At 48.0% G+C, this 40,598-nt stretch carries 31 protein-coding genes, 1 pseudogene and 1 riboswitch; of the genes and pseudogenes, 30 read left to right on the plus strand and 2 right to left on the minus strand.

Annotated elements, in window-relative coordinates; all coding sequences use genetic code 11:
- Positions 1 to 250 precede the first annotated feature (250 nt).
- The 3 genes from ABMB67_RS21150 (at position 251) to ABMB67_RS21160 (ending at position 6,970) form a co-directional block, all read left to right on the plus strand.
- Positions 251 to 841 carry a TetR/AcrR family transcriptional regulator gene (locus ABMB67_RS21150; RefSeq protein WP_354573220.1) on the plus strand — a complete coding sequence of 197 codons (591 nt, stop codon included), beginning with the start codon at positions 251 to 253 and terminating at the stop codon, positions 839 to 841.
- Between the two features lie 334 nt (positions 842 to 1,175).
- Entirely contained in the window at positions 1,176 to 1,634 is a 459-nt protein-coding gene (locus tag ABMB67_RS21155; RefSeq protein ID WP_251194736.1) for a MaoC/PaaZ C-terminal domain-containing protein, read from the plus strand.
- A gap of 32 nt (positions 1,635 to 1,666) precedes the next feature.
- Positions 1,667 to 6,970: a leucine-rich repeat protein gene (locus ABMB67_RS21160; protein ID WP_354573221.1), complete on the plus strand. Its 5,304-nt coding sequence runs from the start codon at positions 1,667 to 1,669 to the stop codon at positions 6,968 to 6,970.
- 325 nt (positions 6,971 to 7,295) lie between these two features.
- Here the strand turns inward: ABMB67_RS21160 and ABMB67_RS21165 are convergent, their stop codons facing one another.
- A complete protein-coding gene (locus ABMB67_RS21165) occupies positions 7,296 to 8,327 on the minus strand; it encodes a helix-turn-helix transcriptional regulator (RefSeq protein ID WP_251194734.1) in 1,032 nt (343 codons plus the stop codon).
- A gap of 343 nt (positions 8,328 to 8,670) precedes the next feature.
- Positions 8,671 to 9,108 (minus strand): hypothetical protein, encoded by a 438-nt coding sequence (locus ABMB67_RS21170; protein WP_251194733.1) that lies wholly within the window; start codon positions 9,106 to 9,108, stop codon positions 8,671 to 8,673.
- Positions 9,109 to 9,411: 303 nt separating this feature from the next.
- Between ABMB67_RS21170 and ABMB67_RS21175 the strand changes: the two genes are divergently transcribed.
- The 27 genes and pseudogenes from ABMB67_RS21175 to gatB all read left to right on the plus strand — a co-directional run bounded on the left by ABMB67_RS21175 (position 9,412) and on the right by gatB (position 40,495).
- Complete coding sequence (locus tag ABMB67_RS21175; RefSeq protein WP_354573222.1) at positions 9,412 to 9,813, plus strand: hypothetical protein; 402 nt, start codon at positions 9,412 to 9,414, stop codon at positions 9,811 to 9,813.
- A 17-nt stretch (positions 9,814 to 9,830) separates the two neighbouring features.
- On the plus strand, positions 9,831 to 10,268 hold the full coding sequence (locus tag ABMB67_RS21180) for a GLUG motif-containing protein (protein WP_354573234.1): 438 nt from the start codon (positions 9,831 to 9,833) through the stop codon (positions 10,266 to 10,268).
- Between the two features lie 17 nt (positions 10,269 to 10,285).
- Positions 10,286 to 10,444, plus strand: a complete 159-nt coding sequence (locus ABMB67_RS21185) for a hypothetical protein (protein ID WP_251194731.1) — start codon at positions 10,286 to 10,288, stop codon at positions 10,442 to 10,444.
- 165 nt (positions 10,445 to 10,609) lie between these two features.
- On the plus strand, positions 10,610 to 11,665 hold the full coding sequence (locus tag ABMB67_RS21190; protein ID WP_354573235.1) for an OmpL47-type beta-barrel domain-containing protein: 1,056 nt from the start codon (positions 10,610 to 10,612) through the stop codon (positions 11,663 to 11,665).
- A pseudogene (locus ABMB67_RS23485) lies at positions 11,622 to 11,729 on the plus strand (hypothetical protein); the annotation flags it as partial. The gene ABMB67_RS21190 and the pseudogene ABMB67_RS23485, both read left to right, overlap by 44 nt.
- Positions 11,730 to 12,028: 299 nt before the next feature.
- Positions 12,029 to 12,553: a hypothetical protein gene (locus tag ABMB67_RS21195; RefSeq protein ID WP_354573223.1), complete on the plus strand. Its 525-nt coding sequence runs from the start codon at positions 12,029 to 12,031 to the stop codon at positions 12,551 to 12,553.
- A gap of 689 nt (positions 12,554 to 13,242) precedes the next feature.
- Positions 13,243 to 13,563: a YbjQ family protein gene (locus ABMB67_RS21200; protein ID WP_354573224.1), complete on the plus strand. Its 321-nt coding sequence runs from the start codon at positions 13,243 to 13,245 to the stop codon at positions 13,561 to 13,563.
- Positions 13,564 to 13,724: 161 nt separating this feature from the next.
- Positions 13,725 to 14,297 carry a hypothetical protein gene (locus tag ABMB67_RS21205; RefSeq protein WP_251194728.1) on the plus strand — a complete coding sequence of 191 codons (573 nt, stop codon included), beginning with the start codon at positions 13,725 to 13,727 and terminating at the stop codon, positions 14,295 to 14,297.
- A gap of 110 nt (positions 14,298 to 14,407) precedes the next feature.
- Positions 14,408 to 14,598: riboswitch (cobalamin riboswitch) on the plus strand.
- Positions 14,599 to 14,783: 185 nt separating this feature from the next.
- Positions 14,784 to 16,976: a ribonucleoside-diphosphate reductase subunit alpha gene (locus tag ABMB67_RS21210; RefSeq protein ID WP_354573225.1), complete on the plus strand. Its 2,193-nt coding sequence runs from the start codon at positions 14,784 to 14,786 to the stop codon at positions 16,974 to 16,976.
- Between the two features lie 22 nt (positions 16,977 to 16,998).
- The gene (locus tag ABMB67_RS21215) at positions 16,999 to 18,033 is read left to right on the plus strand and encodes a ribonucleotide-diphosphate reductase subunit beta (protein ID WP_354573226.1); all 1,035 of its coding nucleotides are present in this window, start codon (positions 16,999 to 17,001) and stop codon (positions 18,031 to 18,033) included.
- 113 nt (positions 18,034 to 18,146) lie between these two features.
- Complete coding sequence (locus tag ABMB67_RS21220) at positions 18,147 to 19,808, plus strand: ATP-binding protein (RefSeq protein WP_354573227.1); 1,662 nt, start codon at positions 18,147 to 18,149, stop codon at positions 19,806 to 19,808.
- Positions 19,801 to 20,514: a response regulator gene (locus tag ABMB67_RS21225; RefSeq protein ID WP_354573228.1), complete on the plus strand. Its 714-nt coding sequence runs from the start codon at positions 19,801 to 19,803 to the stop codon at positions 20,512 to 20,514. Before ABMB67_RS21220 ends, ABMB67_RS21225 begins: the two co-directional genes overlap by 8 nt.
- On the plus strand, positions 20,515 to 20,748 hold the full coding sequence (locus tag ABMB67_RS21230; protein ID WP_354573229.1) for a hypothetical protein: 234 nt from the start codon (positions 20,515 to 20,517) through the stop codon (positions 20,746 to 20,748).
- Positions 20,748 to 22,067, plus strand: a complete 1,320-nt coding sequence (locus tag ABMB67_RS21235) for a CitMHS family transporter (RefSeq protein WP_354573230.1) — start codon at positions 20,748 to 20,750, stop codon at positions 22,065 to 22,067. Before ABMB67_RS21230 ends, ABMB67_RS21235 begins: the two co-directional genes overlap by 1 nt.
- A gap of 362 nt (positions 22,068 to 22,429) precedes the next feature.
- The gene (pcrB, locus tag ABMB67_RS21240; RefSeq protein WP_354573231.1) at positions 22,430 to 23,125 is read left to right on the plus strand and encodes a heptaprenylglyceryl phosphate synthase; all 696 of its coding nucleotides are present in this window, start codon (positions 22,430 to 22,432) and stop codon (positions 23,123 to 23,125) included.
- A 59-nt stretch (positions 23,126 to 23,184) separates the two neighbouring features.
- Positions 23,185 to 25,383: a DNA helicase PcrA gene (gene pcrA / locus ABMB67_RS21245; protein WP_251224283.1), complete on the plus strand. Its 2,199-nt coding sequence runs from the start codon at positions 23,185 to 23,187 to the stop codon at positions 25,381 to 25,383.
- Between the two features lie 75 nt (positions 25,384 to 25,458).
- A complete protein-coding gene (gene ligA, locus ABMB67_RS21250) occupies positions 25,459 to 27,483 on the plus strand; it encodes an NAD-dependent DNA ligase LigA (protein WP_251224240.1) in 2,025 nt (674 codons plus the stop codon).
- Positions 27,484 to 27,501: 18 nt separating this feature from the next.
- Positions 27,502 to 28,677: a CamS family sex pheromone protein gene (locus tag ABMB67_RS21255; RefSeq protein WP_251224239.1), complete on the plus strand. Its 1,176-nt coding sequence runs from the start codon at positions 27,502 to 27,504 to the stop codon at positions 28,675 to 28,677.
- Positions 28,678 to 28,782: 105 nt separating this feature from the next.
- Positions 28,783 to 29,718: a LipP1 family hormone-sensitive lipase gene (gene lipP1 / locus ABMB67_RS21260; RefSeq protein ID WP_251194720.1), complete on the plus strand. Its 936-nt coding sequence runs from the start codon at positions 28,783 to 28,785 to the stop codon at positions 29,716 to 29,718.
- A 454-nt stretch (positions 29,719 to 30,172) separates the two neighbouring features.
- Positions 30,173 to 31,297, plus strand: a complete 1,125-nt coding sequence (locus ABMB67_RS21265) for a BMP family lipoprotein (RefSeq protein WP_251224238.1) — start codon at positions 30,173 to 30,175, stop codon at positions 31,295 to 31,297.
- A gap of 327 nt (positions 31,298 to 31,624) precedes the next feature.
- Positions 31,625 to 33,160 carry an ABC transporter ATP-binding protein gene (locus tag ABMB67_RS21270; RefSeq protein ID WP_354573232.1) on the plus strand — a complete coding sequence of 512 codons (1,536 nt, stop codon included), beginning with the start codon at positions 31,625 to 31,627 and terminating at the stop codon, positions 33,158 to 33,160.
- Positions 33,153 to 34,211, plus strand: a complete 1,059-nt coding sequence (locus ABMB67_RS21275; RefSeq protein ID WP_251194784.1) for an ABC transporter permease — start codon at positions 33,153 to 33,155, stop codon at positions 34,209 to 34,211. Before ABMB67_RS21270 ends, ABMB67_RS21275 begins: the two co-directional genes overlap by 8 nt.
- Positions 34,211 to 35,176, plus strand: a complete 966-nt coding sequence (locus ABMB67_RS21280; RefSeq protein WP_251224236.1) for an ABC transporter permease — start codon at positions 34,211 to 34,213, stop codon at positions 35,174 to 35,176. The genes ABMB67_RS21275 and ABMB67_RS21280 overlap by 1 nt, the downstream gene beginning before the upstream one ends.
- 393 nt (positions 35,177 to 35,569) lie before the next feature.
- A complete protein-coding gene (gene putP / locus ABMB67_RS21285; protein WP_251194479.1) occupies positions 35,570 to 37,078 on the plus strand; it encodes a sodium/proline symporter PutP in 1,509 nt (502 codons plus the stop codon).
- Positions 37,079 to 37,286: 208 nt separating this feature from the next.
- A complete protein-coding gene (gene gatC, locus ABMB67_RS21290; protein WP_251194480.1) occupies positions 37,287 to 37,577 on the plus strand; it encodes an Asp-tRNA(Asn)/Glu-tRNA(Gln) amidotransferase subunit GatC in 291 nt (96 codons plus the stop codon).
- A gap of 17 nt (positions 37,578 to 37,594) precedes the next feature.
- Complete coding sequence (gene gatA, locus ABMB67_RS21295; protein ID WP_354573233.1) at positions 37,595 to 39,052, plus strand: Asp-tRNA(Asn)/Glu-tRNA(Gln) amidotransferase subunit GatA; 1,458 nt, start codon at positions 37,595 to 37,597, stop codon at positions 39,050 to 39,052.
- A gap of 12 nt (positions 39,053 to 39,064) precedes the next feature.
- The gene (gatB, locus tag ABMB67_RS21300; RefSeq protein WP_251224234.1) at positions 39,065 to 40,495 is read left to right on the plus strand and encodes an Asp-tRNA(Asn)/Glu-tRNA(Gln) amidotransferase subunit GatB; all 1,431 of its coding nucleotides are present in this window, start codon (positions 39,065 to 39,067) and stop codon (positions 40,493 to 40,495) included.
- The last annotated feature ends 103 nt before the right edge of the window (positions 40,496 to 40,598 follow it).

Here is a 40,598-nt window from a genome sequence, read left to right on the forward strand (position 1 = left end):
AAGGTGTAAACTTAGGAACCGCCGTATACCGAACGGTACGTACGGTGGTGTGGAAGGTCGGCTACTCAACTAATGAGTAACCTCCTATCCGATTGTGAAAAGAAGGGGACTGAGTTAATAGGTTGTTTTTTTCCTTCCGGAAAAAAATGGTCTTGTAAATTAATTACTAACCTGATAGTATTTAATTTGTGGTAGCATTCAAATTATATTATTAGAATCAAAGCAGGTATTTAGATAGGAGACTGAAAAAGTGACGAAAAATAAATTTCAACAAAAACGGGAGCATACCTATCATAAATTGTTAGAAGCAGGAATGGATGTATTTTGTGAACAGGGGTATGCAGCTACGACTCTTGAAGACATTACTGCACGTGCAGGTTATACAAAAGGCGCCTTTTATGTACATTTCAAAAACAAGCAGGATTTTTTCTTTCATTTATTGGGTCATCAAGGGTTCTTTTTTAAAGAGGAACATAGGGAAGCTACCCAAATTGTTGGAGAAGACTTCAAGCAAACTGTGTCCTATTGGGCAAATGAGGTGCTTTCTCGTTACATTTCTTCAAGGTGGACATTGGTATTTTATGATTTTTATATACAAAATCGTCATGATGAAAAAGTCCGAACTTATTTTCGTGAATATCATTCAAAGTGGGCGGAGGATATTGCTCTTATTATAAGAGGTTTACAAAAGAAAGGCTGGGTCACCCGGGAGAAAGATGCCAAAGATTTGGCTATTCGCTGTTATGACATCATCACAGGTGGCATTATCCATCACCATATGGATGGAGAGCCGATTGATGTAGATAAGATGACAGAGGCGATACTCGCTTTGCTGAAGTGATTTTTTGATGACTAGATGGTTAATATGCATTTCGGTTTACTTTTTTCTAAAACCAATAAATTCCAGTATTTCATTCGGTAATGGGTACAGAAGAGTTAATTGCCTAATTAAATACTAATTAATTAGTATTTAATTAGTATTGCTTGAGAAAGTGAGTCACTCCATACCAACTGGTGAAGGACAGGGGAGGATTTGTGGCTTTTAAGGTACAGTAGTGGAAACGTATGCGAATGATCGCAACCCTACATTCAAACCGCTGCAGGGAGCAGGTTGATCTAGAAGATATGACCGAGGCGATACTTGCACTATTGAACTAAGGATTGGAGGGTACAAAATGAAATATGAAGAGTTTCAAATCGGGCAGGTGTATCAAACCAAACCATACACGCTTACGCTAAAGGAAATTGTTGATTTCGCACAAAAATATGATCCTCATTATTATCATGTAGATGAGAAAAAAGCAGAGAAAACAGGTTTATTCAATGGCATTGTTGCCTCTGGTATGCATACGATGTCCATTATTAATGGAGAATGGGTCAAATTGGGGATTGTCGGGGAGGACATGTTAGGAGGAATGGGGATAGATGCAAAATGGATAAAGCCGGTATTCCCCAATGACACGATTTCAGCAGAGATTAACGTTTTAAACAAAAAGATATTGGATGATCAAAGGGGACTTATCACCTTACAATTTACAGGTTTTAATCAGGCACAAGAGATTTGGGCTAAAGTGAAAATTCGTATTATTGTTTCGAGAGTTCAACAACTTGCTGAATCTTCTTCATGTACATAGATCACCTTGAAGGAAAGGGAAGGGGAGTTCTGATGAAAATGAAAAATAAAAAAACCCCGTATATGGCAGTGATTGTGATTATCGCGTTATTAATGGCCAATATTCCACCTGTAGAAGTGAATGCCAATGATGAGAACTTTGAATACATCGATAATGGGGATGGGACGGCCACGATTACCGGGTATACGGGTCCTGAGGGCGTCGGTATTGTCATTCCCTCTGAATTGGATGGGTTGACCGTGACGGAGATTGCGGATGGGGTCGATCTTCTTACGGGTGTGTTCTCTCATAAAAACTTAACAGCAGTTGTCATTCCAGACAGCATCACAAGCATTGGGGAGCATGCATTTAACGATAATCAACTCACAGAAGTAACGATCCCTGACAGTGTGACAAGGATTGGGAGGAGTGCATTTCATAATAACGACCTTGAAGCGATCATGATTCCGGAGAGTGTCACAGATATGGGGATTGCTATATTTCGTGGAAACCAACATACATCTAGTTCCTTTACCATTTACGGTTTTACAGATTCAGTAGCGGAAACGTATGCGAATGACAGCTACCATACATTCAAACCGCTGGACACACCTCCGAGTGTAGACATTCAATATGCAGGTGAGGCGGTCGCGGATGAACTGCAAGTCTTCCTGCAATCTTCAGGGGAATTAGAGGCCTTCTATAGTCATGATACTGATATAGTGGAGATTGACGAAGTTGCTTGGGAAGTGGATGGAGAGCCGGCAGGAACGGGTGATACACTGTCACTGGAGTCTTATACAGACACGCTCGGAGAGATCCAAGTCACTTTAACAGTGGAAACGAATTATGGCATGACGGCTACAGCAGAAGTTACGGTGGAGGTTGTCCCGGAGTTTGATTACAGCCTCAACGATGACGGCGAAACCGCGACGATTACAGGATATAATGGTACCCCGCCTCAGAACCTTGTCATACCAGATGAAGTAAATGGGTTGACCGTGAAGGAGATAGGGGTCTCAGCCTTTGCGGACAACAATCTGACGGAAGTGGTGTTGGGCACCGGTGTGGAGTCGATTGGGGGCTTAGCCTTTAGGGGTAACAACCTGACGGAAGTGATCATTCCAGACAATGTGACGGAGATCGGGTATGGCGCCTTTCGGGATAACGATCTGACAGACGTGATCATCCCAGTCAACGTGGTGGTTATAGGGGACACTGCCTTTGCGAATAACGATTTGACAGACGTGATCATTCACAATCCTGATGTTACGTTCGGCAACTCTGTGTTTCAGAGTAACGCGGCTGATCTGCGGTTGGTCGGTTATCTGGACTCAACGACAGAGGCGTATGCCACTGCAAATGGTCACGATTTTGTCGACATTACAGGCTTGGATTTTACCTATACGGACAACGGCGACGGGACCGCGACGATTACAGGGTATACGGGTTCTGGTGCGGATATCGTCATTCCCTCCGAATTGGGTGGGTTGATCGTGACCAGGATTGGGGATGGAACAGGACCTAACGATAATGCGTTTGATTCGCTCGATATTGAAACACTAGTACTTCCAAATACGCTAGAATATATCGGGGATTGGGCTTTTGCGAATAACAGCCTAACATCCGTATCCATCCCTGATAGTGTGACGGTTGTCGGAGAAGGTGCTTTTCAAGAGAACAACCTGACATCTGTAGACATTCCTGATAGTGTAACGAAGATTGATGGTGGTGCTTTTAGAGAGAATAACCTAGAATCTGTAGACATCCCTGATAGCGTGATGGAGATTGGGTGGTATGCTTTTGCTAATAATAAGCTGACATCCGTAAATATTCCTGAAAGTGTGACAGTGATTGAGATGGCTGTTTTTAGTGATAATAATTTAGAAAGTGTAAGCATACCCGATAGTGTGACGGAGATCGGGGAGGAGGCTTTTCTGAGAAATACTCTAACCGACGTCACCATTCCTGACAGCGTGACGGTGATAGGGGAATTTGCTTTTGGGCTTAACGACCTGACATCGGTAGTCATCCCCGATAGTGTGACGGAGATATGGAGGGATGCTTTTAGGGACAACAACTTAACCGAGGTCACCATTCTTAATCGTGCGGTACAGTTTGTTGGTTCTCCATTTGGTTCTAACGATGCCCTCACCCTATACGGTTGGGAAGGTTCAACTACTGAGGATCATGCGAATGAAAGGTATAACTTTATTCCCATTGATATCGCAGGGTTTGACTATACGAAAAATGATGATGACACAGCCACTATTGACGGTTGGAACGCTGATTTTGGCGATGTACCGAGTGATCTAAGGATTCCCGATGAAGTGATGGGGTTGACGGTGACTCATATCCGGGATGGAGCAACTTTTAATGAGGGTGCTTTCGAGAGAAAAGATATCGAAACATTAGAACTTCCAGACACGTTGGAATATATCGGTAATCGGGCATTCGCATATAACGATTTAAGAGACATAGAGGTTCCTGACAATGTAACAGAAATTGGGAGATATGCATTTTCGAACAACAATTTGACTGGAGTCATCATTCCTGATAGTGCGCTAAGGATTGATGTTAATGCATTCGCAGACAACAATCTAACCGAAGTTATCATTTCTGATAGCGTACTAACAATTGGTCAATATGCATTCTTTACTAATAACTTGACCGAGGTGGTTATTCCTGATAGCGTCACACATATTGAAAATTATGCACTTGGAAGGAATGACCTTACCAAAGTAACAGTATTAAACCCTGATGCTATTTTCGATAGTGATGTATTTTATGAAAACTCTTCCGAACTGATACTGTACGGATATGAAAATTCAACAACAGAGGACTATGCGGATGAGCAGGAGTATGCCTTCATTGCGTTGGATTTTGCTCCCGATGTCGGGATTATGTATGACGGGGAGGAAGTTGATTCGGTTCTTACTTTAGACTATGAAGAAAGTGGGCAATTGCAAGCTGCATACAGTCACCCGGTAGCAAATATTGAAAAGGTGACATGGTTGGTGGATGGTGTAGAAGCGAGCACGAATGAGACATTAGATGTATCGGACTACACATCGCCCCCGCAAACCTTGGGGGTGACGTTACAAGTTGAAACGGAGTATGGGGCAGTGGGTACAGCAAACATTACCATCACGGTTGCTCCTCCGGTGCCAGCGCAACCGAACCTATCGGTGGACAATACGGAAGAGACGGAGATTCATTTGAGCTGGGATCCTGTGCCGTATGCGGATGAGTACATTTTAATCCGTGACGGTGACGAAGAAGTGTACCGAGGCTCGTCTCCATCGTATGAAGATACGGGATTAGAACCGGATACCATCTATGAATACTCCCTGGTTGCTGTTAACGCTAGTGGAACGAGTGAAGCGTCGGAAGCGAGTGCACGAACGGACTTGCCGGTGCCAGCTCAACCGAACCTATCGGTGGACAATACGGAGGAGACGGAGATTCATCTGAGTTGGGATCCTGTACCGTATGCAGATGAATACATCTTGGTCCGTGACGACAAAGAAGTATACCGAGGTCCGTCAACCTCGCATGTTGATACAGGGCTTGCTCCGAATACGGATTATGGTTACCGTTTGGTGGCTGTGAACGCCTCCGGAACGAGCGAGGCAGTCGAGGTCATGGCAAAGACAGCTTTGCCTGTGCCGAGTAACCTGGACATCACGTTGACTTACGCGGACGGCAGTTTATATTCTCCCAGCGCATGGACCACCCAAAACGTGACGGCAGCCGTGTATGCTTCCAATGAGGATGGCCTGCCTGTGGATATGTTGTTCTATTCTCTGAACAACGGTGTTGATTGGCAAGCATATACCGCCCCGCTTGAATTTGCCACCGAAGGGGTGCATGGCCTGCTCGTGAGTGCTCAGGACGACGCGGGTAACGCAGTTGAAGCGGAACGGACAATTCGGATCGACCAGACCCCTCCGTCGGTCCATTTCGGCACCGATGGAAATGAATCCTGGTCCACCTACGCAGAGACGAAGGTGACCGTCACCGACAGTCCGGCTGACGCCAACAGCGGCGTGGACGAATCCAGTCTGCGTTATGCATGGACGCAAGATTCGTCTCCTCCGGACGCCGGTGACGCAGATTGGCTACCGTTTACCAGCGGCGACAACTTGACGAAGAAGGATGCGGACGGAGACTGGTATTTGCATATTCAGGCAGCGGACGCAGCGGGCAACGAAGTGCAGGCGACGACGAATCGTTTTCGCTTGAATACGTCGGAGAGAAGCTCTTCTGGCGGTGGAGGCGGAGGGTCAAGGCCGTCGAACAGCAGGTTCATTGGAAGTAACGGTGCCGTGATTTCCTTCGATGGTGGTGAGGTCGAGATTCCCGCTGAAGCTTGGCCACGCTCCTTCCGTTTAACAATCGACACCATAGATGAGGAACAATTGCCAGACACGTTGCCATTAACGGATGAGGAGCAACTGGTCAGCAAGGTCGTCACTCTGACCAAGGATCAGGATGGACCTTTTCAGGACGCGATCACCCTCACGCTAGATCTTGAATCGTTCGGCTCGAATATGAATCATGTGCTGGAAGACTGGACGATTAGCCTGTATTGGCTCGATGAAGAAGCAAACGAGTGGGTGGAACTGGATAACATTATCATCGATGAAGAGCAAGGCACGATCAGTGGAGACATCGATCATTTTACGAATTTTGCCGCGATCGCCCGTCCTGTTGAAGCAGCAGACGAACCGAATCATCCAGATGAATCGTTTGATCCGCGGGAGTCGGAGGACGATGGTCCGCAGATGGCCTTTTCTGATTTGGACGGACATTGGGCGGAAGAAGAGATTTATCATTTGGTGGCGCGAGGGGCGATACAAGGCTATCCCGACGGTACCTTCCAACCGAATCAGACGATGACGCGAGCGGAGTTTGTGACGATGGCGGTTCAAGCCCTGAATCAGGAAGGCAAGGGAGTAACGGATAGCACGGAGCGAACGCACAGCACGGTCTTTACCGACAGTGAGCATCATTGGGCACGGGAGTCGATTTCCGCTGGAGTCGTGCATGGCATCGTGTCGGGCTACGACGAAACAACTTTTGGGGTGAACGATCCGATCACGAGAGAACAGATGGCGCTAATCGTCCTGCGGGCGATGAGGTTGAAAGCAGAAGCGAGTGAACCGATGACATTTACCGATCAGCAGGAAATTTCGGCTTGGGCCGTGGAGGCGGTCGCCGTCCTGCAAGCAGAAGGGGTGATGACGGGCTACCCGGACGGAAGCTTCCGACCACAGCAGGAAGTGACCCGCGCAGAAGCAGCCATCGTCGTCAGCAAGGTACTGAACGTGCTGCAGAATGAAAAGGATGGTTAACCTGTTATTCCTGAGGCGAGACAAGGCTAGTCTGGCATCCAGGTTGAAAAACACTTGCATGAGGGGACCTTCGGGTTCCTCTTTCTTTTGTGCAGAACTACAAGTGCATGCTCAGTCTGAAAACACTTTAGTGAGTAGTTCCTGTTTGCACGTTGTTTGCGTCAAGACGTTGAAAGGACTCTCACCGACTGACTTTGTGAAGTCAACTATAGAGACAGTGAAACCATCCGGGACGCACCTTTCGTCACCAAGCCATAACTCTTCACTACAAAAGCTCGTCAAACCCGTCTGCATAGCTATTAGGATGCTCCTTTATCGATGGAGGCTAAATCATCCGGTCATTTTCTGCAGCCTTTACTGCCTGAACGCGGTTTTTGACATTTAATTTTTTAAAAATGCGATGCAAGTGACCTTTGACAGTACCTTCCGAGATATGCAGTTGTTCGCCTATAGTACGATTCGAAAAACCTTGTCGAATACATTGAAGGATTTGAATTTCGCGAATAGTTAGTGCATCTTTCATTTTTGGATTTTCACTGATAACTTTAAGGTCTTCGTTTCTCCCAAGTTGTAATAACTGGCTGCAATAACGTTGTAAATAATCGGGAAGCTCATCTTGAACTTCATTAATCGAGAGAAAAACAAGCGGATCATGATCAAGAAATAGTCGTTTATATCCATTTTTCCAACCGATTTCTAAAGCGCTTCTTATATATAGGCGGGATTCCTCATGCCTCCCCAGTTGGATGGTAGCAATGGTTTGCAGTATTCTTCGTTCCAGATGAACACCAGAATTTTCCTCCAACGATGCAGATGTCAGCATACGTCGCAATAAGTTATTGGCTTCCTCCGTTTCTTGAAATAAGATCAACGCTCTGGCAAACATGAAAAATTCAAAGCTTGTCCACTGGTGCCAGTAGATGGGCAATATTTCTTTTTGTTCCGATAACCAGTCCGCTGCATCCTCTATGTGTCCCTCTTGTAAAAGGATGTAAGTTCGCACAGCTTGACCAATTCTTCTCCAAATAGGAATCGAAGTCTGCAAGGATCTGTAATAAATCTCCTCAGCCATGAAATGAGTTTCCTTTTGCCTGCCTTCGGCTTGATCACAAAGAAGCGTCAGCCATAAAGCAGGAATGGAAAGTCCAGGTTGCTGATGGTTAGATCCGGCACATTCCCATACCTTGTCAAGCTGCCCTCTCGTAGGCATTATTTGATTCTTCTCATATAAAGCCTCAGCTAAAGCCAAATGGCGGAAAGGGAGATTATATGGATTAGGAGGTTCAGGCCCAAGAGTCTGCTGTTCGATCCTGTTTATATCGCCATTGAAGGTCATCGCTTGACGAATGAATGGCAAACTCCCTCGATTAAGGGTTACATGAGGGCTCTATATATCCTCGGGTGCACGAAAAGTGAAACAATGAGCTGATCCGGAAATCCGATGAAATAATGCCGTTGCCTCTTTGTCTTGTGATATTACATTATAATCCAACCCCTTAAACCCTTTCCGCAATAAGTCATAATCCTGTACTTAAAGCATCTCAGGAGCCATTTTCTTTATATATTGCAGCGCTAATATAGGCAGACCAGCTTCTAGAGCAGTCTCTACGGCCTCCTTCATCAAGCCTTCTTCGTTTAAAAATAAAGCTGCCCTTTCTTTTATGCAGGTGTCTGTTTCTTGGAAAGGAGTGAATCGTTCCTTAATAATTGCCTGCACAATGGGGGTGAAATCGATAGAGCCAGCGATTTCTAACATTTGTTTTACATAACAAACAATGCTGTTCAAGCAGGAGAATAAGTGAATGCACTACTTTCTGGATTAATTTCTTGGCAAAATCAATCGTGAAGTAAGGCGTCACGCATAATGGATGGATTTCTGTCCAGATCGCTTCGGGTATATGTTGAAGCCACTCCCCGAGAACATAACCCTCCAAGGATGGCGTGATTCTGTCCATACTATCCATCAAGACACCTTGATCGGAGCGGTTATGTTGAACTGCCAAGTGGAGCAAAGCAGGACAGCCGTCTGTTATAAAGAAGATGTCCGACAGCTGGATTGCATTCATTTCGATTTCAGGTTGCTGGTAAAACCAAACCTCGCTTTCCTCATAAGAAAGCTTTAAATCCTTTGAAGCCAACTGAAACTGCTTGTGTAGTAAGTCAGAGCAATTGGATAAATACGGTAAAGCCTCTCTCGACAGAAAAATGAATTTAGTCGAGGATTCGCTGTGCAAAATCCAATCTTTGAGTTCAGCTAGTGCTTCTGGATGATGCAAACGGTGGACGTGATCCAATACGAATAGTACGTGAGGGGTCTTGTGATAGTTTAATTGTGTTCTGAACAGAGATTAGGTGAGTTTCTGTGGGGAAATTCACGAAGCAACGTTAACCACGAAATAAAACGGAGCGAAAATGGTCATTCATTAGGGAAGGATGGTAACATGCTAACAAACAAACGATTGTACAGGGCTTTTACTATTGGAATTTTGCTGACGCTATTTGTCTCAATACCGGGTTTAAACGAGAAAGTTCAGGCGGAGGCAAGCGCAGAAGAGATAGAAATTTACGATGCGGCGGATCTCGATAATATCCGAAATGACTTGTCCGGCCATTATATCCTGATGAACGATATTGACTTGGAATGCACAGAATGGAAACCAATCGGAAAATGTGAAGATGGAACTTCCGATTACAGAAATCCATGTGAGATCACGGATGAACGGTTCTCCGGTATTTTTGACGGCCAAGGGTATGAAATAACGAACCTTTCTATCACTACGTATAGAATAGAAAAGTTGGTTTATTTTCGGCTACAACTTCGGAAAGCAAGAGCAAAAATGTAGGCGTAACGAACGTAACTATCAAAACTGGAGCTGATCAGCGCAATGTAGGTGGTTTGGTTGGCATGAATGAAGGCAAGATCGAGAATGTAAATACTTCTGGGACGATTCACAGCGAGTTTCAAGATGTCGGTGGACTGATTGGCTATAATGAATCAGGAGGAGAAGTGACTATCTCCCAGTCTGCGGCAAATGTGACGGGAAGTCACTATGTTGGTGGATTAATAGGAAGTAATAGAGAAAATGTTTCATACAGCTATGCTACAGGAGACGTGGCGTCAGATGGAGATGCAGGCGGGTTGATCGGCAATAATAATGATGGTTCTGTTTCATATGTTTATGCGACAGGTGATGTGACGTCAGACGGAGATGCAGGTGGATTAATCGGTTTAAATAATATACCTGTTTCCTTTGCATACGCGACAGGGGAGGTTGAAGGCGTAATGGTAGGGGGCTAATTGGTTATAACAACAAAGTGGAAGTATCAAACGTTTATGCGACAGGGAATACTAATGGCACAGATAAAGCGGGAGGCTTGATTGGTTACAACTGGGGCAACGCTTCCCATTATTATGCTGGTGGAGGAGTTACGGCAGGTGATATCGCTGCTGCGTTAGCTGTGAATGTAGGGTAGGTATCTTTCTCTTACTGGAATAAGGAAACCTCCGGAGTGAATGTAGGAGCTTATCAATTTAGTAGCGATCATAGTATAAAGGATCAAGTTGTCCGTTTGGAGATTGCGGCTGAGATGAAAAGACAATCCACTTATGGACATCTGGATTTTGCTGATACTTGGACGATGATCGATGGGGAGTCTTATCCCCGGCTAATTGCAGACTTTACCGCCAATCACTTGTCTGCTTTAACGATAGAGGATGCCCAAGGAACTGCAACTGCGATGTGGGATGCAGCGTTTGACCAAGGGAACCATTCGTATACGGTGACCTTTGATCAGGCAGTCGAAGAGGTGGTCTTTGATGCGCCTCCTGTTCATTCTGCCGCAGAGGTTTGGATCAATGGGGAGAAGATGGAAGGGTCGGTTACGAAAAAAGTCGGTGCGGGAGACAATCTCTTTGCGCTGGACGTTTATTCGAATCAGACAGAATTTGTGGGTAGATATGAAGTAACCATCAAGGTACCCTCGAAAATAACTGAACTGGTCATACCAGATGGGAAGTATGGGATTGGGGATACATTGAAGTTTACTGCAGTCTATGACACGCCTGTTACGGTGGACGGCACCCCGACTTTGCCGGTTTTGATCGACGGAAATACTTATTTGGCAAGCTATACAACACAGCCGGAAACGAATCAGCTTCAATTTGAGTATGTGATCGAAGAGGGGATAAGTGATTCGAGTGGCATTGAGGTTGGAGCGATCATACTCCCGGAGCTTGCTCGCATCCTTGCTAACGGGATGGATGCTTCGCTGCAACTGCCTGTGAGCGATACAAGCGGAATAATGATCGATGGCATTTCGCCGACCATTGATATCGGGATGAAGAGGGCCTACGGCCAAACTTATGTGGCTGACACTTGGTCAAACCAGGAAGTGACAGTCACGGCGATTGTGTATGATGATTCAGGGATTTTTTCCTTCGTATACTCATTGGATGGTGGCGTCACCTGGAGTCCGTATGACTCACCGATCAAACTGAAGGAGGACGGTTCCTATTCGCTTGTGTTGAAAGCCATGGATATCGCAGGCAACGAAACAACTGTGCAACGTATCGTTAAGGTCAGCTCAAGTGGATTAAAGCTCACCCCAACACTTGAGCTGGTACACGAGCGGCGACTGGACAAACTTGAGTGTGACGGCAAGCATCGATGCGAAGACAGGTGTAAGTGGCATTGACCATATCACCTATACATTGAATGGTGGAGCCCCTCAAGCCTATCAAAATGGAGATCCGATTACTATAAGTGCTGAAGGGGAGCATATGCTAGTGTTTGCGGTCACCGACAAAGCGGGCAATACACTTGACTCATCCATTGCGATTCACATTGACAAATCTGAACCGACAGTTACTTTTGGTACAAATGGAACGGAGAGAGGGTCAGCATCGGCACGGACAGCAGTGAATGTGTCGGATGATGCTAGTGGTCAAGACCCAACATCTATAAGGTATTTATGGTCACCCAATACAACAGCCCCTACATCAGGCTGGACTTCATTTGTAGATGGAGAGATATTGACAAAAAGTGGTGTAGATGGTGATTGGTATTTGCACATTCAAGCGAGGATCGGGCAGGCAATACGGTTGAGACCCATTCCAATCGGTTCCAATTGTATACACCTTCTGGTACCGGGAACACAGGCCGTAATGATTCATCAGACAGCAGTGCTGACGACTTTTCTTCACCTTCTTTAACGATTGAACTAAGCTTCAACCCAGACGGTGGAATAAACCTCCATGTCGATCCATCTGCGTTTAAGAAGATAACGTTGGAAGACGGCGTCGCGGAGGAAAATTTCTTTCTTTCGAAAGAGATGATGAATGAATTGATAGCACATTTGGCAGAGGGAAAGAAACCTTATATCACCCTTGAAATCAATAACACAGAAGAGGCTGTACAGATGCAGTTTCCGGCGGGTTCATTGGGGGTAATGTTGGAATCTTACCTGGAAGCGGTGTTTAAGGTGATGCGGAATGTCTCCAACTTCCAGCTGCATGAGAATGCTCTTGTTCTGCAGGGATTGGGCGAGCAGCTTGGTGTAGAGATGGGGGATATGAGTGTGTAAAGTTGGCTATAAGCATTCATATTTTTAGTCTTTAGCTTTTCCCGACAGACGACTCCCTATGCAATCGCTTCAAAAGAATCTTAAAAATGAAGCGATAAGACTTCTAGGGGATAGCCTAATCCATAACTATCGGTTGCGCTAGTGTTCTTTGGAATCTCCATCTTCAAATTTCGCAAGAAAGTAAGGTGGAATAGTTCAAATATCAGGAAAAGTTTCTATCCATTGTTGCTGGCTCTTTTTAACTTAACTCTGCAAATAAATTTCCGTTGTACTCTCTTGCATATGACCGATCGCTTTCATGATATCTCTCGTTGGTACTCATTGCTGACCAATGTACTTACTGGATTGACTCTAGTGGGGTAGCCCGCCGGTTAAAGGTCACTCCACCAACCATAAGTCTATACAACATAAGAAGGGAAACTGGCTGTTGAACATTACAGATGAAAAGATCGGTATTTTATTCCGAACAAAGCAATTGTGAATTGGGAATCCAGTACTATCAAAAATAGATCAACAAGGCTTTCACAGGGTCTTGTTTTGTAAGTGTCTTATTTCAGTCTTTCCTAGAAGTTAGTTAGTAAAAATTCTATATTACGGATAACCAAACATTTACGTGATTTCATTGGTCGTCTTGCTGCTGATTCTCATCAGAGAAAGGCGCATCGAAAAAAAGGAGGAAATCGATTAGGATGATAGTGACTACTGAGCAGGTGGCCGGCTATGAAATAACAGAGGTAAAGGGCTATGTCAAAGGAAGCACGATCCAGACGAAGCATATTGGACGGGATATTACAGCGGCTTTAAAAGGAATTGTCGGCGGAGAAATAAAGGGATATTCTGACATGATGGCGGAAGCGAGAAAGCTGGCGATCCATCGGATGGTCGAAGAGGCTGAAGCGAAAGGAGCCAATGCGGTTGTCGGCATGAGACTGCAGTCGGCTACATTGATGAGTGCAGCTGCAGAAATTATCGCCTACGGGACAGCGGTTGTGATTGAAGCTGAGGGATGAGGAAGAGAGGGCGGGCAAAGGGAGCCCTAATCGTGTGCAAATAATCAGCCTTAAGACGGATAGGATTTGCAACCTCGGAGCGTTTTTCCATCTTCAAATTTATAGGATGATCTATAAAGAAAGATGCTGCTTTAGCTGCGTCAGAAGATGGAGGCGAGAGGATGGATGTTTATATTATACTTACCGATACCGGAACGGTTTTTACAAGGATGATCAGGTTGTTTACAAAAAAGCGCTTGAACCATGCGTCCCTGTCTTTTGACAAAGAACTGGAGATGACCTGCAGCTTTGGACGGAAACGAATGAATAATCCTTTCATCGGTGGATTTGTAAAGGAGAATATGAGAGACCGTTTTTTCGGAGAAGCGTATTGCGCGATTTATCGCTGCTCTGTAACGGAGGAAAGCTATCAAAAAATGCTGTCCTACGTCCGGGAAATCGAGACGCAGCAGACAAGCTATACGTATAACTTCCTCGGACTTTTTGGCGTTTTGTTTGCGAAGGAAATCAAGCGGCCGTATGCTTTTTTCTGCTCGGAATTTGTTGCGACGGTATTGCAGAGAGGCGGAATTTCTGTCGGTGGGAAGCTTCCCTGCTTTGTAAAACCTGATGACTTAGCAGCTTGCAAGCAGGCTGTTTTCCTTTATGAAGGCCGGGTTGAGGGATATTTTTCACAGCATTTGTCCTCGGTGGGATCAGGCAGTCTGAAAGATGTTCTGGAGCAAGTTGGCTGACCCTGCCCTCATCCTTTCCTATCATTCTTCAAAAACAAATCTTGCAACTCAGACAGAAATCCATTACTATATACAATATATCGTGATTGGTCGCGAGGATGACAACTATATATTGATGTGGATAAATGGCGCCATATACGGCTTAATAGGGAATCTGGTGAAAATCCAGAACTGTCCCCGCAACTGTAAGTGTGACGAAATGAGAAAACCACTGTGCAAGCAGGTAGATCGCTCTTGTATGGGAAGGCTCATTGTAGGACGAAGCACGAGTCAGGAGACCTGCCACTTTTTCCAAAGTCAGCTATCTTCGGGGACTGAGAAGTGAGACGGCACAGCTTTTAAAGCGGTGGAATGTTCAAGGATATTCCATGCCTAAAGCTGAACATTACACTCTCAATCTGCCGTTTTACGCCCTTTCTCAGCCCGAGAAAGGGCGTTTTTTGATGGAATTCGATGGCCTCGAAATTTTTGAAGGAGTGATGGAAGATGAGCAAAGCAGGAACAGTGGAACGATATGGGATAGACGAGCTAATCAGTCGATTTAGCGATTTACCGATCGCCGAGTGGCTGGAGAAAATGGATAAAGACATTTCCTGGGAAAAGCGGGCGCTTGAAGCGTTGAATCATCTCGATGTTGATGAGCCGGATTGGACATATGTCGCGGCGCAATGCTATCTGTACTCGATTTATGAGCAAGTCACAGGCTTGCGTGGCACAGCAGTGGAGCAATGGGCTTCGACATTCCCGGCCCAGGTCGGTCGATTAATCGCGGACGGCCTGTACGATGAGCGGCTGGCGAGCTATTCGTCACAGGAACTCGCTGAGCTGGCCGGCGTGCTGGACCTTTCTCAGGATCAGCGCTTTACATACATTGGAATTAAGACATTGGCTGACCGTTATTTGACGAGAAGCTATGATGGAACGCTTCAGGAGCTGCCGCAGGAGCGCTTCATGGTGATCGCAATGCTGCTGATGGTCAAGGAACCGCGCGAACGTCGCCTTGAGCTGGTGAAGGAAAGCTATTGGGCGCTCTCTCATTTATATATGACGACGGCAACGCCGACATTGGCGAACGCCGGAAAGAAGGGAGGGCAATTATCAAGCTGCTTTATTGATACGGTCGAGGATGATCTTCGAGCGATTTTCGACAGCTGCACCGATGCGGCGACCGTCAGCAAAAATGGCGGTGGACTTGGAATCTACCTTGGCAAAATCCGGGCAAAAGGGTCTTCGATCCGCGGCTTTAAAGGAGTCTCCTCCGGTGTGCTGCCATGGATGAAGCAATTGAACAACGTCGCGGTCAGCGTTGACCAGCTTGGCCAGCGCCAGGGGGCGATTGCCGTTTATTTGGATGTGTGGCACCGCGATATTTTTTCCTTTCTTGATGCGAAGCTGAACAACGGTGATGAACGACAGCGGACGCATGACTTGTTCACCGCTGTTTCCGTTCCTGATTTATTTATGGAGGCGGTAGAAAAGCGTGAGAATTGGGCGTTGTTTGACCCGCATGAAGTACGGCAGGTGATGGGCTTTTCGCTGGAGGACAGCTATGACGAGAAAAAGGGTGAGGGAAGCTTCCGCGACCGTTACCGCCGCTGTCTGGAGGAAGAGGCGCTTTCGCGCGTGGAAGTGCCGGCGATTGAGATCATGAAGCGGATCATGCTCTCGCAGCTTGAGACGGGCAGTCCGTTTATGTTTTACCGCGATACGGTGAACCGGATGAATCCGAACCGGCACCGTGGCATGATCTACGGCTCGAATCTTTGTACGGAAATTATGCAAAATATGAGCCCGACGATCATTGAAGAAGAGCATACGGAGGACGGGAAAATCATTACGACGAAAACGCCGGGTGATTTTGTCGTCTGCAATCTGTCCTCGATTTCGCTCGCCAATGCCGTGGAAGATGATGTGCTCGAACGGTTAATTACGATTCAGGTGCGGATGCTCGATAATGTGATTGACCTCAATCAGATTGAGGTGAAACAGGCGCAGTTGACGAATGAAAAATACCGCGCGGTCGGACTGGGGACGTTCGGCTGGCATCATTTGCTGGCGAAGAAAGGAATTCGCTGGGAAAGCGAGGAAGCCGTCGCCTATGCGGATGAGATTTATGAGCAAATTCATTATTACACCGTGAAAGCCTCATTGCTGTTGGCAAAGGAAAAGGGCGCCTATCCGGCGTTTTCCGGCTCCGACTGGCATACGGGGGACTATTTTGCGAAGAGGGACTACACGTCGGGAAAATGGAATGAGCTGCGGCAGGATGTGGCAGAGTACGGCGTGCGTAACGGCTATATGATGGCGGTCGCGCCAAATGCGACGACCTCGCTCATTGCCGGCTCGACTGCTTCGATTGATCCGATTTTTGCGAAGTTTTATGTTGAAGAAAAGAAAAATTACCGAATCCCTGTCGTGGCACCGGATTTGACGGCGGAAACGACCTGGCTCTATAAGCAGGCTCACCTGATCGACCAAAAATGGAGCATCCGCCAGAACGGACGGCGTCAGCGTCATGTCGATCAAGGGATTTCCTTTAATCTGTATGTGCCGAATACGGTGAAAGCAAAAGAGCTGCTTGAGCTTCACCTGCTCGCCTGGCAGGAAGGGTTGAAGACGACCTATTATGTCCGTTCGACCTCGGTGACGGTCGAGGATTGTGAGAGCTGCTCCAGCTAAATTGGAACAAAGGGGAGAATCGATGATGATGGAAAAAAGAAAGCTATACGATGTCGAGGCACCGAATGCCTCGACCGCGCTGATCAACGGCAAAAGCTCGAACGTGCTGAACTGGGATGATGTCCGTTACTCATGGGCTTATCCACTGTACAAAAATATGCTCGCCAATTTCTGGACGCCGTTCGAGATCAATATGACCCATGATGCCAAGCAGTTCACCTCGCTGACGGAGCACGAGCAGGAGGCGTTCAAAAAAATTATCGGCTTGCTCGCTTTTCTTGACAGCATCCAAACCGATTACACGCTGCGGGTGGCCGACTATTTAACCGATTCAAGCATGGCGGCGCTGATGAGCGTTCTGTCCTTCCAGGAAGTCGTTCATAACCAAAGCTATTCCTATGTGCTGTCAAGCCTCGTGCCGAAGGCGGTTCAGGATGAAATCTATGAATATTGGAAGCATGATACCGTGCTGCGGGAACGAAATGAATTTATCGTCGATGGCTATGAGGATTTTACTGAGCGTCCAAGCGCCGAAACGCTGGCGAAATCGATTGTCTATGATGTAATTCTCGAAGGGCTGAATTTCTATTCAGGGTTTGCCTTCTTTTATAACCTCGCCCGCCATCAAAAGATGGTCTCGACATCGACGATGATTAATTATATTAACCGGGATGAGCAGCTCCATGTCTACTTTTTTACGAATCTCTATAAAGAGCTGCTTCGTGAAAATCCAGAGCTTGATTCAGCGGAGATGAAGCAGTTTGTCGAGCGTGCTTTTCACAGAGCGACCGAGCTGGAGATGAACTGGTTCCGCTATATTATCGGCGACCGGATCGACGGCATCGATCCCGGGGAAATGGAAGCCTATTTAAAGTTTATGGCAAATAAACGGATCAAACAGCTCGGCTATGAAGCGATTTACCCGGAATACCGGACGAATACGATGAGATGGATTAAAGCCTATGAAGACGTCAATGCCGCCAAAAGCGACTTCTTTGAGCAAAAATCACGGCAATATGCCAAAGTATCAAGCGATAACGGCTTTGATGAATTGTAGGAAAATAAGTCTGGCAAACAGGTTGAAAAACCATGTCGCCAGACTTATTTTATTGTTGGCAATATGAAACAATACGAGATGGAACAAGAAAGGGAAAAGGAGCCGGGGCGAAAATGCTGACGATAAAAGAGGGTGACTATCTTAAGTACATTGGCAACCCTAACGTGAAATTGAAGCTGCAAATGAAAATGACGTTGATCATCGGGCTGCTGATTATTAGCATGTTTGCGATTATGGGGCTGTTTCTCCATGCCTTTTTCTCGGATACTCTTAAACATGAAGTAGGCGAAAGGGCGCTTGCCGTAGCCGAAAGCGTCGCGCGGATCCCTGAATTGCGGCAAGCGTACGAGCTGGACGATCCTGCTGCGGTCATTCATCCGCTTGTGGAACCGATTCGGGCGGCGACGGGGGCGCAATTTATTGTAGTCGGCAATAGGGAGGAGATTCGTTATGCTCATCCGCAGCCTGAGCGGCTTGGAGAGCAAATGGTCGGAGGAGACAATGAGAGGGCGCTGCTGTTAGGTGAATCCTATGTTTCGGAGGCTATCGGATCGCTCGGGCGTTCGATTCGCGGTAAGGTGCCGGTGCGCGATACCGATGGTGGGGTGATTGGGGTAGTCAGTGTCGGATTTCTAACGCAGGATGTCCAGACGATTGTCATGAATTATCATCGCAAGCTCTGGTATGTCTTAGTTGCCCTTGTGAGCGTCGGTATCGTCGGGGCTGTTCTCATCGCCCGTTATATTAAGAGGCTGCTCTTTGGGTTGGAGCCGGAGGAAATTTCGCATCTTTTCTTACAAAAGGAGACGATTTTACAGTCGACTCATGAAGCAATTATTGCCGTTAATCGCTATGGGTTGATTACTTTAATGAATACAGCGGCTCAGCGTCTTCTCGGGGCAAAGGCCCAGGAGCCGAATCCGTTTATCGGAAAACCGATTTTGGACGTCCTGCCGAACTCGCGTCTGCATGAAGTGCTGCAGACGGGAGAAAGCCAGTATGATAAGGAGATGCTTGTCGGCAAACATATCGTGTTAGTCAATCGGCTGCCGATTTATTACCAGCAGAATTTGATCGGTGCCGTGTCGACTTTTCGGAATAAAACTGAGTTGGAGCAGCTTTCACAGGAGCTGACAAGAGTGAAGCAATATGCGGAGGCGCTGCGTGCCCAGACACATGAATTTTCCAATAAGATGTTTACGATTCTCGGTTTAATTCAGCTCGATAAGCAGCAGGAGGCGGTTGATTTTATTAGGCGTGAGAGCACACTTCAGCAGAACTGGATTCATTTTTTGATGAAAAAGGTGCCCGATCCGATGATAAGCGGGATTTTACTCGGAAAGCTGAATCAGGCTTTGGAGCAACGTGTGACGTTAACGATTGACCCAGACAGTCAACTGCAGCATCCATTTTCTGACCGGCAGCGCGATGCATTGGTAACCGTGCTGGGCAATTTGATCGGCAATGCGATTGAAGCGGTCAAGGACAAAACAGCACAGCGCGAGGTCGCCCTGTCTTTCACAGATATTGGTGATGTGGTCGTGTTTGAAGTTGACGATGCGGGTCCGGGCATTGCGGAAGAGGAGATCGAAAAGGTTTTTCAGCAGGGCTATACGACGAAGGCCGGTGCTGATCGAGGGATCGGTCTTGCGTTGACGAGGCGGCTGTTGGAGGATATAGATGGTGAACTGACGCTTGAGGAAAGCGAGCTTGGTGGAGCCTGCTTTGTCGTGACACTAGCGAAAGAAAGGGACGGAGGGAAGATGGATGACTGAACGGTTTCACGTGTTAATTGTTGAAGATGATTTTCGGGTGGCGGAGATTACAAGGCAATTCGTCGAAAAAGTGCCAGAGTTTGAGGTGGTGGCGACTTTGCAGACCGGAGAGGAGACAAAAGCCTATTTGGCAAGCGGGAAGGCAAAGCCGGATTTGATCTTGCTTGATGTCTTTATTCCGGATGTTGAAGGACTCGAGTTGTTCTGGGAAATCCGTCGTCTAAGACAATGCGATGTCATTATGATGACGGCTGCCAAAGAAGTGAAAACAATCGAGGAGACCTTGCGCGGCGGGGTGTTTGATTATATTATCAAGCCGGTGGAATTTGCCCGGCTGGAGAAAACATTGGAGCGTTACCGACACCAGCGGCGAACCTTTATGACGAACGAGGAGCTGGAGCAGGAGGAGATCGACGGCTTATTTGCAGGACGTCAGAAAAGGCTGGAACAGGAAGCGGACTACAGTGAGCTGCCGAAAGGAATTGACCGTCTGACCTTGGAAAAAGTCCGACGGGTAATGAAAGACGATAAAGAAGAAGGCTTAACCGCAGCCGCTGTCGGCAAAACGATCGGCGCAAGCCGCTCCACGGCGAGACGGTATTTAGAATATTTGGTGACGACTAACGAGATTGCCGCGGAACAAAAGTATGGAGAGGTCGGCCGGCCGGAGCGCCGCTATTTTCGCTTGCAGGATAAGGATGGGTGAATGAAAGAAAAAGACGTCTGTGGCGTGGCGTTTTTCTTCTGTGAGCATAATGAACAAAAAGCAAATAATGCGCAATATACGCTTTTTCTCCAAAAGCTTCATCCTCTTTATCAATTATGCTACCGTTGGAATAGCATTTTGATAGAGGGGTTTTTGTTGGTGCTTGTAAGCGCTTTATGGTTTTCGGAGAGCTTGAATCCCTCTGTCTTGTTTGGAAAAAAGGGGGAAGTATGATGTTAAGTTTGATCGGTTTTGCGACGATATTTATTATTGTATTTTTATTGCTGCGGGGGCGGGTTTCGCCGATTATCGGCCTTGTGCTTGTGCCAATCGCCGGCGCGCTGTTAGCGGGCTTCGGTCTTGCTGAAATCGGCGGTTTATTTAATGAAGGAATTGACCGGGTCATTCAGGTCGCGATTATGTTCATCTTTGCGATTTTGTTTTTTGGCGTGATGCAGGATGCCGGTCTGTTTGACCCGATTATTAATAAAATGATTGCGATTTCACGCGGGAATGTGATAGCGGTTACAGTCGGGACGGTGCTGATCGGGGCGATTGCCCATCTCGATGGCTCAGGGGCGTCAACGTTTTTAATTACGATTCCGGCTTTGCTTCCGCTTTATCAGAAGCTACGGATGAATCCATATCTTTTGCTGCTGCTTGTCGGACTTAGTGCCAGTATCATGAATATGGTGCCGTGGGCCGGGCCGATTGGCCGGACGGCGGCGGTTATTGGCGGCGATCCTTCCGATTTATGGCGGCCGCTTATTCCGTTGCAGCTCATTGCTCTCGTGCTGCTTGTCGGGCTGGCGGTCATTCTCGGCATCCGCGAGAAACGGCGGATTGCCAAGCTGGAGGCGCAAGGCGGAGCGGCTGATGAAGTTGCAGTAACCGTGGAAACGGCAACGATCAAAGAAAAAGACGAAAGCCTCCTTCGTCCGCGCTTGCTGTGGCTGAATCTCCTTTTAACGTTAGGGGTTATTACGCTGCTCGTTTGGGGCATCATTCCGGCTGGATTTATCTTTATGATCGGTCTCAGTGTGGCTCTGCTTGTTAACTATCCAAAGGTCAATGATCAAATGGAACGGATCAAAGCGCATGCGCCAAATGCGCTGCTGATGGCGGCGATCATTCTTGCTGCCGGATCGTTCCTCGGAATTCTTGATGGCACGGGAATGCTCGATTCACTGGCAACGGATATCGTTCTTTATCTTCCGGCGTTCGTCATCCCGTATCTTCATGTCATCATCGGTTTTCTTGGAGTGCCTTTTGAACTGATTTTAAGTACGGATGCCTATTATTTCGCCTTATTACCTTTAATCGATCAAATTGTCAGTGCTCATGGCGTCGATTCGGCATCGATCGCCTATGCGATGATTATCGGTAATATTATCGGTACTTTCGTCAGTCCGTTTTCACCAGCATTATGGCTCGCGCTCGGGCTGGCAGGTCTTGAGATGGGAAGGCATATCCGTTATTCCTTCTTCTGGGTGTGGGGATTCAGTATTGTGTTAATTGTCATTGCGATGCTGATTGGCATTGTTACGCTGTAAGCAGTATGATGTTTCAGCTCTTGTTCATGAGGAGGAGGGTTTCTTTCAGCTACTCGCTTCCTCAGGGACTATTTAATAGGAAACGATAGCGCTCCAGTTTCAAGCTGGGGCGTTTTTGCATTTCTTCAGAACCGAGGGTAACGGCTCGATCTTCTATCGCAGGCAAGAGGAAATTTTCCATCGTAATGATCTCTTCTCCTTCCTCCGTATCTGTATAAGGCGGTCATTACTTGAATGTCCAGTAAGGGAAAGGCGAAGTGTTGCCTGTTATTTTACAAGATCGTCAAGCGACAACAGCTCTTATCTTTGGTATAATGACGTTCAGAGAAATGACATGAACAATAGCAGAGGTGGAAGAGAAAATGCTTGACTATCAAGAGTGGCGCCATGTATTTAAATTGGACCCGAATAAAGAGATTTCCGATCAAGACCTTGAAGCCGTATGTGAATCGGGAACGGATGGGATTCTGCTCGGGGGGACGGATGGAGTGACATTAGATAAGACATTGCAGCTGCTGGCCCGGGTTCGCCGTTTCAGCGTTTCCTGCGCGCTGGAAATTTCCAATGTCGAGTCCATCACGCCAGGCTTTGATTATTTTTTCATTCCCTCTGTGATGAATAGTAGTAAAGTGGAGTGGGTTCTCGGTCATCATCACGCCGCGATCAAGGAATTCGGCCCGATTATGAACTGGGACGAGGTTGTGATGGAAGGGTACTGTGTGCTGAATCAGGAAGCCAAGGTCGCTGCGTTGACCGAAGCAAACACAGACCTGTCAGGTGAGGATATTGTCGCGTATGCCCGTATGGCTGAGAAGCTGTATCAGTTTCCGGTATTCTATCTCGAATACAGCGGCGTGTATGGCGACGTCAGCATCGTCGAGGACGTGTCACGAGTGCTGGAGAAGACGCGGCTGTTTTACGGCGGTGGCATTCAATCACCGGCGCAGGCGCGGGAAATGGCCGGCCTTGCTGATACAGTCGTTGTCGGGAATTTGATTTATGAGGATGTCGGGGTAGCGCTGGCAACAGTCGAAGCTGTAAAACGTACGCAAAAGTAGAATAAATACAAGACGAATATTTGGTGGTGGGATTTGTGCAAGGAAAAATTGTTGAAAAAATGCTCGCCGGGCTCAATCCGGAACAGCGGGAGGCCGTGACGCATACGGAAGGCCCATTGCTGTTAATGGCCGGGGCCGGTAGTGGCAAGACGCGGGTGCTGACGCATCGGATCGCCTATTTGCTAAGGGAAAAAGCGATCGCGCCATGGAGTGTGCTGGCAATTACGTTTACGAATAAAGCGGCGCGGGAGATGAAGGACCGGGTCGCCCAGCTTGTCGGACCAATTGCCGAGGATATTTGGATTTCGACCTTTCACTCGATGTGCGTCCGCATTTTGCGCCGTGATATTGACCGGATTGGCTACAGCCGGAATTTTACGATTCTTGACTCGACTGATCAATTATCGGTGATCAAACAAATTGTCAAAAAACGCAATATTGATTCCAAGAAATTCGAGCCGCGGACGATTCTCGGAATGATCAGCAGCGCGAAAAATGAATTAAAAAAACCGGATGCGTTTGCCAGTACGGCGACGGGACCTTACGAGCAAATTGCCGCCGATGTATATGTTGACTATCAAAAGCAGCTAAAGCTGAATCATGCGCTTGATTTTGATGATTTAATTATGAAAACGATCGAGCTGTTTAAGCTTGTGCCGGAAGTGCTTGAATTTTATCAGCGCAAGTTTCAGTATATTCTCGTTGATGAATACCAGGATACGAACCGCGCTCAATATATGCTCGTGCAGCAGCTGAGCAGCCGCTTTAAAAACATTTGTGTCGTCGGCGACTCCGATCAGTCGATTTATCGCTGGCGCGGGGCCGACATTGGTAATATTCTGTCCTTTGAGGAAGACTATCCAAATGCGAAGGTGATCCTGCTTGAGCAAAATTACCGCTCGACCAAAACGATTCTTGAAGCTGCGAACAATGTGATTGCGAACAATGCCAAGCGCAAAAAGAAGAATCTATGGACCGATAACGAGGCAGGCTGCGGCATCGGCTATTTTGCGGCCGATACGGAACAGTCTGAAGCGCAGTTCGTCGTTGAGAAAATTAGAGAAAAGACGAGACAGGAGAACTATTCCTACTCTGATATTGCGATTTTGTACCGGACGAATGCCCAGTCGCGGGTGATTGAGGAGTATTTCGTCAAATCAAATATTGATTACAATATCGTCGGCGGTACAAAGTTCTATGATCGGAAAGAAATCAAGGATGTGCTCGCGTATTTGCGGCTTATCGCCAACCCCGATGATGATATTAGTCTGCAGCGGATCATTAACGTCCCAAAACGGGGAATCGGCGCGACGACGGTTGATAAAATTGGCGCCTTTGCGTCCGAGCAGGGGATTTCGATGTTCGCCGCCTTGCAGGAGGTTGACCAAATCGGCCTGAGCGGACGGGCGGTAGCGAAGCTCCACGATTTTGCGGAGCAGCTGCGCCACTGGATGCAAATGCAGGAATACTTGTCGGTTTCCGAGCTTGTGGAGGAGCTGCTTGAGCGGACAGGCTATCGCGAAATGCTGCGCAATGACAAATCGCTTGAAGCGCAAAGCCGGCTAGAGAATATTGATGAATTTTTAACGGTAACGAATGAATTTGAGAAGCAGAATGAGGACAAGTCGCTTGTCGCGTTTTTAACCGATCTCGCTTTAGTTGCCGATATTGACCAGCTCGATGAGGAGAAGGAAGGGAAGCCGAAGGAGGCGATTACGCTGATGACGCTTCACTCGGCCAAAGGGCTGGAGTTTCCGGTCGTCTTTCTGATCGGAATGGAGGAAGGCATTTTCCCTCACAGCCGTTCGCTGTTTGAGGAAGAGGAAATGGAGGAAGAGCGCCGTCTCGCTTATGTCGGGATTACGCGTGCCGAAAAGCAGCTTTATTTGACAAACGCCAGACTGCGGACGTTATACGGGCGCACGAATACGAATCCTCCTTCCCGCTTTATCGCCGAAATTCCGGAGAAGTGCCTGGAGTCGCTTAATGAAGAGAAGCAGGTTCCCGACTGGATGAAGACGTCACGGCCGAAGCCGGCCGCGCTCTCAGCGTCAGCGCGCCGGCCGCAGACGACGGAAACAGGAGGAGAGCGGATTTCCTGGCAGGTCGGGGATAAAGCCGAGCATAAAAAATGGGGTGTTGGCACGGTCGTCAGCATAAAAGGCGAAGGCGAAGCGGTTGAGCTTGATATTGCCTTTCCGAACCCGACCGGCATTAAGCGGCTGTTCGCCAAATTTGCGCCCATTACGAAGAAATAGGGGCAAAGCCGCTGCGCGGTTTTTTCATAATAAAGATAAAAATTCTGGGTTGATACTAAGAAAGGAACGAACGAAATGGAGCGAAATGATGCAAAGCAGCGGATTGAAGAGCTTCGATCCCTGCTGGAAGAGTACGGCTATCACTATCATGTGCTCGATCAGCCGATTGTACCCGATTCTGAATATGACAGGCTGATGCAGGAGCTTATCGCTCTGGAGGAGCAGTACCCGGAGTTCATTAGCGATGATTCTCCATCTGTCCGGGTCGGGGGCGAGCCATTGCCTTTTTTCAGAAAGGTCGAGCACCGCAATCCGATGCTCAGTCTGGGCAACGCTTTTTCCGCAGACGATTTGCGGGATTTTGATCGCCGGGTCCGGCAGTTGATTGATGACGAGGTCCGCTACAGCTGTGAGCTGAAAATAGACGGCCTCGCTGTTTCGCTTTTATATGAAAAAGGCCGCTTCATCCAAGGGGCGACGAGAGGAGACGGGACGATAGGCGAGGACATTACGGCTAATTTAAAGACGATTCCGGCGATCCCTTTACGCTTAAAGGAAGAGGTTGATCTGGAAGTCAGAGGTGAAGCCTATATGCCAAAGCCGTCCTTTGAAAGGCTCAATGTCGAGAAGGAGGAGGCGGGTGAAGAGCGCTTTGCCAATCCGCGCAATGCCGCCGCCGGCTCCCTTCGTCAGCTTGATCCGAAGCTGGCCGCGAAGCGCCACCTTTCGATCTATGTGTATTCGATGAACCATCTGGAAGGGAAAGTGATTCCGTCACATCATGAAAGCCTTCGCTATTTGCAGGAGCTTGGCTTCCGGATCAACCCGGAAAGCCGGCTTTGTCACGATATCGAAGAGGTCATTGCCTTTACGGAGGAGTGGGTCGAAAAGCGGGCTGAGCTTCCATACGAAATTGATGGGATCGTCATTAAGGTCGATTCGCTTGATCAGCAGCTGGAGCTTGGTTTCACCGCAAAAAGTCCACGTTGGGCGATTGCTTTCAAATTTCCGGCGGAAGAGGTAGTGACGATTTTAGAGGATATTACGTTAAATGTCGGACGGACCGGCGTCATTACGCCGACAGCTCTTCTACGGCCGGTAACTGTGGCCGGAACAACAGTCCAGCGTGCCTCGCTCCATAATGAAGACTTGATCCGGGAGAAGGATATCCGCCTCGGCGACTCCGTTGTCGTCAAAAAAGCCGGGGACATTATTCCGGAAGTCGTCAATGTGCTGACTGAGTTGCGCAAGGGGGATGAGCGTGAATTTGCGATGCCGACGGAATGCCCGGCCTGTGCCAGTGAGCTCGTCAGGCTCGAAGGGGAAGTGGCGTTGCGCTGCATCAATCCGAAATGCCCGGCGCAAATCAAGGAAGGTCTGATTCACTTCGTTTCCCGTAACGCGATGAACATCGACGGACTGGGGGAAAAAGTGATCGGGCAACTTTTCGATCATCAACTCATTCGCGATGTCGCCGATCTTTACCGGCTGGAGCGCGATGAACTGTTGAAGCTTGAGCGTATGGGAGAAAAATCGGTTGACAATCTGCTTGCGGCGATTGAAAAAACAAAGGATAACTCGCTCGAACGTCTGCTGTTTGGCTTAGGGATCCGCTTTGTCGGTGCGAAAGCGGCGAAAACGCTGGCGATGGAATTCGAGACGATGGAAAACCTTCAGCGGGCAACGGAAGAGGAATTGATGGCAGTCAATGAAATCGGGGAAAAAATGGCAGCTTCGGTCGTCCGCTATTTTGAAAAGCCGGAAGTGACGACCTTGCTCACCAAGCTGAAGGAATTGGGCGTGAACTTTACGTATACAGGGCCAAAGGCTCCGCGGGCATCTGAACTTGAGGAGAGTCCATTTGCCGGTAAGACGGTTGTGCTGACCGGGAAGCTGGAGCAACTGACGAGAGGCGAGGCAAAGGAAAGAATTGAGCAGCTGGGCGGCAAGGTGACGGGAAGCGTAAGTAAGAAAACGGATCTTGTCATTGCCGGAGAAGAGGCCGGTTCAAAGCTTGAGAAAGCCGTTGAGCTGAACATTACTGTCTGGAATGAGGAGGAGCTCGTTGCCGTGCTCCGTGAGAATGATTTAGAAAAATAGAAAGGAGAGGGGGTTGACATGTTGAAACGTCTGGCAGGATTGTCGCTTGCCCTGCTGCTATTGGCAGGGTGCTTACCGATCACCCCTCCGGAAGAGGAAGAAGCGGAAGTAGAGGAAGCGGTTGATGATGGGGAGCCGAGTGTTGAAGTCGTACCGCAAGTCATTACGCCGGATAATTATTATCAAAGCGTGCTTTACGACGGAACTTATTTGCACGGGGAATCGCGCGGATTCGGGAATTCCGTCGTTCATAACCGGCTTGATTTGGATGAACTTGAAATTGGTTTGACCCGCATCGCCCAGCAATATTTTGAGCCGGAGAATTATTTCTTTCGGGAAGGTCAATTCATTGAACGTGAAGAATTAAATAGTTGGCTGAGGCGCTATGATGAAACCGATAATCCGCTCGGTCTGAACCCGCCGCTCGGAGAAGGAAATACGCTGCGTGAGCAGGAGGAGGATCGACCGCGTGCTCTGTCGCACATTTTGGAGCATAACTATATGGTCGAAGGCGAGAATGGTCAACTGAATCTTGGCGGGATTGTCATCGGTCTTTCAATGAACAGCGTGTATAATTTCCGTGTGGAGGATGAACAGGGCCGCTACTACTTCTACGAAACCGAGCTTTCAGAAGCAATGATTGAACAGGAAGGCAGACGGATCGCGGAGGAAGTGGTCAATCGATTGCGTTCAGAAGAACGGGAGAACGGCGCCTTTGACGAAATTCCAATTATTGTCGCCCTGTTCCGTGAGCAGCCGCAGGAATCCGTAATTCCTGGAAACTTCATCGCCCAGGCTGAGGCTGAGCCGGGAGGCAATTTGGAGCGGTGGCAGCGAATGAATCAGCGCTATTATTTATTCCCTTCCAATGAAGCGAATGAAGAGGCGCGTAATGAAGCCGACCAGTTCCAGCGCTTCAAGGATGATATCCAGGAATTCTTTGATACGTACATCGGTGTTGTCGCCAGGGGTCGTTATGAAAACAATCAAATTCAGGAGTTGACGATTGAAATCCCGATCCGCTATCAGGGCAAAGCGGAAATTGTCGCGCTGTCGCAATTTGCGGCGAGTCAGCTGCAGCAACGCTTTCAAGGAGGATACAAGGTCAGTGTTTCGATCACCTCTGTATCCGGCAAGACGGAAAGTATCGTCATTTTAAATCCGAATGAAGAACCGTTTATCCATGTTTACTAGTTTCAAAATGTAGCCTAAGTGAAGTCTTGGAGGCAGTCGTCTGTCTTCAAGGTCTTCTTAGACTACAAAATAACTGAATATTCATGTAAAAGAGGGGGAGACAGTGTGCTACATCCAGAGGTGAAAAAATACTTGGAAGAGACTGCGGCAGCGGGCCAAAAATCAATTGAACAATTAACGGTGGAAGAAAACCGCCAACGAATGAGAGAAACGATTGATGTCAGTGGGGAGCCGCAAGCTGTGGCAAAGGTGGAAGAGGTGACCATTCCAGTTGAGGACGGCACGATACAGCTGCGGATCTACACGCCTGAAGGAGCGGGACCGTTTCCGGTGCTCGTTTATTTTCACGGTGGCGGCTGGGTGCTTGGTGATCTGGATGTTGTTGACCGTCCGCTTCGTGCGCTTACCAATCTATCAGGGTATCTGATCGTGTCCGTTGACTATCGTTTAGCGCCGGAGTACCGCTTTCCTACCGCGCCGCACGATTGTTATGCGGCGGTAAAATGGGTGGCTGAACATATTTCCGCTTATAACGGCAATCCAGGTATTCTTGTCGTCGGCGGAGACAGCGCCGGTGGAAATTTGGCGGCGGTTGTGACTTTAATGGCACGGGAAAAGCAAGGGCCGGCTATACACTATCAAATTTTAATTTATCCGGGAACGGACTTTTCGGAGCCGAAGCCGTCCTACGAGGAAAATGGCGAAGGGTACGGGTTTACGAAGAAAGCGATTGATTGGTACAGTCATCACTATTTACAGGAAGAGGAGCGGACTGATCCGCTCGCCTCGCCTCTTTTGGCGGCGTCACACGCCGAGCTTCCGCCGGCTCTTGTGATCACCGCTGAGTATGATCCGTATCGTGATGAAGGAGAGCTGTACGCCGCTCGTTTAAGGGAGGCCGGCGTTCCGGTGGAAGTAACAAGATATGAAGGAATGATACACGGCTTTTTCCGGATGACGCGGCTGTTTGAACAGAGCCGTGAGCTGCATCGGCAAATTGCTGCGACCCTGACTAGACTGGCGCGTTCTGCGGGTGAATAATCTGAAGGAGAGGCAGTAGGGCTGAAGAGGATGAAAGAAAACTGGCTTTGATAGGGTCCGGGCAAAAGGTAACAATCTTTTGGCCCGGCCTTTTCTCATTTCTGTTTTTTCCTGCCGAAGATGATAGCGCTGTACAATCAATAAAATCTTGTAAAAGTACAACAATTAGTATGTTACATACGACAAAAATGATGAAAAAAGTGTTTATTATTGCCGCATTACATGATATATTTATGTCGTTCAAGACAATGGACTGTCCTCAGAGGTCTGATGTCTAACGAGCGTGATAGTCGGCTTGACGATGTACAAAATAAGGGATGAATGATGCTGCTTGATGGGTATAGGAGAGTAGAGTGCCGAAAACCATAAGAAAGGAATGAGCAGATTTGAAAACCGTTTATTGCGTACATTTGTTAAGCATTTTTATTGTAGAATAAAAAAGGGGGAAAGAAAGATGAAGAAGTGGTTACGCACATTAACAATGACGGCGGCGGCTGTTGTCGCCCTTACGGCGTGTGGGGCTGGAGAAGAAGAGGGAACGACCGATGAAGCGGCTCCGAGTGAAGAGCCCGCGGAAAACGAAGCTACACCGGATGCGGAAGATTTCACTGTCGCAATGGTAACCGATGTCGGTGGAATTGATGATAAATCATTCAACCAGTCGGCGTGGGAAGGCTTAACGGCATTTGGTGAAGAAATGGGTCTTGAAGAAGGGACAGGCTATCGTTATTTGCAATCGGCTACAATGGACGATTTTGAACCAAATATTCGGACACTTGTACGTGAAGAGGCCAACCTTGTTTGGGGGATCGGCTACTTAATGGAGGATGCTGTCAAGACCATTGCCGAGCAGGTTGAAGACGCTCAAATTGCGATTGTCGATACTGTTGTTACAGATGGAGATGGCAATCCTTACAGCAACGTTGCCAATGTTACGTTCAAAGAGCATGAAGGCTCATTCCTTGTCGGCGTTGTTGCCGGATTGCAAACAAAAGGAAATAAAGTCGGCTTTGTTGGCGGCGTGGAAAGTGAATTGATCAAAAAGTTTGAAAGCGGGTTTAAAGCCGGTGTGAAGGCTGTCAACCCGGATGCTGAAATTTTAACGCAGTATACAGAAAGCTTTAATGATGCGACGCGTGGTCAGCAAATTGCCAATAATATGTACGGCCAAGGCGCGGACATTATTTATCATGCCGCTGGAGGAGCGGGAAATGGCGTCTTCCAGGAAGCGATTAACCGAGCGCGTAACGGTGAGGAAGTCTGGGTCATCGGAGTTGACCGTGATCAGCATGAGGAAGGTGTTTCCGGCGATGTGTCTGTTACATTAACTTCGATGGTAAAGCGTGTTGATACGGCTGTTTACCTTGTATCTGAGCGGACGATGAGCGGAGACTTCCCTGGTGGAGAGATCCTCGAATATGGTTTGGAAGAGGATGCGGTTGGAATTGCGCCGACAACTGACAATGTGCCGCAGGAAGCACTTGATGCGGTCGACGAATACAAAGTTCAAATCCAGGATGGGGAAATTAGCGTACCTCAGACGGATGAAGAATATGAGGAATATCTTTCTTCCCTGTAATAAGCAGACTGAAATCATTCATGCAAGAGACTGCTCCGAAGGTCGATGGCGATCTTCGGAGCACCATCACTCAGGGTGACTTATGCTGTTCTGACTTAAGTTGTAGAATAGTCTGGGCGTCGCATCCTGTCGCCTGCTATTGGATCTAACGAGGAGTGAGGGTGCATAGGTTGCTCTTTTTCCTTAACAGGATGTGAATTATGGAGAAAAAGGGACAATGACGGATTGCTGTTCCCCAATCCATCATTGCCCCTTTTTTCAAGAAAACAAGGCTTGGAGTCCGGGGAAGAACTACGGCTGAGTCTGAGAAGCAAGGAGTGAGTCGAGATGAATTATGTCATTGAAATGAATCATATTCGCAAAGAGTTTCCGGGGATCGTCGCAAATGATAATATAACGCTCCAAGTGAAAAAAGGGGAGATCCATGCCCTTCTCGGTGAAAACGGCGCTGGTAAATCGACCTTAATGAATATTCTGTTTGGCTTATATCAGCCGGAAAAAGGCGAAATTATCGTCCGTGGAAAAAAGGAGAGGATTACCGATCCGAATGTCGCTAATCGACTCGGGATTGGGATGGTTCATCAGCACTTTATGCTCGTTGAAAAGTTCACAGTTACCGAAAATATTATTCTCGGAAGCGAGCCGACGATGTTCGGGACGGTTAATAGTAAGAAAGCGGCAAAAGAAATTCAGCAAATTTCACTCCGCTACGGTTTGAAAGTGGATCCTTACGCCAAGATTGAAGATATTTCAGTCGGCATGCAGCAGCGTGTTGAAATCTTGAAAACGCTGTACCGCGGGGCGGATATTCTGATTTTCGATGAGCCAACGGCGGTGTTGACGCCGCAAGAAATTCAAGAGCTGATTGCGATCATGAAAGCATTGGTCGCCGAAGGCAAGTCGATTATTTTAATTACCCACAAGCTGAAGGAAATTCTTGCTGTTTGTGACCGCTGCACGGTCATTCGCCGTGGCAAGGGGATCGGGACGGTAGATGTCGCTGAAACCGATGAAGATAAGCTGGCGGCGATGATGGTCGGACGCGAGGTCAACTTTAAGGTTACGAAAGCTCCGGCCAAGCCGCAGGATGTTGTGCTGGATGTCAAAGGAATAACAGTCAAAGACGGCCGCGGTGTCGAGGCTGTCAAAAACCTCAGCCTCGATATTAAAGCTGGGGAAATTGTCGGGCTTGCCGGAGTGGAAGGAAACGGGCAGACGGAGCTGATCGAAGCGATTACGGGACTGCGCAAAGTGGAAGCAGGCACAATCCAGTTAAAAGGTCAGCCGCTGCAAAATTTGAAGCCGCGGGAAGTGACGGAGGCCGGAATCGGCCACATTCCTCAGGATCGCCATAAGCATGGTCTCGTGCTCGACTTTACGATTGGCGAAAATATCGTGCTACAAACCTATTATCAAAAGCCGTTTTCCAAAAATGGTATTTTGCAATATGGGGAAATTTATCAGAAAGCCCGTCATTTGATTGAGGATTATGATGTACGCACGCCAACGGAACTGACGCCGGCGCGCGCGCTGTCCGGCGGAAATCAGCAAAAAGCAATCATTGCCCGTGAGGTTGATCGTTCACCTGAGCTGTTAATTGCCGCTCAGCCGACAAGGGGGCTGGATGTCGGGGCGATTGAGACGATCCATCAGCGGCTCGTCCAGGAACGTGATAAAGGACGGGCCGTCCTGCTAATGTCGCTTGAGCTGGATGAAATTTTGAATGTTAGCGACCGGATTGCGGTCATGTACGAAGGGGAAATTGTGGCGATTGTCGACGCGGCAACGACCAATGAACAGGAGCTGGGCCTTCTAATGGCAGGCGCGAAGAAAGAGAAAGCAGGTGAGAGACGTGATAGCTAAATGGCTTCCTAAAGGAAGACTGCTGTCGTTAGCCGTGCCATTGATTGCCGTTCTGCTCGGCGGTCTCATTGGTGCGTTGATTATGCTGATTACCGGATATAATCCGATTGCCGGTTATGCGGCATTGGTAAAAGGAATTTTTGGGGAAAGCTATTATATTGGCGAAACGATCCGGGCGATGACACCGCTCATTCTTGCCGGACTGGCGGTAGCCTTTGCTTTCCGAACCGGATTGCTGAATATCGGGGTGGAAGGTCAGTTGATCGTTGGCTGGCTGGCAGCGGTTTACGTCGGACTGGCAGTTGAACTTCCGCTGATTGTCCATCTACCTCTTTCGATTTTGGCGGGGGCGGCTGCGGGAGCGCTTTGGGGTTTTATTCCAGGCTTGCTTAAAGCCCGCTTTCAGGTTCATGAAGTTATCGTGACAATTATGATGAACTATATTGCGTTACATACAGCCAATGCGATTATTCGGACGTATTTGATCGTGCCGGGTGAGCGGACGGAGGAAATCCATTCGACAGCCTCGCTCGCTTCGCCGTTTTTGCAATCCATTACCGATTATTCTCGCTTACATTATGGCTTTCTCATCGCGCTGCTCGGCTGTTTCATTATGTGGTTTCTGCTTTGGCGAACGTCCAAAGGCTTTGAATTACGGGCGGTCGGCTTTAACCAGCACGCCTCGCAATACGCCGGGATGAACGTGCAGAAGAACATCGTCCTCTCGATGGTCGTCTCAGGCGCCTTTGCCGGTGTTGCCGGGGCGATGGAAGGGCTTGGAACCTATGGATATATGAGCATTCTTGCCGGCTTTTCCGGCGTCGGCTTTGATGGAATTGCCGTTGCTCTGCTCGGCGCGAATACCGCGATAGGAGTCGCCCTCGCTTCCTTTTTGTTCGGGGGCTTAAAGGTTGGCGCCCTGACGATGCAGTCGCAGGCCGGTGTACCTAGTGAACTGATCGATATCGTCATTGCGCTTATTATTTTCTTCGTCGCCTCAAGCTATATGATTCGTTGGGTGATTAACCGTGTGAAGAAGGAGGATGTATGATGGATCTCATGCAAATACTAGCTGCTGTCATCCCGGCAGCCATTTACCTAGCTGCTCCTCTTATCTTGACGGCACTTGGCGGCTTGTTCAGCGAACGGGCCGGTGTTGTCAATATTGGGCTTGAAGGGCTGATGGTAATGGGAGCCTTCACCGGAATTGTAACTACGCTGACATTGCAAGGAGCCGGTGTAGCATGGTGGACATCGATTTTTCTTGCCCTCCTTGCGGCGATTATCGTCGGCATGATTTTTTCACTATTTCATGCGGTCGCTTCGATCAGCTTTCGGGCGGATCAGATTGTCAGCGGGGTCGCGCTGAACTTTTTAGCAGTCGGGCTTTGTGTCTTCCTTGTGCGGCTTTTTTACAACAAAGGACAAACCGATTCCGTGCAAAATGGCATTTATCGTTTTAATGTCCCTGTTTTAAGTGATATTCCGGTTATCGGACCGTTGTTTTTCTCAAATGTGTATATTACATCCTTTGTGGCGATTCTGTTGGCTTTGATTGTCTATCTGATCATTTTTTACACGCCGTTCGGACTTCGACTGCGCTCTGTCGGCGAGCATCCGATGGCGGCGGATACAATGGGGATTAACGTCAACAAAATGCGTTATATCGGCGTCATGCTCAGCGGCGCTTTTGCTGGTCTCGGTGGAGCCGTGTTTGCGCTGACGTTTTCCGGAAACTTCTCGGGGACGACAATTGTCGGCCAAGGCTTCATGAGTCTTGCCGCGCTCATCTTCGGAAAGTGGCATCCGCTCGGCGCTCTCGGGGCGGCGCTCTTCTTCGGATTGGCGCAGGCATTGAGTATAACCGGGCAGCAGATTCCGCTTCTGGCGAACGTCCCGCCCGTTTTTCTCCTGATCGCGCCCTATGTGCTGACGATTCTCGCGCTGGCCGGCTTCGTCGGTCGCGCTGAAGGTCCAAAGGCAATCGGCAAGCCTTATATAAAAGGTTCCCGTTAATAACAAATTTGTGGCGATGTTTCGAATGTGACCTTTTGAAACATCGTCCTTTTTGTCGGGAAAAGAAATGAATAATTAATGATATGTATGGATGATTATTCATTTTGTGTTTTTCACTCGCAAAGCTTACATACAAGAAATGGATAGTTATACATCTTATAAAATCGTAAATAAATAAAAAAATGTTCAGATAATAATATTGTGTTATCGTGGTAATCGTCCGCTCGTTCTCCGGGAATACTACGATACACTCTTCATGCATATGGAATAACAGGAGGTGAGGGAAAGTGGACTATCAGCTGACGACAGCGACTTGGATTTTGTTATTTGTACCGATGCCATTATTAATCGTCTTATCACTTATCACATTACGAAGAGGAGGGAGAGAATAAGATGGAACTGGCAACGCTGTTAACCTTTATTGTTTATTTGGCCGGTATGCTGCTAATTGGCTTCATTGCTTACCGGATGACGAATAATTTATCAGATTATGTACTTGGGGGCCGGCGTCTTGGCGGAAGTGTGGCGGCGTTAAGCGCGGGCGCTTCCGATATGAGCAGCTGGCTTTTGCTCGGCTTGCCGGGGGCGATGTATCTCGGCGGCATGACGGAAATTTGGATCGCCGTCGGACTGGCGATTGGGGCGTATTTGAATTGGCAGTTTCTTGCGGCACGCCTCCGTCAATATACGGCTGTCGCCAAAGATTCAATCACCTTGCCTGAATTTCTTGAAAACCGTTTCCATGATCGTACGAAGGCATTGCGGATTATTTCGGCACTCGTCATCCTCGTGTTCTTTGCTTTTTACACATCCTCGGGACTCGTCGGTGGCGCGCTCCTGTTTGAAGCTTCCTTCGACATGCCTTATACGCAGGCGTTATGGATTGGGGCGCTCGTCATTATTTCCTACACCTTTTTAGGCGGCTTTTTAGCGGTGAGCTGGACCGACTTCTTTCAAGGGATTTTAATGTTTCTCGCTCTCATTATCGTTCCGCTGCGGGCGATGGCTGAGATGGGTGGCTGGAATGAAACCGTTCAGGCCGTTGGCGCAATCGATCCATCGTATTTAGATGCCTTTCAAGGCACGACGGTGATCGGAATTGTTTCCCTGCTTGCCTGGGGGCTTGGCTACTTCGGACAGCCACATATCGTTACCCGCTTTATGGCGGTGAAATCGGTACGCGAAATTCCGAAGGCGCGGGCTGTCGGGATGACGTGGATGGTCCTTTCTCTGTTTGGCGCCATTTTCACCGGCTTTGTCGGGATCGCTTATTTTTCAGCAAATGGCATCGCCGGTCAACCGCTTGCTGAGGGTAGCCATGAGACGGTTTTTATTGTATTTAGTCAGCTTTTATTTGATCCGTGGGTGTCCGGCTTTTTATTAGCGGCGATTTTGTCGGCGATCATGAGTACGATTGATTCGCAGCTGCTCGTATCATCGAGCGCGCTGGCGGAGGATGTTTATAAAGGATTTGTACGCAAAAATGCCTCCCAGCAGGAGCTTGTTTGGATCGGCCGCTTCGGCGTCGTGTTCATCGCCCTTGTAGCAGTCTGGCTTGCCTATCATCCCGAGAGTTCAGTGCTCGATCTCGTTGGCTATGCGTGGGCCGGCTTCGGAGCCGCCTTTGGTCCGGTGCTGCTGCTGGCGTTATTTTGGAAGCGAATGACGCGTAATGGAGCACTGGCGGGAATGATTGTCGGCGGTATGACGGTTATTATTTGGGCCGAGCTTGACACCTGGTTTAGAATTGAACGCGCCCACTATCCGCTGCTAGAGCTGTATGAAATCATTCCTGGCTTCGTTTTCGCCTCGCTCGCGATTATTCTTTTCAGCCTGCTCGACAAAGCGCCTTCTAAAGAAATCGAGGCAGAATACGAGCAAGCAAAAACACCGATTATTTAAGTCAGGGCTGGGACAAACAGAATCGTTCGAGTGGAACAAAAACTGTCCCCTGTTTTTTAATTTATGTAATGCCTCAACGTATACCTGAGTCAAACAGCGTACTGAATTCCGGCCTCCTCTACTGGGCTTTGTTGCCTAGAGGGGCGGAATTTGGTATCATTAATGATATTGTCAATACGTTCGAATTTACGCGGAGGTGAATGAAGAAATGTCCCGAATCCAAGCAGATCAAGTAAAGCATGTAGCGCATCTGGCACGACTTGCGATTACTGATGAAGAAGCAGAAATGTTCACAAAGCAGCTTGATGCAATTATCTCATTTGCGGAGCAGCTGAATGAGCTTGATACCACTGGTGTTGAGCCGACTTCACATGTTCTCGATATGAAGAATGTCCTTCGTGAGGACAAGCCGGAAAAAGGCTTGCCGGTTGAAGAGGTATTAAAGAATGCACCAGACCATGAGGATGGCCAAGTACGGGTGCCGTCAATTATAGAATAGGTGGGGGGAAAAGCAAGATGGCATTATTTGACCATAAGATGTCAGAGCTTCATACGATGCTTCAAAAGAAAGAAGTGAAGGTCTCTGATCTTGTTGATGAATCATACAAGCGCATCACGGAAGTCGATGATAAAGTGAAAGCGTTTGTCACATTAAACGAAGAAAAGGCGCGCGCTTATGCTGCAGAGCTGGACGAGGCACTTAGCTCAGGCGGTGAACGTGGGCTTTTATTTGGTATGCCGATCGGTGTGAAGGACAACATCGTCACAAAAGGTTTGCGGACAACATGCTCCAGCCGCATTTTGGAAAACTTTGACCCGATTTACGATGCGACCGTTGTTCAAAAGCTTGCCGAAGCTCAGGCGATCACGATTGGAAAGCTGAATATGGATGAATTTGCAATGGGTTCTTCAACGGAGAATTCCGCTTTCCAGGAAACGAAAAACCCTTGGAATCTCGATTATGTACCAGGCGGCTCAAGCGGCGGCTCGGCGGCGACAGTCGCCGCCGGAGAAGTGCCATTTGCCCTTGGTTCGGATACGGGCGGATCGATTCGCCAACCGGCAGCCTACTGTGGTGTCGTCGGCTTAAAACCTACATATGGACGTGTCTCGCGTTACGGGTTAGTAGCGTTTGCTTCCTCTCTTGATCAAATTGGACCGATTACCCGTACTGTAGAGGATAACGCTTATTTGCTGCAAGCCATCACTGGAATTGATCCGATGGATTCAACATCGGCGAATGTCGAAGTGCCTGATTTCCTTTCGGCTCTCACCGGCGATGTAAAAGGCTTGAAGATTGCCGTTCCTAAAGAATATTTAGGTGAAGGTGTTCAGGAATCCGTGAAGCAGTCGGTGCTCGATGCACTTAAAGTGCTTGAAGCTCAGGGCGCGACATGGGAAGAGGTTTCCCTTCCGCACTCGAAGTACGCGCTGGCCACCTATTATTTGCTGTCTTCCTCTGAGGCTTCTGCCAACCTGTCCCGCTTTGACGGGGTACGTTACGGCTATCGTACCGACAATGCAACGAATCTGATGGAAATGTACAAGCAGACGCGCGCCGAAGGCTTCGGTAATGAAGTGAAGCGCCGGATCATGCTCGGAACATTTGCCTTAAGCTCAGGCTACTATGATGCCTATTATAAAAAAGCCCAGCAAGTCCGGACGTTGATTAAAAAGGACTTTGAGAATGTATTTGAAAAGTACGATGTTATCGTTGGACCAACGACGCCGACACCTGCCTTTAAAATCGGTGAAAAAACAGATGATCCACTAACGATGTATGCCAATGATATTTTGACGATTCCGGTTAACCTTGCCGGTGTACCGGGAATTTCGATTCCATGCGGCTTCCAGGATGGTCTGCCGCTCGGGCTGCAAATTATCGGCAAGCATTTTGATGAAAGCACCGTCTACCGCGTCGCCCATGCGTTTGAACAAGCGACAGACTATCATAAACAAAAACCGGCATTGTAAGGGGGGATAACGATGAATTTTGAAACGATTATTGGACTTGAAGTTCACGTTGAGCTAAAAACAGAATCAAAGATTTTCTCAGCCAGTCCGAACCATTTCGGTTCAGAGCCGAACACGAATACAAGTGTCATTGATCTTGGTTATCCAGGCGTATTGCCTGTATTAAACAAATCGGCAGTTGAATTTGCGATGAAAGCGGCGATGGCATTGAATTGTGAAGTCGCAACCGACACGAAGTTCGACCGTAAAAACTATTTTTATCCGGATAATCCGAAGGCCTACCAAATTTCCCAGTTTGATAAGCCGATTGGCGAGCATGGCTGGATTGAAATTGAGGTCGACGGTCAGAAGAAGCGCATCGGAATTACGCGTCTTCATCTGGAAGAGGATGCCGGCAAGTTGACTCACTCCGGTAACGGCTACTCACTGGTTGACTTTAACCGTCAAGGAACACCGCTCATTGAAATCGTCTCCGAGCCGGACATTCGCACTCCAGACGAGGCTTATGCTTACTTAGAGAAGCTGAAGTCGATCATTCAATATACGGGTGTGTCTGATTGTAAAATGGAGGAAGGCTCGCTGCGCTGTGACGCGAATATTTCTCTGCGCCCGGTCGGACAGGAGAAGTTCGGCACGAAGACGGAGCTGAAGAACCTTAACTCGTTTAACTTCGTCCGCAAAGGGCTTGAATATGAAGAAAAACGTCAGGAACAGGTCCTTCTTTCCGGTGGAATCATCGAGCAGGAAACGCGTCGCTACGATGAAGCCGGGAATAAAACGGTATTAATGCGCGTCAAGGAAGGCTCCGATGATTATCGCTATTTCCCTGAGCCTGATCTCGTGGCGCTTCACATCGACGAGGAGTGGAAGGAGCGCATTCGTGCCGAGATTCCTGAGCTTCCGGACGAGCGCAAGCAGCGTTATGTTGAACAGCTTGGTCTGCCGGCCTATGATGCGATGGTACTCACACTGACAAAGGAAATGTCTGATTTCTTCGAAGAGACAATCGCCAAGGGAGCGGATGCGAAGCTTGCCTCGAACTGGTTGATGGGTGAAGTTTCCGCCTACTTGAACGCTGAACAAAAAGAGCTTGCCGATGTCGCGCTCACGCCGGAAGGCTTGGCAAAAATGATTCAGCTGATCGAAAAAGGAACGATTTCATCGAAGATCGCGAAGAAGGTCTTTAAGGACCTGATTGAAGAAGGTGGAGATCCTGAACAAATCGTCAAGGATAAAGGCCTTGTTCAAATCTCAGATGAAGGCGAACTGCGCAAAATGGTCATCGAGGTTCTCGACCAGAATCAGCAGTCGATCGACGACTATAAGAACGGGAAGGACCGGGCAATTGGCTTCTTAGTCGGCCAGATTATGAAAGCCTCCAAAGGAAAAGCCAACCCGCCAATGGTCAACAAGCTGCTGCTTGAAGAAATCGCGAAACGATAAGAGAAAAGAAACATACTAAGATTAGTGGGTAAGGTCATCGACGGGTGATCGTACCCACTATTTCTTTTTTAAGTTATAGTGAGGAGTGAAAGAAAGCCCGAAC

Source organism: Halalkalibacter oceani (genome assembly GCF_040544555.1).
Classification (GTDB): domain Bacteria; phylum Bacillota; class Bacilli; order Bacillales; family Bacillaceae_D; genus Halalkalibacter; species Halalkalibacter oceani.

Bases quoted from the DNA above. Each gene is read 5' to 3' on its own strand.
- ABMB67_RS21155 (WP_251194736.1), top strand. From the start codon at position 1,176: ATGAAATATGAAGAGTTTCAAATCGGGCAGGTGTATCAAACCAAACCA.
- ABMB67_RS21160 (WP_354573221.1), top strand. From the start codon at position 1,667: ATGAAAATGAAAAATAAAAAAACCCCGTATATGGCAGTGATTGTGATT.
- ABMB67_RS21175 (WP_354573222.1), top strand. From the start codon at position 9,412: ATGCTAACAAACAAACGATTGTACAGGGCTTTTACTATTGGAATTTTG.
- ABMB67_RS21190 (WP_354573235.1), top strand. From the start codon at position 10,610: ATGATCGATGGGGAGTCTTATCCCCGGCTAATTGCAGACTTTACCGCC.
- ABMB67_RS21200 (WP_354573224.1), top strand. From the start codon at position 13,243: ATGATAGTGACTACTGAGCAGGTGGCCGGCTATGAAATAACAGAGGTA.
- ABMB67_RS21205 (WP_251194728.1), top strand. From the start codon at position 13,725: ATGGATGTTTATATTATACTTACCGATACCGGAACGGTTTTTACAAGG.
- ABMB67_RS21210 (WP_354573225.1), top strand. From the start codon at position 14,784: ATGAGCAAAGCAGGAACAGTGGAACGATATGGGATAGACGAGCTAATC.
- ABMB67_RS21215 (WP_354573226.1), top strand. From the start codon at position 16,999: ATGATGATGGAAAAAAGAAAGCTATACGATGTCGAGGCACCGAATGCC.
- ABMB67_RS21220 (WP_354573227.1), top strand. From the start codon at position 18,147: ATGCTGACGATAAAAGAGGGTGACTATCTTAAGTACATTGGCAACCCT.
- ABMB67_RS21225 (WP_354573228.1), top strand. From the start codon at position 19,801: ATGACTGAACGGTTTCACGTGTTAATTGTTGAAGATGATTTTCGGGTG.
- ABMB67_RS21230 (WP_354573229.1), top strand. From the start codon at position 20,515: ATGAAAGAAAAAGACGTCTGTGGCGTGGCGTTTTTCTTCTGTGAGCAT.
- ABMB67_RS21235 (WP_354573230.1), top strand. From the start codon at position 20,748: ATGTTAAGTTTGATCGGTTTTGCGACGATATTTATTATTGTATTTTTA.
- pcrB (WP_354573231.1), top strand. From the start codon at position 22,430: ATGCTTGACTATCAAGAGTGGCGCCATGTATTTAAATTGGACCCGAAT.
- pcrA (WP_251224283.1), top strand. From the start codon at position 23,185: ATGCTCGCCGGGCTCAATCCGGAACAGCGGGAGGCCGTGACGCATACG.
- ligA (WP_251224240.1), top strand. From the start codon at position 25,459: ATGGAGCGAAATGATGCAAAGCAGCGGATTGAAGAGCTTCGATCCCTG.
- ABMB67_RS21255 (WP_251224239.1), top strand. From the start codon at position 27,502: ATGTTGAAACGTCTGGCAGGATTGTCGCTTGCCCTGCTGCTATTGGCA.
- ABMB67_RS21265 (WP_251224238.1), top strand. From the start codon at position 30,173: ATGAAGAAGTGGTTACGCACATTAACAATGACGGCGGCGGCTGTTGTC.
- ABMB67_RS21270 (WP_354573232.1), top strand. From the start codon at position 31,625: ATGAATTATGTCATTGAAATGAATCATATTCGCAAAGAGTTTCCGGGG.
- ABMB67_RS21280 (WP_251224236.1), top strand. From the start codon at position 34,211: ATGGATCTCATGCAAATACTAGCTGCTGTCATCCCGGCAGCCATTTAC.
- putP (WP_251194479.1), top strand. From the start codon at position 35,570: ATGGAACTGGCAACGCTGTTAACCTTTATTGTTTATTTGGCCGGTATG.
- gatC (WP_251194480.1), top strand. From the start codon at position 37,287: ATGTCCCGAATCCAAGCAGATCAAGTAAAGCATGTAGCGCATCTGGCA.
- gatA (WP_354573233.1), top strand. From the start codon at position 37,595: ATGGCATTATTTGACCATAAGATGTCAGAGCTTCATACGATGCTTCAA.
- gatB (WP_251224234.1), top strand. From the start codon at position 39,065: ATGAATTTTGAAACGATTATTGGACTTGAAGTTCACGTTGAGCTAAAA.